The sequence below is a fragment of the Cellulomonas sp. ACRRI genome, assembly GCF_022346185.1.
GTDB lineage: Bacteria > Actinomycetota > Actinomycetes > Actinomycetales > Cellulomonadaceae > Cellulomonas.
In genome coordinates this window covers 1-57671 of record NZ_JAKRMS010000005.1, presented here as the reverse complement: position 1 = coordinate 57671, position 57671 = coordinate 1, and the positions used below count along the sequence as shown (strand labels likewise).

Annotated in this window: 47 protein-coding genes and 1 pseudogene (1 of these 48 running past the window's edge); 31 read left to right on the top strand and 17 right to left on the bottom strand. The window is 76.2% G+C overall.

Features of this window, described 5'->3' with window-relative positions; all coding sequences use genetic code 11:
- On the top strand, positions 1-1030 hold the 3' portion of the coding sequence (locus MHY85_RS02585) for a chaplin family protein (RefSeq protein ID WP_239192763.1). It extends 506 nt beyond the left edge of the window; 1030 of the gene's 1536 nt are visible here — the last part of the coding sequence; its start codon lies off the left edge, out of view; it ends in the stop codon at positions 1028-1030.
- Between the two features lie 216 nt (positions 1031-1246).
- Here the strand turns inward: MHY85_RS02585 and MHY85_RS02580 are convergent, their stop codons facing one another.
- The gene (locus MHY85_RS02580; protein WP_239192760.1) at positions 1247-2803 is read right to left on the bottom strand and encodes a GAF domain-containing protein; all 1557 of its coding nucleotides are present in this window, start codon (positions 2801-2803) and stop codon (positions 1247-1249) included.
- A gap of 172 nt (positions 2804-2975) precedes the next feature.
- Between MHY85_RS02580 and purB the strand changes: the two genes are divergently transcribed.
- The gene (purB, locus tag MHY85_RS02575) at positions 2976-4439 is read left to right on the top strand and encodes an adenylosuccinate lyase (protein ID WP_239192757.1); all 1464 of its coding nucleotides are present in this window, start codon (positions 2976-2978) and stop codon (positions 4437-4439) included.
- Positions 4440-4591: 152 nt separating this feature from the next.
- On the opposite strand, the gene MHY85_RS02570 is transcribed toward purB, so the two are convergent.
- Complete coding sequence (locus MHY85_RS02570) at positions 4592-5848, bottom strand: glutamyl-tRNA reductase (protein ID WP_255731861.1); 1257 nt, start codon at positions 5846-5848, stop codon at positions 4592-4594.
- A gap of 52 nt (positions 5849-5900) precedes the next feature.
- Here MHY85_RS02570 and hemE point away from each other — a divergent pair, with 52 nt between their 5' ends.
- The 10 genes and pseudogenes from hemE to MHY85_RS02520 all read left to right on the top strand — a co-directional run bounded on the left by hemE (position 5901) and on the right by MHY85_RS02520 (position 18882).
- A complete protein-coding gene (gene hemE / locus MHY85_RS02565; RefSeq protein WP_239192751.1) occupies positions 5901-7055 on the top strand; it encodes a uroporphyrinogen decarboxylase in 1155 nt (384 codons plus the stop codon).
- A 55-nt stretch (positions 7056-7110) separates the two neighbouring features.
- Positions 7111-8682, top strand: a complete 1572-nt coding sequence (locus tag MHY85_RS02560) for an NAD(P)/FAD-dependent oxidoreductase (protein ID WP_239192748.1) — start codon at positions 7111-7113, stop codon at positions 8680-8682.
- A 66-nt stretch (positions 8683-8748) separates the two neighbouring features.
- The gene (hemC, locus tag MHY85_RS02555; protein WP_239192745.1) at positions 8749-9735 is read left to right on the top strand and encodes a hydroxymethylbilane synthase; all 987 of its coding nucleotides are present in this window, start codon (positions 8749-8751) and stop codon (positions 9733-9735) included.
- Positions 9732-10508 (top strand): annotated as a pseudogene (locus MHY85_RS02550) (uroporphyrinogen-III synthase); the annotation flags it as partial. The gene hemC and the pseudogene MHY85_RS02550, both read left to right, overlap by 4 nt.
- Before the next feature lie 114 nt (positions 10509-10622).
- The gene (gene hemB, locus MHY85_RS02545) at positions 10623-11594 is read left to right on the top strand and encodes a porphobilinogen synthase (RefSeq protein WP_239192826.1); all 972 of its coding nucleotides are present in this window, start codon (positions 10623-10625) and stop codon (positions 11592-11594) included.
- A 5-nt stretch (positions 11595-11599) separates the two neighbouring features.
- Entirely contained in the window at positions 11600-12931 is a 1332-nt protein-coding gene (gene hemL / locus MHY85_RS02540) for a glutamate-1-semialdehyde 2,1-aminomutase (RefSeq protein ID WP_239192823.1), read from the top strand.
- 286 nt (positions 12932-13217) lie between these two features.
- A complete protein-coding gene (locus tag MHY85_RS02535; RefSeq protein WP_239192742.1) occupies positions 13218-14888 on the top strand; it encodes an ABC transporter substrate-binding protein in 1671 nt (556 codons plus the stop codon).
- A 73-nt stretch (positions 14889-14961) separates the two neighbouring features.
- Entirely contained in the window at positions 14962-16095 is a 1134-nt protein-coding gene (locus tag MHY85_RS02530) for an ABC transporter permease (protein WP_239192739.1), read from the top strand.
- A gap of 1 nt (position 16096) precedes the next feature.
- Positions 16097-17164 (top strand): ABC transporter permease, encoded by a 1068-nt coding sequence (locus MHY85_RS02525; RefSeq protein WP_239192736.1) that lies wholly within the window; start codon positions 16097-16099, stop codon positions 17162-17164.
- A complete protein-coding gene (locus tag MHY85_RS02520) occupies positions 17161-18882 on the top strand; it encodes an ABC transporter ATP-binding protein (RefSeq protein WP_239192733.1) in 1722 nt (573 codons plus the stop codon). Before MHY85_RS02525 ends, MHY85_RS02520 begins: the two co-directional genes overlap by 4 nt.
- Positions 18883-18956: 74 nt before the next feature.
- Here the strand turns inward: MHY85_RS02520 and MHY85_RS02515 are convergent, their stop codons facing one another.
- On the bottom strand, positions 18957-19346 hold the full coding sequence (locus MHY85_RS02515; RefSeq protein ID WP_239192731.1) for a VOC family protein: 390 nt from the start codon (positions 19344-19346) through the stop codon (positions 18957-18959).
- A 178-nt stretch (positions 19347-19524) separates the two neighbouring features.
- On the opposite strand from MHY85_RS02515, the gene MHY85_RS02510 reads away from it, so the two are divergent.
- Both MHY85_RS02510 and MHY85_RS02505 read left to right on the top strand, forming a co-directional pair.
- Positions 19525-20436 carry an NERD domain-containing protein gene (locus tag MHY85_RS02510; RefSeq protein ID WP_239192728.1) on the top strand — a complete coding sequence of 304 codons (912 nt, stop codon included), beginning with the start codon at positions 19525-19527 and terminating at the stop codon, positions 20434-20436.
- Between the two features lie 101 nt (positions 20437-20537).
- Positions 20538-21662: an NADH:flavin oxidoreductase/NADH oxidase gene (locus tag MHY85_RS02505; RefSeq protein ID WP_374232699.1), complete on the top strand. Its 1125-nt coding sequence runs from the start codon at positions 20538-20540 to the stop codon at positions 21660-21662.
- Positions 21663-21724: 62 nt separating this feature from the next.
- On the opposite strand, the gene MHY85_RS02500 is transcribed toward MHY85_RS02505, so the two are convergent.
- Entirely contained in the window at positions 21725-22405 is a 681-nt protein-coding gene (locus MHY85_RS02500; protein WP_239192725.1) for a DUF2510 domain-containing protein, read from the bottom strand.
- A 531-nt stretch (positions 22406-22936) separates the two neighbouring features.
- Here MHY85_RS02500 and MHY85_RS02495 point away from each other — a divergent pair.
- From MHY85_RS02495 to MHY85_RS02475, 5 genes are all read left to right on the top strand, one after another.
- Positions 22937-23893 (top strand): HAD family hydrolase, encoded by a 957-nt coding sequence (locus MHY85_RS02495; protein ID WP_239192722.1) that lies wholly within the window; start codon positions 22937-22939, stop codon positions 23891-23893.
- A gap of 130 nt (positions 23894-24023) precedes the next feature.
- The gene (locus tag MHY85_RS02490) at positions 24024-26225 is read left to right on the top strand and encodes a glycoside hydrolase domain-containing protein (protein ID WP_239192719.1); all 2202 of its coding nucleotides are present in this window, start codon (positions 24024-24026) and stop codon (positions 26223-26225) included.
- Positions 26183-27457, top strand: coding sequence for a glycosyltransferase (locus tag MHY85_RS21720; protein ID WP_239192716.1), 1275 nt, complete (start codon positions 26183-26185; stop codon positions 27455-27457). The genes MHY85_RS02490 and MHY85_RS21720 overlap by 43 nt, the downstream gene beginning before the upstream one ends.
- Before the next feature lie 142 nt (positions 27458-27599).
- On the top strand, positions 27600-27800 hold the full coding sequence (locus MHY85_RS02480; RefSeq protein ID WP_239192713.1) for a hypothetical protein: 201 nt from the start codon (positions 27600-27602) through the stop codon (positions 27798-27800).
- A complete protein-coding gene (locus MHY85_RS02475; RefSeq protein WP_239192711.1) occupies positions 27793-28566 on the top strand; it encodes a hypothetical protein in 774 nt (257 codons plus the stop codon). The genes MHY85_RS02480 and MHY85_RS02475 overlap by 8 nt, the downstream gene beginning before the upstream one ends.
- Positions 28567-28654: 88 nt before the next feature.
- Here the strand turns inward: MHY85_RS02475 and MHY85_RS02470 are convergent, their stop codons facing one another.
- The gene (locus MHY85_RS02470; protein ID WP_239192709.1) at positions 28655-29110 is read right to left on the bottom strand and encodes a hypothetical protein; all 456 of its coding nucleotides are present in this window, start codon (positions 29108-29110) and stop codon (positions 28655-28657) included.
- A gap of 196 nt (positions 29111-29306) precedes the next feature.
- Between MHY85_RS02470 and MHY85_RS02465 the strand changes: the two genes are divergently transcribed.
- Both MHY85_RS02465 and MHY85_RS02460 read left to right on the top strand, forming a co-directional pair.
- Positions 29307-30365, top strand: a complete 1059-nt coding sequence (locus tag MHY85_RS02465; protein WP_239192706.1) for a TIGR03885 family FMN-dependent LLM class oxidoreductase — start codon at positions 29307-29309, stop codon at positions 30363-30365.
- The gene (locus MHY85_RS02460; protein WP_239192703.1) at positions 30362-32122 is read left to right on the top strand and encodes an alpha-amylase family protein; all 1761 of its coding nucleotides are present in this window, start codon (positions 30362-30364) and stop codon (positions 32120-32122) included. The genes MHY85_RS02465 and MHY85_RS02460 overlap by 4 nt, the downstream gene beginning before the upstream one ends.
- A 22-nt stretch (positions 32123-32144) precedes the next feature.
- On the opposite strand, the gene MHY85_RS02455 is transcribed toward MHY85_RS02460, so the two are convergent.
- Positions 32145-33425 (bottom strand): alpha/beta fold hydrolase, encoded by a 1281-nt coding sequence (locus tag MHY85_RS02455; RefSeq protein ID WP_239192818.1) that lies wholly within the window; start codon positions 33423-33425, stop codon positions 32145-32147.
- Between the two features lie 136 nt (positions 33426-33561).
- On the opposite strand from MHY85_RS02455, the gene MHY85_RS02450 reads away from it, so the two are divergent.
- The 3 genes from MHY85_RS02450 (at position 33562) to MHY85_RS02440 (ending at position 36029) form a co-directional block, all read left to right on the top strand.
- On the top strand, positions 33562-34386 hold the full coding sequence (locus MHY85_RS02450; protein ID WP_239192700.1) for an SDR family NAD(P)-dependent oxidoreductase: 825 nt from the start codon (positions 33562-33564) through the stop codon (positions 34384-34386).
- Between the two features lie 166 nt (positions 34387-34552).
- Positions 34553-35623, top strand: coding sequence for a phosphotransferase enzyme family protein (locus MHY85_RS02445; protein WP_239192697.1), 1071 nt, complete (start codon positions 34553-34555; stop codon positions 35621-35623).
- Positions 35624-35654: 31 nt separating this feature from the next.
- Positions 35655-36029, top strand: coding sequence for a nucleotide pyrophosphohydrolase (locus MHY85_RS02440; protein ID WP_239192694.1), 375 nt, complete (start codon positions 35655-35657; stop codon positions 36027-36029).
- Between the two features lie 21 nt (positions 36030-36050).
- Here the strand turns inward: MHY85_RS02440 and MHY85_RS02435 are convergent, their stop codons facing one another.
- Positions 36051-36941: a ribonuclease Z gene (locus MHY85_RS02435; protein ID WP_239192815.1), complete on the bottom strand. Its 891-nt coding sequence runs from the start codon at positions 36939-36941 to the stop codon at positions 36051-36053.
- Positions 36942-37142: 201 nt separating this feature from the next.
- Here MHY85_RS02435 and MHY85_RS02430 point away from each other — a divergent pair, with 201 nt between their 5' ends.
- On the top strand, positions 37143-37829 hold the full coding sequence (locus MHY85_RS02430; protein WP_239192691.1) for an excalibur calcium-binding domain-containing protein: 687 nt from the start codon (positions 37143-37145) through the stop codon (positions 37827-37829).
- A gap of 155 nt (positions 37830-37984) precedes the next feature.
- Here MHY85_RS02430 and MHY85_RS02425 read toward each other — a convergent pair whose 3' ends face one another.
- Positions 37985-38359 carry a DUF2809 domain-containing protein gene (locus tag MHY85_RS02425; RefSeq protein WP_239192688.1) on the bottom strand — a complete coding sequence of 125 codons (375 nt, stop codon included), beginning with the start codon at positions 38357-38359 and terminating at the stop codon, positions 37985-37987.
- 156 nt (positions 38360-38515) lie between these two features.
- Between MHY85_RS02425 and MHY85_RS02420 the strand changes: the two genes are divergently transcribed.
- Positions 38516-39325: an HNH endonuclease family protein gene (locus MHY85_RS02420; RefSeq protein ID WP_239192684.1), complete on the top strand. Its 810-nt coding sequence runs from the start codon at positions 38516-38518 to the stop codon at positions 39323-39325.
- A 64-nt stretch (positions 39326-39389) separates the two neighbouring features.
- Here the strand turns inward: MHY85_RS02420 and MHY85_RS02415 are convergent, their stop codons facing one another.
- Together MHY85_RS02415 and MHY85_RS02410 are read right to left on the bottom strand one after the other, a co-directional pair.
- On the bottom strand, positions 39390-40133 hold the full coding sequence (locus tag MHY85_RS02415; protein ID WP_239192681.1) for a M50 family metallopeptidase: 744 nt from the start codon (positions 40131-40133) through the stop codon (positions 39390-39392).
- Positions 40130-40837, bottom strand: coding sequence for a DUF2993 domain-containing protein (locus tag MHY85_RS02410; RefSeq protein WP_239192678.1), 708 nt, complete (start codon positions 40835-40837; stop codon positions 40130-40132). The genes MHY85_RS02415 and MHY85_RS02410 overlap by 4 nt, the downstream gene beginning before the upstream one ends.
- Positions 40838-41001: 164 nt before the next feature.
- Here MHY85_RS02410 and MHY85_RS02405 point away from each other — a divergent pair, with 164 nt between their 5' ends.
- Together MHY85_RS02405 and MHY85_RS02400 are read left to right on the top strand one after the other, a co-directional pair.
- A complete protein-coding gene (locus MHY85_RS02405) occupies positions 41002-41277 on the top strand; it encodes an antitoxin (protein ID WP_239192676.1) in 276 nt (91 codons plus the stop codon).
- A gap of 8 nt (positions 41278-41285) precedes the next feature.
- Positions 41286-42698 carry a glucose-6-phosphate dehydrogenase gene (locus MHY85_RS02400; RefSeq protein WP_239192673.1) on the top strand — a complete coding sequence of 471 codons (1413 nt, stop codon included), beginning with the start codon at positions 41286-41288 and terminating at the stop codon, positions 42696-42698.
- Here the strand turns inward: MHY85_RS02400 and MHY85_RS02395 are convergent.
- Both MHY85_RS02395 and MHY85_RS02390 read right to left on the bottom strand, forming a co-directional pair.
- Positions 42685-45225: an ABC transporter permease gene (locus tag MHY85_RS02395; RefSeq protein ID WP_239192670.1), complete on the bottom strand. Its 2541-nt coding sequence runs from the start codon at positions 45223-45225 to the stop codon at positions 42685-42687. The two genes, MHY85_RS02400 and MHY85_RS02395, sit on opposite strands and share 14 nt — an antisense overlap.
- Positions 45225-46016 carry an ABC transporter ATP-binding protein gene (locus MHY85_RS02390; RefSeq protein ID WP_239192667.1) on the bottom strand — a complete coding sequence of 264 codons (792 nt, stop codon included), beginning with the start codon at positions 46014-46016 and terminating at the stop codon, positions 45225-45227. Before MHY85_RS02390 ends, MHY85_RS02395 begins: the two co-directional genes overlap by 1 nt.
- A gap of 176 nt (positions 46017-46192) precedes the next feature.
- Here MHY85_RS02390 and MHY85_RS02385 point away from each other — a divergent pair, with 176 nt between their 5' ends.
- Positions 46193-46636 carry a hypothetical protein gene (locus tag MHY85_RS02385; protein ID WP_239192664.1) on the top strand — a complete coding sequence of 148 codons (444 nt, stop codon included), beginning with the start codon at positions 46193-46195 and terminating at the stop codon, positions 46634-46636.
- Between the two features lie 27 nt (positions 46637-46663).
- Here MHY85_RS02385 and MHY85_RS02380 read toward each other — a convergent pair whose 3' ends face one another.
- The 5 genes from MHY85_RS02380 to MHY85_RS02360 form a co-directional block, all read right to left on the bottom strand.
- Entirely contained in the window at positions 46664-49789 is a 3126-nt protein-coding gene (locus MHY85_RS02380) for an AAA family ATPase (RefSeq protein ID WP_239192661.1), read from the bottom strand.
- Positions 49789-50982 carry an exonuclease SbcCD subunit D gene (locus MHY85_RS02375; protein WP_239192658.1) on the bottom strand — a complete coding sequence of 398 codons (1194 nt, stop codon included), beginning with the start codon at positions 50980-50982 and terminating at the stop codon, positions 49789-49791. Before MHY85_RS02375 ends, MHY85_RS02380 begins: the two co-directional genes overlap by 1 nt.
- A 109-nt stretch (positions 50983-51091) precedes the next feature.
- Entirely contained in the window at positions 51092-51451 is a 360-nt protein-coding gene (locus MHY85_RS02370) for an STAS domain-containing protein (protein WP_239192655.1), read from the bottom strand.
- 212 nt (positions 51452-51663) lie between these two features.
- On the bottom strand, positions 51664-52176 hold the full coding sequence (locus MHY85_RS02365; RefSeq protein WP_239192652.1) for an aminoacyl-tRNA deacylase: 513 nt from the start codon (positions 52174-52176) through the stop codon (positions 51664-51666).
- Positions 52177-52186: 10 nt separating this feature from the next.
- The gene (locus MHY85_RS02360) at positions 52187-53833 is read right to left on the bottom strand and encodes an ABC-F family ATP-binding cassette domain-containing protein (protein WP_308191299.1); all 1647 of its coding nucleotides are present in this window, start codon (positions 53831-53833) and stop codon (positions 52187-52189) included.
- Between the two features lie 515 nt (positions 53834-54348).
- Here MHY85_RS02360 and MHY85_RS02355 point away from each other — a divergent pair.
- Positions 54349-56958, top strand: coding sequence for an SGNH/GDSL hydrolase family protein (locus tag MHY85_RS02355; RefSeq protein WP_239192649.1), 2610 nt, complete (start codon positions 54349-54351; stop codon positions 56956-56958).
- Positions 56959-56963: 5 nt separating this feature from the next.
- Positions 56964-57569: a hypothetical protein gene (locus MHY85_RS02350; protein WP_239192646.1), complete on the top strand. Its 606-nt coding sequence runs from the start codon at positions 56964-56966 to the stop codon at positions 57567-57569.
- Positions 57570-57671: the final 102 nt, after the last annotated feature.

Below are 57671 nucleotides of genomic sequence, written 5' to 3'. Positions count from 1 at the left end.
CGACGCCTCGACCACCGGCGCCGGCGACGCGACGTCGACCGGCACCAGCACCGACGGCCCCACCGCCACCGTCGGCGACGGCGACTCCGACGGGATCGCGTCCGGGACCGGCGCAGCCGCGCCGATCAGCATCCCGGTCACCGTCGGCGACGTGGCGCTCGGCCTGCTCGGCGACGCGTCCAGCACGTCGACCGGCACCGGCACCACCGGCACCGACGGCCCCACCGCCACCGTCGGCGACGGCGAGTCCGACGGGATCGCGTCCGGGACCGGCGCAGCCGCGCCGATCAGCATCCCCGTGACCGTCGGCGACGTGGCCCTCGGCCTGCTCGGCGACGCGTCGACCTCGTCGACCGGCGCCGGCACGGGCGACGGCCCGACCGGCGCCCCGACCGCCGAGGTCGGCACCGGCGACTCCGGCGCCCCGCTCGCGGGCACGGGCGTGGCCGCGCCGATCAGCATCCCGGTCACCGTCGGCGACGTGGCCCTCGGCCTGCTCGGCGACGCGTCCAGCACGTCGACCGGCACCGGCACCACCGGCACCGACGGCCCCACCGCCACGGTCGGCGGCGGCGACTCCGACGGCCTGCTGGGCGGGATCGGCGTCGTCCTGCCGATCGAGGTCCCGGTCGCGATCGGGGACATCGCCCTCGGCCTCGTCGGCGACGCGACGGTCGCCGACGGGGCCGGCACCGACCCGGGCACCACGGCCCCGGGCACCACGACCCCCGGCACGACCCCGGGCACCGCGGACGGCCCGGGCACCGCGGACGGCCCGGGCACCGCGGACGGCACCACGACGGTCGCCGCGGTGACCTCGCTGTCGGACGTCCTCGCGGCCACCGACGTCGCCGCCGCGCTCGACGGCGCGGCCGGCACCGCCGCCACGGCGCGCACGGCCACGGCGGTCACCGCACCGGCCGCGCTGGCCGCGACGGGCGGTCCGGTCGCCCTGACCGGCCTCGCCGCGCTGGCCCTGCTGGCCCTGGGCCTGCTGCTCCGCCGGGTCCCGCGGGTGGTGCTCGTCTGACCGCCCGCCGCTAGACCCGTCGGCCGGCGGCGGGTGCGGGACCTCCGCCGGCCGACGGACCCACGTCCGCAGACCCCGCAGCCCCGGGGGCGGCACACGCTGACGCCGACCCCGGAACCGAGGAGAGGAGTGCAACCGGCCACCGCGGCCGGCGACGGGTGCGGGCCCGTCGCCGGCCGGCGGCGCGCGTCGGGTCGGCCGGAACCGGCCCGGGGCTCAGGAGGCGCGGAAGGACCGCGCCATCTGCCGCTGCTCGTCGAGCACCTCGCCGATCCGGGCCTGGACCTCGTCCATCCGCCGGATCGTCGTGCTGACCGACTCGATCCCGCGGGACACCGCGGCGGTGTTCGCCTGGATGTCCGCGACCTGCTGCTCCACCCGCGACGTCGCGGTCGACGTCCCGCCGGCGAGGTCCTTCACCTCGGTGGCGACGACGGCGAACCCACGGCCGGCCTGCCCGGCGCGGGCGGCCTCGATGGTGGCGTTCAGGGCGAGCAGGTTCGTCTGGTCGGCGATCGACGAGATGACCCGGATGACGTCGCCGACCGCGGAGGACGACGCCTCGAGCGTGCGGACCTCCTCGGCCATGGCCGAGGTCTGCGCGACGGCCTCCTCGGCGACGCGCACGGCCTCGGACGCGCTCTCCGACAGCCGGGCCACGCTGCCGAGCAGCGCCTCGGACGCGGCGCGGTCCCGCTGCGCGGCCCGGAGGATGTCGACGCGCTGGGAGACCAGCCGGGCGACGTTCCGCAGCGAGCTGCGACGGCTGTCGGTCAGCTCGATCGTCTCGGTGGTGAAGAAGTCCATCGTGCCGAGCACCTCGTCGCCGACGACCACCGGGATGCACACCCCGGAGCGGACGCCGGCGCGCTGCGCCGCGGGGGCGCGCACGCAGTCGGTGAGCTCCCCGAGGTCGCGGACGAACACCAGGTCCCGGGCCCGCCAGGCGCGGCCGGCGAGGCCGACGCCCTCCGCGAAGCTCGCGGCGAGCGTGACCCGGCGGAACTCCTCGCCCGCGGTGCCGGACTCGACCTGGAACCGCAGCACCCGCGCCTCCGGGTCCACCGCCCAGTAGGAGCCGTACTCCCAGCCGAACTCCTCGCGCACGGTGTCCAGGGCGACCCGCAGCGCCTGCTCCTCCTCCGTGCACTGGCCGACCTTCGCGACCGAGGTCGTCACGGCCTGCTGGTCCCGCGCGACCTGCGCGATCTCCTCCGCGGCACGGCGTGCTTCCAGCGCCTGCGAGACGGTCCGCGCGAGCACGTCGAGGACGAGCACCTGCGCCTGCCCCTCCGAGCGGCGCTGGGCGGACAGGAAGTCGAGCACGGCGACGACCTCCCCGCGGCGCCACAGGGGCATCGTCATCGCACCGCGCGCGCCGGCGCGGAGGAACACCTCGCCGCGGGCGCAGTTGGTGGCGTGCTCGGTCAGGTCCGCGACGGGCAGCACCCCGTCGCGCTGCCAGGCGAGCCCGCACAGCCCGGTGCCCTTGGGCATCCGGTACCCGGGCGTCATCTCGGTGAGCTCTCGGGACAGGTGCCCGGTCTGCGCCACGAACAGCAGCGCGCCCTCGTCGGGGTCCACCCGCCAGGCCGACGCGTAGTCGAACCCCAGCGCGGTGCGGATCGTCTCGAGGATCTCGGGCAGATCGCCGGATCCCGACGACGCCCCGAGCGCGCGGACGACGTCGTCGAGCGCCCGGAGCTCCCGCTCGGCCGCGACTCCCTGCTCCGGCTCCGTCGCGACGCCGCGGCGCCTCCTCAGTCCCGCCATGTCCGTACCCCTCGCTGCTGTGCCCGCGCGGCCCTGCGTCTGCTCCGCGGGGCGTCCCCCTGAGTCGCCTCAGCATCGGCAGCGACGGCGCCCGTGTGAGGGGTCCGGAGGGCGCTCTCCCCGTCCGGTCCTCCCGCGTCACCCGCCTGGGCGCCGTGGGAGGATGCGGCCCATGCCCGCGCACGAGAGCAACCCGTCCGCCGCGCCCGCCCGCTCGTCGCTCGCCGACGTCGAGCCGCCGATCGCCCTCGGCCCGCTGGACGGCCGGTACCGCCGGACCGTGGCCCCGCTCGTGGACCACCTGTCCGAGGCGGCGCTGAACCGCGAGCGGGTGCACGTCGAGGTCGAGTGGCTGATCCACCTGACGACCCACGGCGTGGTCCCCGGCGCCCCGGCCCTGTCGGCCGCCGAGCAGGCGTACCTGCGCGCGGTCGTCACGGACTTCGGCGCCGCCGACGTCGCGCGGCTGGCCGAGCTCGAGCGCACCACCGTGCACGACGTGAAGGCGGTGGAGTACTTCCTCAAGGAGAAGATCGCCGCCGCGCCGTCGGTGCTGGGCGAGGGCACGGTGCTGCCGTCCGTCTCCGAGCTCGTGCACTTCTGCTGCACCAGCGAGGACATCAACAACCTGTCGTACTCGCTCATGGTCCGCGGGGCCGTGCGCGACGTGTGGCTGCCCGCCGCCACCGGCCTGGCCGAGGACCTCGCCGCGATGGCCCGCGACCTCGCCGACGTGCCGATGCTGGCGCTGACCCACGGCCAGCCGGCGACGCCGACGACGCTCGGCAAGGAGCTCGCCGTCCTCGCGCACCGGCTGCGCCGGCAGCTCCGCCGGGTCGCGGGCGCGGAGTACCTGGGCAAGCTCAACGGCGCGACGGGCACCTACGGCGCGCACGTGGTCGCGGTCCCCGGGGCGGACTGGCCGGAGGTCAGCCGCACGTTCGTCGAGCACCTCGGCCTCACCTGGAACCCGCTCACCACGCAGATCGAGTCGCACGACTGGCAGGCGGAGCTGTACGCGGACGTCGCCCGGTTCAACCGCGTGCTGCACAACCTGGCGACCGACGTGTGGACCTACATCTCCCGGGGCGTGTTCACGCAGATCCCGGTGGCGGGCGCGACCGGCTCCTCCACCATGCCGCACAAGGTGAACCCGATCCGGTTCGAGAACGCCGAGGCGAACCTCGAGCTGTCCTGCGCCCTGCTCGACTCGCTGGGCGCGACCCTGGTGACGAGCCGGCTCCAGCGCGACCTCACCGACTCCACGACGCAGCGGAACATCGGGCCGGCGTTCGGGCACTCGCTGCTCGCGGTCGACAACGTGCGCCGGGGCCTCGCAGCGCTGTCGGTGGACCGGGACCTGCTGGCGCGCGAGCTCGACCAGAACTGGGAGGTGCTGGGCGAGCCGGTGCAGTCGGCGATGCGTGCGGCGTCGGTCGCGGGCGTCACCGGGATGGAGAACCCGTACGAGCGGCTCAAGGAGCTGACCCGCGGCCGCCGGCTCACGGCGGCCGACATGCGGGAGTTCGTCGCCGGCCTGGGCCTGCCGCCGGAGGTCGAGGCGCGCCTGCAGGCCCTGACCCCGGCCTCGTACACGGGCCTGGCGGCGGACCTCCTCCGCTACCTCGAGCACTGACCCCCGCTCCCCGCCCCCGCTCCCCGCCCCGCAGACCGCCGAGATAGGGCCGCCGCGCCGACGTAGGACCGCCGGACGCCCTCTCTCGGCTGAACGGTCCTCTCTCGGCGCGTGGTGCGGGCGGCGGCGCGGGCGGGCGGACGGCGCTCGGGTCAGCGCGCGGGGGTGGCGGCCGCCGCGGCGTGCGGGACCTCGACCGCGGCCAGGTCCGCCAGGGCCGCGGCGTACGCGGCCGCGTCACCGGCGCGGGCGGCCTCGCGGGCGCGCACCGTCGGGCCGTGCAGCGCGGACCGCACCCGGCGCCGCAGCGCCCGCGCCTCGTGCTCGGGCAGGTCCTCGGCGGCCCGACCGAGCTCCTCGAGCACGCGGCGGCGCTCGGCGACGACGGGCGGGTTCCACTGCCGCGTGCGCAGGTCGCGCTCGAACGTCGCGGCCTGCTCCGCCACGAGCGCCCGGGCCTCGGCCACCGTCGCGGAGTGCCCGTCGGGGGCGTGCTCGGCGACGGTCGTGAGGCTGACCAGCCGCACGCCCGGCAGCTCGCCCACCGCCGGGTCGACGTCGTGCTGCAGCGCCAGGTCGAGGACCGCGAGCGGCCGCGCACCGAGGGCGGCCTCGGCGGACCGGGACCGGATCAGCGCGTCCACGTCGAGGACCTTGCCGGCGGCGCCGCTGCACGCCACCACCAGGTCGACCCCGGCCAGGCTGGCGGCCAGGTCGTCGGTGGCGGCGGTGACCCCGCGCTGCGCGGCGAACTGCCCGGCCCGGCCGCTGGCGGAGTAGACGAGGACGTCGCGGCAGCCGCGGGCCTTGAGCGCCGCGAGGCTGGCGCCGGCGTAGGAGCCGGTGCCGATCAGCAGGCAGCGGACGTCGGACCAGTCCGGCAGGCCGTCCTCGACCAGGTCGAGCGCGACACCGACGACGGAGCGGCCGGCCGCGCCCAGGCCCGTGCGGCCCTCGACGGCGCGGGAGGTCCGGGACGCGGCCTGGAACAGCCCCTCGAGGTCGGAGGTCGTGGTGCCGTCGCGGCGGGCGGCGGTCAGCGCGCGCCGGACCTGCCCGGCGATCTCCCGCTCCCCGACGACCATCGACTCCAGGCCGGAGGCGACGGCGAACAGGTGCTCGACCACGCCGGGCCCGGTGGCCGGGGCGAGGGAGTCGGCGACGCGCTCGGGGCTGTAGCCGGAGCGCGCGGCGACGGTCCCGGCGACGGCGGCCCGCGCGGCGTCGGCGTCGGCGGCGTCGGCGACGTCCAGGTACAGCTCGAAGCGGTTGCAGGTCGCCAGGACGACCGCCCCCGCGATCGACTCCGACGCCGTCACGATCTCCCGCCCGACGGCGTGGGTGTCGGCGGACAACCGCTCCAGCACGGACAGGTCGAGGTCGTGATGGCTGGCCACCAACGACAGCATCACCACGCCAAGAATTTAATCACTCCAGGGAAGACGGGGCACAATCGTCGTGATGTCGACTCCGTCACGCCCTGACGCGCCCGCGAGCGCCCCGGCGACCCCTGCTCCCGCCCTCCCGTCGCACCCGGACGGCACCGGGCTGCCCGCCGACCACCCGCTCGTGGACGGCCGCACCGCGCACGCGCCGCTCGTGGACGCGTACCGCGGCCGCACGCCCACGCGGCGCCCGGTGTGGTTCATGCGCCAGGCCGGCCGGTCGCTGCCGGAGTACCGGGAGGCGCGGAGGGGCACCGCGATGCTGGACGCCTGCCTGACCCCGGACCTCGCGTCGGAGATCACCCTGCAGCCCGTGCGCCGGCACGGGGTGGACGCGGCGATCTTCTTCTCGGACATCGTGATCCCGCTGCGGCTGGCCGGGGTGGACGTCGACATCCAGCCCGGGGTCGGCCCGGTCATGGGCTCCGCGGTGCGGACCGCCGACGACGTGGCGCGGCTGCGCGCCGAGCACCCGGCGGACTCGCTGACTCCGGAGGTGCTGGCCCCGGTGGTCGAGGCCGTGCGGCTGACCACGGCGGCGCTGGGGTCGACCCCGCTCATCGGGTTCGCGGGCGCGCCGTTCACGCTCGCCGCCTACCTCGTCGAGGGCCGTCCGTCCCGCGACCACCTCGCCGCGCGCACCCTGATGCACGCGGACCCGGCGACGTGGCGGTCGCTGACCGAGTGGGCGGCCGACGTCACCGGCGCGTTCCTGCGGGCCCAGGTGCTCGCCGGCACCAGCGCCGCGCAGCTGTTCGACTCCTGGGCGGGGTCGCTGTCGCTGGCCGACTACACCGCGCGCGTCGCGCCGGCCTCGACCCGGGCGCTCGCGCACGTCGCCGACCTGGGCGTGCCCCGCGTGCACTTCGGCACCGGCACGGGCGAGCTGCTCGCCGCGATGCGGGACGTCGGCGCGGACGTCGTGGGCGTGGACCACCGGATCGGGCTGGACGAGGCGGTCCGCCGGCTCGACGGCCGGGTGCCGGTGCAGGGCAACGTCGACCCGGCGCTGCTCGCCGCGCCGTGGCCGGTGCTGGAGGCGCACGTGCGGGACGTGGTGGCGCGCGGTGCCGGAGCCCCCGGGCACGTGGTGAACCTGGGCCACGGGGTGCCGCCGGAGACGGACCCGGACGTGCTGACCCGGGTCGTGGAGCTCGTGCACACGCTCTGACGGACGGGCCCGGGGTCCCACGGTGCGTGGTGCCCCGGCGCGGCAGGCTGGACAGATGAGGAAGGACGCGGCCACGAACGACGACGACCCGGCAGCCGGCACGACGGCACCCGCCCCCGGGGGCGCGGAGGCGACCCCGGACCCCACCTCGGCACCGGGCGCGGGGACGCCGGCCGGACCCTGGGACGCGGTCGTCGTGGGCGGCGGCGTCGCGGGCCTGGTCGCCGCGCGCGAGCTCGCCCTCGCCGGCCTGCGGCCGCTGGTGCTGGAGGCGTGGCGCTCCCCCGGCGGCGTCGTCGGGCGGCACGAGGTCGACGGGCTGGCGCTGGACGCCGGGGCGGAGTCGTTCGCGACCCGCGGCGGCGTCGTCGCGGCGCTGGCGGACGAGCTCGACCTGGCCGACCGCGTCGTCACGCCCGAGCGGCACGGCGCGTGGGTGCGGCTGCCGTCCGGCGCGGGACCCCTCCCCCGCACCGGCCTGCTCGGCATCCCCGCCGACCCGTGGACGGCGGACGTCCGCCGGACGATCGGGCTCGCGGGCTCGCTCCGCGCCTCCCTGGACCGGCTGCTGCCCGCGCGGGTCGGGACCGCGGACGGCACGACGCTCGGCGCCCTGGTGCGCGCCCGGGCCGGCCGGCGGGTGCTCGACCGCCTGGTCCGGCCCGTCGTGGCCGGCGTGCACGCCGCCGAGCCGGACGACGTCGCCGCCGACGCCGTCGCCCCCGGGCTGCGCGCGGCCGTGCGCCGCGAGGGGTCGCTCGCCCGCGGGGTGACGGCGCAGCGCGCGCTCGCGCCGGCGGGCTCGGCGGTCGCCGGGTTCCGCGGCGGGCTGCACGTGCTGGTGGACGCGCTGGCGGCCGACCTCGCCGCGCGCGGCGGGGCGGTGCGCACCGGCGCCGCCGTGCGCGCGGTGACCCGATCCGGCGACGGGTTCGCGGTCACGCTCGACGGGCCGGACGGCACCCCGGAGACGCTGACCGCGCCGCGCCTGGTGGTCGCCACCCCGCGGGCCGTCGACCTGCTCGCGGGCGTCGCGCCGGGGCTGGCGGGGCTGACCACCGACCCGGGGGCGGACATCGTGCTCGTCACCCTCGTGCTGGACGCGCCCGCCCTCGACACCGCGCCCCGCGGCACCGGCGTGCTGGTCGCCCGCGGCGTGGCCGGCGTGCGGGCCAAGGCGCTCACGCACGCGACGGCCAAGTGGGCGTGGCTGGCCGAGGCGGCGGGCCCGGGCCGGCACGTGGTGCGGCTGTCGTACGGCCGCGCCGGCGAGGACACCGGCGCCGAGGCCGGGCTGCCGCGGGACCTGGAGGCGCTCACCGACCTCGCGCTGCGGGACGCGGCCGCGGTGCTCGGCGTGCCGCTGCGGCGCGAGCAGGTCCGCGCCGCGGCCCGGGTGCGGTGGCGCCAGGGGCTCCCCGTGCCCAGCGCCGCCCACCGGGAGACCGTGCGGCGCGTCCGCGCGGCCCTCGCCGACGTGCCCGGCCTGGCCGTCGTCGGCGCGTGGGTGTCCGGCAACGGGCTCGCCTCCGTCGTCCCCGACGCCCGCGCGACCGCCGCCGCCCTGGCCACCGCGGCCACCGGCCCGGCCGCTGCGCCCGTCGACCCCGACGCGCCGGGGGCCTGACCCGTGCACCGCAGCCCGCGACCCGCGGTTTCGACAGATCCGCGCGGGGTGGCCGAGACTGGGGGCATGCCCCAGACGGTCCGGGTCGGCACCCGTGCGAGCGCGCTCGCCCTCACCCAGACGGGGCACGTGGCCGACGCGCTGACCGCCCTCGGCGCCGGACCGCACGAGCTGGTGCGCGTCCGCACGGACGGTGACCGGCTCACCGGCTCGCTGGCCACGCTGGGCGGCACCGGCGTGTTCGTCACCGCCCTGCGCGACGCCCTCCTGGACGGCCGCTGCGACGTCGCGGTGCACTCGTTCAAGGACCTGCCGACCGCCGTCGCCCCGGGGCTGGTGGTCGCGGCCGTGCCGCTGCGCGAGGACCCGCGGGACGCCCTGTGCGCCCGCGACGGCCGCACCCTCGCGACGCTCCCCGAGGGGGCCGCGGTCGGCACCGGGTCCCCGCGCCGCGCCGCGCAGCTGCGGGCCGCCCGCCCCGACCTGCGGGTGGTGGACATCCGCGGCAACGTCGACACCCGGCTCCGCCGGATCGAGGACGACCTGGACGCGGTCGTGCTCGCCCGGGCGGGCCTGGCGCGCCTCGGGCGGCTGGACGCCGTGACCGACGCGCTGCCGTTCGACGTGATGACCCCCGCGCCCGCCCAGGGCGCCCTGGCGGTCGAGGTCCGCGCCGAGGACGCCGCCGCGGGCACGCCGCTCGCCCGCGCGCTGGCGGCGCTGGACCACCGGCCGACCCACCTCGCCGTGCTCGCCGAGCGCGCCCTGCTGAGCCGGCTCGAGGCGGGCTGCGCCGCGCCGGTCGGCGCGCACGCGCGGCTCGGCGCGGACGACGAGCTGACGCTGGAGGCGGTCGTGCTGCGCACCGACGGCACCGAGGCGCTGCGCCGCACCGCGTCGACCACCCTGGCCGGCGGCGCGACGGGCCCGGCCGGCGCCGATCCCGCCGCGGCCGCCGGGCGCGCCGCCCTGGCCGCCGCCGCGCTCGGCACCCGGCTCGCCGAGGACCTGCTGGGCGCGGGCGCGGCCGAGCTCGCGGAGCTCGGGGCGTGACGGGCCTGCCGGCCGACGGCGCGCCCACCACGGTCCCGGCCGGGCCGCTCGCGGGCCGCACCGTCCTCGTCCCACGCGCGACCGAGGGCCTGGACCCGCTGGTCATCGCGCTGCACGCGGCCGGCGCGGACCCGCTCGTGGTGCCGCTGATCCAGACCGTCCCGCCGTACGACCCCACCGAGCTCGACGACGCGCTGCTCGCGCTCGAGGTCGGCTACTACGGCTGGGTGGCCGTGACGAGCGCCGCCGCGGTGCCCGTGCTCCAGGACCGCGCCGAGGAGACCGGGCACACGCTGGCCGGCCTGCTCGACGGCGTCCAGGTGGCCGCGGTCGGCGGCAGCACCGCCCGGGCGCTGCGCGAGGCGGGCGTCCGCGTCGACCTCGTGCCCACGGGCCGGTCGTCCGCGGTGGCGCTCCTCGCCGCCTGGCCGCCCGCCGGCGAGGAGCCGGCCCGGGTGCTGCTGCCGCTCGGCGACCTGGCCGCCCCGACGATGGCCGAGGGGCTGGCCGCGCGCGGCTGGCCGGTCGACGTCGTCGTCACCTACCGCACCGTGCCCGGCCCGGCGCCGGAGCCGGCGGTGCGGGAGGCGTACGCCGCGGGGCGCGTGGGTGCGGTGCTCCTGACCTCGGGCAGCACGGCACGGAACCTGCTGTCGATGCTCGGGGCCCCGCCCGCGGGCACCCTGGTGTGCTGCATCGGCGAGTCGACCGCCGCGGAGGCGCGGCGCGCCGGGCTGCCGGTGCACGCCGTCGCCGACGACCAGACCCCGGGCGGCCTGGTGGCCGCGCTCGCGCGCGCCGCCGCGCCCGGGCACCGCGGGGACGACGCCCAGGACGCGGGCGCCCCCGACGCCGAGAGCCCGGCCGCGGCCGCCCGGCCCGGACGGGTGCGCCCGCGCCGGCTGCGCGGCACGGCCGCCCTGCGGCGCTCGGTGAGCGAGGTGCGGCTGCACCCGGCCGACCTGGTGCTGCCGATGTTCGTCAAGGAGGGCCTCGACGAGCCCGCGCCGATCGCCTCGATGCCCGGCGTCGTCCAGCACAGCCGCGACTCGCTGCGCCGGGCGGCCGCCGAGGCCGCCGCGGCCGGCGTGTCGGCCGTCAACCTGTTCGGCGTCCCGCTGACCCGCGACGCGGTCGGCTCCGGCGCCACCGACCCCGACGGCGTGCTCAACCGGGCCATCGCCGACGTGCGGGCCGAGGTCGGCGACGCGCTGGTGATCCAGGCGGACCTCTGCCTCGACGAGTTCACCGACCACGGCCACTGCGGCGTGCTGACGGCGGACGGCCGGGTGGACAACGACGCGACGCTCGAGCGGTACGCGCAGATGGCGCTGGTGCAGGCCGAGGCGGGCGCCCACATGGTCGCGCCGAGCGGCATGATGGACGGCCAGGTCGGCGTCATCCGCGACGTGCTCGACGCCGCCGGTCGGGACGACGTCGCCGTCCTGGCGTACGCCGCGAAGTTCGCGAGCGTGCTCTACGGGCCGTTCCGCGACGCGGTGGAGTCGACGCTGGAGGGCGACCGCCGCACCTACCAGATGGACCCGGCGAACCGCCGCGAGGCGCTGCGCGAGGTCGCCCTCGACATCGAGGAGGGCGCGGACCTCGTCATGGTGAAGCCGGCCGGCGCGTTCCTGGACGTGCTCGCCGACGTCGCCGCGGTCAGCACCGTGCCGGTCGCGGCCTACCAGGTGTCCGGCGAGTACGCGATGGTCGAGGCCGCCGCCGCGCAGGGCTGGCTGGACCGCCGCCGCGCGATCACGGAGTCCGTGCTCGGCATCCGCCGGGCCGGAGCCGACCAGGTGCTGACGTACTGGGCCGTCGAGCTGGCCCACTGGCTGCGGGAGGAGTGGCGGTGACCGAGGTGACGAGCACGAGCACGTCGAGCACGAACGAGGGGCTGTTCGACCGGGCGCGGGGCGTCGTGCCCGGCGGCGTGAACTCCCCGGTGCGCGCCTTCGGGTCCGTGGGCGGCGCGCCCCGGTTCCTGGCGTCCGCCCGCGGCGCGTACGTCACCGACGTCGAGGGTCGCGAGTACGTGGACCTGGTCGGGTCCTGGGGCCCGGCGCTGCTCGGGCACGCGCACCCGGAGGTCGTCGAGGCCGTCCGCGAGGCCGCGGGCCGGGGCCTGAGCTTCGGCGCGCCGACGCTGGCCGAGGTCGAGCTCGCCGAGGCCGTCCGCGCGCGGGTGCCCGCCGTCGAGCGGCTGCGCCTGGTGTCCACCGGCACCGAGGCGACCATGACCGCGATCCGGCTGGCCCGCGGCGTCACCGGCCGGGACACGGTCGTGAAGTTCGCCGGGCTCTACCACGGGCACTCGGACGGCCTGCTGGCCGCCGCCGGCTCCGGCCTCGCGACGTTCGCGCTGCCCGGCTCGGCGGGCGTGCCCGCGGCGATCGCCGCCGAGACGATCGTGCTGCCGTACAACGACGTCGCCGCGGTCGAGGCCGCGTTCGCCGAGCACGGCGCGCGGATCGCCGCGGTGATCACCGAGGCCGCGCCGGCGAACATGGGCGTCGTCCCCCCGGAGCCCGGGTTCAACGCCGCGCTGTCCCGGATCACCCGGGAGCACGGCGCCCTGCTGATCCAGGACGAGGTGCTCACGGGCTTCCGCGTGGGTCCGGCGGGCTGGTGGGGCCTGGAGGCCGCGCGCGAGGGCTGGTCGCCCGACCTGCTGACGTTCGGCAAGGTCGTCGGCGGCGGCATGCCGGTCGCCGCGCTGGGCGGCCGCGCCGAGGTGATGGACGCCCTGGCCCCCGTCGGCCCGGTGTACCAGGCCGGCACGCTGTCCGGGAACCCCGTGGCCGTCGCCGCGGGCCTGGCCACGCTCCGGCTCGCCGACGACGCGGTGTACGCGGCGGTCGACCGGGCGTCGGCGACCCTGCGCGCGGCGGTGGACGAGGCGCTGACCGCCGCCGGGCTGCCGCACGCCGTGCAGAACGCCAGCAACCTGTTCAGCACGGTGCTCGGCACCGACGCGGGCGCGCGGGACTACGCGCAGATGCTCGCGACGGAGTCGTGGCGGTACCCGGCGTTCTTCCACAGCCTGCTGCGCGACGGCGTGTACGCGCCGCCGTCCGCGTTCGAGGCGTGGTTCGTGTCCGCGGCGCACGACGACGCGGCGCTCGGGCGCATCGTCGACGCGCTCCCGGCGGCGGCCCGTGCGGCGGCCGCGGCGACGCCGCCGACCGCCTGAGGGCGCCGACCTACCAGAAGGTCGGTCTTTCTCCGCGGCAATCATTCCTACTGCTCGGTAACATCGCGGTCCCGGCGCCCTGACCTGGACCTTTTCAGATCCGAAATGTCCGCGTAACACGGGAATGTTCGAAAGTCTCACATCCTGTGCTACTCCTATGACCCACGTCACGGGCGCCCGAGCGCCCGCGACCACGCGACACCCCCACGCGACCGGGGACGCGCCGCCGGGTCACCCCGGGCGGCCGCGCCCCGGCTGGACCTCCTTCAGGGAAGAGGTACACGCAATGACTGCGGTTCCCCTCGGCCGCCGGCGCGGCATCGTCTCCGCGGCCGGCCTGGCCGCCACCGCCCTCGTCCTCGCCGCGTGCGGCGGCGGCTCGGACGGCGGCGACGACACCTCCGACGGCGGCGGCTCGTCCGGCGGCGGCTCGCTGCTGATCGGCACGACCGACAAGATCACGACGATCGACCCCGCGGGCTCCTACGACAACGGCTCGTTCGCCGTGATGAACCAGGTGTACCCGTTCCTGATGAACACGCCGTTCGGCAGCCCGGACGTCGAGCCGGACATCGCCGAGTCGGCCGAGTTCACCTCGCCGACCGAGTACACGGTCACCCTGAAGCCGGGCCTGACCTTCGCGAACGGCAACGACCTCACGTCCTCGGACGTGAAGTTCACCTTCGACCGTCAGCTCGCGATCTTCGAGTCGGGCGCGGACGACGGCAACGGCCCCGGCTCGCTGCTCTACAACCTGGACAGCGTCGCGGCGCCCGACGACACCACCGTCGTGTTCACCCTGAAGTCCCCGGACGACCAGGTGTTCCCGCAGATCCTGTCGAGCCCCGCGGGCCCGATCGTCGACGAGGAGGTCTTCGCGGCCGACGCGCTGACCCCGGACGACGAGATCGTCGACGGCCAGGCGTTCGCCGGCCCGTACACGATCACCGGGTACAGCCAGAACGACCTCGTGTCGTACGAGGCCAACCCGGAGTACCAGGGCCTGCTCGGCGCGCCGAAGAACGAGGAGGTCTCGGTCACCTACTACGCCGAGGCGTCCAACCTGAAGCTCGCCGTGCAGCAGGGCGACGTCGACGTGGCGTTCCGCAGCCTGTCCGCGACCGACATCGAGGACCTGCGCGGCGACGACAACGTCAAGGTCGTCGACGGCCCCGGCGGCGAGATCCGCTACATCACGTTCAACTTCAACACGCAGCCGTACGGGGCGACGACGCCGGAGGCCGACGAGGCCAAGGCGCTCGCCGTCCGGCAGGCGGTGGCCGACCTGATCGACCGCGAGGAGATCGCCGACCAGGTCTACAAGGGCACCTACACGCCGCTGTACTCCTACGTCCCCGAGGGCCTCACCGGCGCCACCGAGTCGCTCAAGCCGCTGTACGGCGACGGCGAGGGCGGGCCGGACGCCGACAAGGCCGCGTCGACCCTCGAGGCCGCCGGCGTCGAGACCCCGGTCCAGCTGTCGCTGCAGTACAGCAACGACCACTACGGCCCCTCCTCCGGCGAGGAGTACGCGCTGATCAAGGACCAGCTGGAGTCCACCGGCCTGTTCACGGTCGACCTGCAGACCACCGAGTGGGTGCAGTACGCCAAGGACCGCACCTCGGACGTGTACCCCGCCTACCAGCTGGGCTGGTTCCCGGACTACTCGGACGCGGACAACTACCTGACGCCGTTCTTCCTCACGGAGAACTTCCTGGGCAACCACTACGACAACCAGGAGGTGAACGACCTGATCCTCCAGCAGGCCGTCACCGCCGACGCCGGCGAGCGCACCGCGCTCATCGAGCAGATCCAGGACGCGGTCGCCGCGGACCTGTCCACGGTGCCGTACCTCCAGGGCGCCCAGGTCGCCGTCGTCGGTGCGGACGTGACCGGCGCCGAGGACACCCTCGACGCCTCGTTCAAGTTCCGCTACGGCGCGCTCTCCCTCGGCTGATCCGACCGACACCACGCCCGGCGCGGGCCGCTCACCCGAGCGGCCCGCGCCGCGGCGTCACCGGGAAGAAGACATGACCTCCACCTCCACCACCGGTCCGCTGCAGCCCACCGGCGCAGCGGACGCGACCGCCGCCGGAGGCGGCGCGACGCCCGCCCGCAAGGAGCCGCGCACCCGCGGCGCCGGCGGCGGGCTCGGCCGCTACCTGCTCGTGCGGTTCCTGCTGATCATCCCGACCGTGTTCATCCTGGTCACCGTCGTGTTCGTGCTCATGCGCGCGACCGGCGACCCGATCACGGCCGCCCAGGGCGGGCGCCTGCCCGCCGACCAGCTCGCCGAGCGGATCCACCAGGCCGGCTACGACCGGCCGATCCTCGTCCAGTACGGCGAGTACCTCGGCGACATCCTGCGGGGCGACTTCGGCACCACGCTCAGCGACAGCCGGCCCGTGACCGAGGTGCTCACCACCTTCGGCGCCGCCACCCTCGAGCTCGCGTTCTACGCCCTGCTCGTCGCGTTCGTCGTCGGCATCCCGCTCGGGCTGCTCGCCGCGTACTTCCGCGACCGGTACCACGACGCCGTGCTGCGCGTGTTCGCCATCGCCTGCTACGCCACGCCCGTGTTCTTCGCCGGCCTGCTGCTCAAGCTCGTGTTCGCCGTGCAGCTCGACTGGCTGCCGGTGTCCGGGCGCGCGTCGACCCGCTCCGAGATCGAGATGCGGCAGCTCGACGACCCCACCGGGATCTACCTGATCGACGCGATCCGCACCGGCAACGGCGAGGTCGTCGCGGACGTGCTCCAGCACGCCGTGCTGCCCGCCATCGCGCTGGGGCTGCTCACCGCCGGCGTGTTCCTGCGGCTCGTGCGGACCAACGTGATCGGCACCCTCGGCTCCGGCTACGTCGACGCGGCCCGGTCGCGCGGCGTCCGCGAGTCCCGGCTGCTGCGCAAGCACGCGTACAAGCCCGCGCTCATCCCGATCATCACCGTGGTCGGCATGCAGGTTGCGATGCTGCTGGTCGGCGCGGTGCTCACCGAGACGACCTTCGAGTGGCGCGGCCTCGGCTTCCAGCTGTCGCAGTACCTGCAGGCGCGCGACTTCGTCGCCGTGCAGGGCATCGTCGTGCTGCTCGCCGTGATCGTCGCCGTGACGAACTTCCTCGTCGACGTCATCGCCGCGCTCATCGACCCGAGGGTGAGGTACTGACATGGCGACCACCCCCGCCACCGCCCCCGAGGCCCCGGCCGCCACGACGCCCCGGCGCGGCTGGCGCCGGCTGCCCGTCGTGCACCAGCTCCGGCAGAGCGTCGGCCTCCAGCGCGGCATGCTCATCGCCGGCCTGGTGCTCACCGGCCTGCTGGTCCTCACCGCCCTGCTCGCGCCGCTGCTCGCGCCGTACGGCTTCAACCAGCTGCGCGACGCGGACGGCCCGTTCGGCGCCCAGCAGCCGCCCTCGGCCGAGCACTGGCTCGGCACCACGGTCGGCGGCTTCGACGTGCTGTCCCGCGTGATCTACGGGTCGCGCACCGCGCTGCTCGTCATGATCATCGCCATCGCGGCCTCGCTGTTCATCGGCGTGCTGCTCGGCCTCGTGTCCGGCTACTTCGGCGGCTGGCTCGACCGGGTGCTCGTCGTGGTCGCGGACGCGGTGTACGCGTTCCCGTCCCTGCTGCTCGCGATCGTGCTCGCCATCGTCATCAGCGGCGGCCAGTCCGACATGTGGGGCGGCGTCCTCGCCGCCGCGCTCTCGATCACCGTCGTGTTCACGCCGCAGTACCTGCGCGTGGTGCGCGCCGAGACGATCCGGATCAAGTCCGAGGCGTTCGTCGAGTCGGCCCGCGTCATCGGCGCGAGCAACACCCGGATCATGACCAAGCACGTGCTGCGCAACGCGACCCGCACGCTGCCCCTGATCATCACGCTCAACGCGTCCGAGGCCGTGCTGACCCTCGCCGGGCTCGGCTTCCTCGGGTTCGGCATCGAGCCGACCCAGGCCGCCGAGTGGGGCTACGACCTCAACCGCGCCATCGCCGACGTCACGTCGGGCATCTGGTGGACCTCGGTGTTCCCGGGCCTCGCCATCGTGCTGTCCGTCCTGGGCATCACGCTGGTCGGCGAGTCCCTGAACGACCTGGCGGACCCGCGCCTGCGCACCCGCCGTGCGTCGGCCGACGTGACCGGTGACGTCGCCGCGACCTCGGTCGTCCCCGGCGGCGCGCTGACCGCCCCCGGCGGTCTGGAGGGCCTCGAGCCCGGGACGGAGGCGGCCCGATGACCGCACGCATCGACACCACGCCGCACCAGGGCGCCTCGGCCGAGCCGGTCGTCGAGATCACCGACCTGTCGGTGTCCTTCGCGACCGACGCCGGCGACGTGCGCGCGGTCGACGGCGTCTCGCTCACCGTCGCCGCCGGGGAGGTGCTGGCCGTCGTCGGCGAGTCCGGCTCCGGCAAGTCGGTGACCGCCAAGACGCTGCTCGGCCTGCTGCCGTCCACCGCGACCACCCGGGGCGCCGTCGTGCTGTCCTCGCGGGACGGCGCGGTCCGCAGCGACGTGGTCGCGCTCGACGGCGCGGCGCTCCGCCAGGTGCGGGGCCGGGACGCCGCCATGGTGTTCCAGGAGCCGTCGACCGCGCTCAACCCGGTCTACCCGGTCGGCTGGCAGATCGTCGAGGGCCTGCGGGCCCACCAGAAGATCGGCCGGGCCGAGGCGCGGGCGAAGGCCGTCGACATCCTGCGCCGCGTCGGGATCCCCGACCCGGAGCGCCGGATCGACCACTACCCGCACCAGTTCTCCGGCGGGCAGAAGCAGCGCATCGTCATCGCCCAGGCGCTCGTGCTCGACCCCGGCGTGATCATCGCCGACGAGCCCACCACCGCCCTGGACGTGACCGTGCAGGCCGAGATCCTCGACCTGCTCCGGCGCTGCCGCGACGAGTTCGGCGCCGCGATCGTGCTCATCACGCACAACATGGGCGTCGTGGCCGACCTCGCCGACCGCGTGGCCGTGATGTACCAGGGGAAGATCGTCGAGCAGGCGCCGGTGCGCGACCTGTTCGGCGCCCCGCAGCACGAGTACACCCGGTCGCTGCTCGACGCCGTGCCGCGGATCGGCGGGGGCGGCGCGCACGCCCGCGCCCGGGCCGCCGCCCGGCCCGCGGGCTGGGCGGACCAGGCGCCGGTGGTCGAGGCGCGCGACCTGGAGATCGTCTACCCCGGGCGGCTGCGGCAGCCCGGGTTCCGGGCGGTCGACAGGGTCTCGCTCGCCATCCGGCCGGGCGAGGTCGTCGGCCTGGTCGGCGAGTCCGGGTCCGGCAAGACCACCATCGGGCGGGCGATCGCGGGCCTCACCCGGGTCACCGGCGGCTCGCTCCAGGTCCTCGGGCTGGAGATGAACGGGGTGCGCGAGCGCGCCCTGCGACCGGTGCGTCCGCGCATCGGGTTCGTGTTCCAGGACCCGGCGACGTCGTTCAACCCGCTGCTCACCATCGCCGAGTGCGTGGCCGAGCCGCTGGTCGTGCACGGCCGGGCGCGCGACGCCCGGGCCGCGCGGGCGCGGGTCGACGAGCTGCTGGAGTCCGTGCAGCTGCCGCGGTCCTACGGCGACCGGTTCCCGCACGAGCTGTCCGGCGGCCAGCGCCAGCGCGCGTCGCTCGCCCGGGCGCTCGCGCTCGACCCCGAGCTCCTGATCGCCGACGAGCCCACCTCGGCGCTCGACGTGTCGGTGCAGGCGCGGGTGCTCGAGCTGTTCTCGGAGCTGCAGGAGCAGCTCGGGTTCGCGTGCCTGTTCATCAGCCACGACCTCGCGGTGGTGGACCTGCTCGCCGACCGGATCGCGGTGCTGCACCGCGGCCGGCTGGTCGAGGAGGGCACCGGCGAGGAGGTGCTCGGCGCGCCCCGCGAGGAGTACACCCGGCGGCTGCTGGCGAGCCTCCCGGTCCCCGACCCCGACGAGCAGGCCCGTCGACGCGAGGCGTGGCGGGCCCTGGCCTGACGCCCGCGGCACCCGCAGGGGGCGCGCACCCGGGGACACCCCGGGGCGCGCCCCCTGCGTCGTCCCGGCAGCGGTCAGGCCGGGAAGACGCAGAGCTCGTCGCCCTCGGGATCGGCCAGGACCACCCACGCGCCGTGGTCGGCGACGACCGTCGCGCCGCGGGCCACCAGGGCCGCCACGCCCGCGGCCAGGTCCGGGACGGTGAGGTCGAGGTGCACGCGGTTCTTCGCCGTCTTGGGCTCCGGGACGCGCTGGAACCAGATCCGCGGTCCGGCACCCGGCTCCTCCGGCTCGACCAGCACCGTCGGGTCGTCCTCCGGGTCCTCGATCCCCTGTGCCCGGAGCCGGGCGAGCTCGGCCTCGTCGTACGGCGCCACCCGGTAGCCGTCGAGCGTCCCCGCCCACCAGCGCGCGAGCGAGGCGGGGTGCCGGCAGTCGACGACGACATCGCGCAGGGCGGCCACGCGCCGAGCCTAGAACCGGCGCTCCCCCCGTGGGACCACCGGATGCGCCGTTCCGCTCAGCATCCCGCCCCTGCGTGTCGATAGGTCCCGTGTGGAGCAGGGGATCGGCACCGAGCCGACCGCGCGGCGCACGCGCCGCCGCGGGCTGTGGCGCACGGCGGCACGCAGGGCGGCCGGCGTGCCCTCCGCGCGCCCCGAGGCCGACCGGTCCGACGACTGGTTCGACGCCTGGCTGACCGACGCCGCCGACCTGGCGGGCACCCGGCAGGCCCTCGCCGCGGCGGAGGCCGCCGGGTGGACGGTGCTGCGCGACCTGCACCGACCCGGCAGCACGGACGCGACCGTCGAGCACGTCGCCGTCGGGCACGGCGGCGTGGTGGTCGTCGAGACGCTGCGCTGGACCGGCGAGGTCACCGCGCAGGACGGCACCCTGCGGCACCGCGGCTACGGCCGCACGGCCGACGTGGCGGCGGTCGCGGACGCGGCGGGTGCCGTCACCGCGCTGCTCGCCCCGGCCCACCGACGGGCCGTCCGCGCGGTGGTGTCGCTCGCGGGGCGCGACCTGGACCCCGCCGCGGTCCGGGGCGGGGCGACGGTGGTGGGCGAGCCGCAGCTCGCGGCCCACCTGGCGGCGCTGGAGACGGTCTTCTCCGCGGACGACGTGGCGCTGGTCGCCCAGTACCTGGCCGCCGAGCTCGGCGGGCCCGCCAGCCCGGAGCAGCTCACGGTGGACGACGTGTTCCGACCGCCCGCCGTCTGGCAGCCCGACGCGCGCGCGGCGGGCCCGCGGGAGCCGGGCGCGCCGCCGGACGGGCCGACGGCCGGGTCGACGGACGGGTCGACGGACGGCGAGGTCGCGGCGGCGACGGACGACCGGCCCGGCGCCGGCGGCCCGCCCCGGTACACGCAGCCCGCCAACCGGGAGGTCGGCGGCCTGCACGCCGGCCAGCACGAGGACGGGCCGGACCGCCCCTCGACCGCGGCGCCGCGCGGCGCGGTCGGCGACGGGCTGCTGCGCGTCGGGCTGCTGGTCCTCGGCCTGCTGACGGTCGGCAACGTCCTGCTCGCCTGGCTCGACGCCGCGCACTGACGCCCGGGCGCACACCCGGGGCCGCACCGGCCGGCTGTGACATGCGTCACGTGCGCGTCCGGACGGGATGACGCCGGTCGTGCGCGCGGTTCGATGCTCACGTGAGCCTCCTGATGAGCCCCCTGACGCTGCGCGGCACCACGTTCCGGAACCGGGTCTGGCTGGCGCCGATGTGCCAGTACTCGGCGGCCGGCGACGGCGTGCCCACCGACTGGCACCTCGCACACCTCGGCGCCCGGGCCGTCGGCGGGTTCGGCCTCGTGCTCGCCGAGGCGACCGCGGTCGTCCCCGAGGGCCGGATCTCCCCCGAGGACGTCGGCATCTGGGGCGACGAGCACGTCGTGGCCTGGCGCCGGATCACCGACTTCGTCCGCAGCCGCGGTGCCGTCGCGGGCGTGCAGCTCGCGCACGCCGGCCGCAAGGCGTCGACCTACCGCGGCTTCGGCGAGGGCGCGGGCACGGTGCCCGCGGCCGGCGGCGGCTGGGACACCGTCGCCCCCTCCGCCGTCGCGTTCGACGGGTACGCCGCGCCGCGGGAGATGACCCCGGAGCAGGTCGCGGCCGTGCCCGGGCAGTTCGCGGCCGCCACCCGGCGCGCCCTGGACGCCGGGTTCGACCTGGTCGAGGTGCACGCCGCGCACGGCTACCTGCTGCACCAGTTCCTGTCCCCGCTGTCGAACCACCGCGACGACGCCTGGGGCGGTGACCTCGCCGGGCGCGCCCGGCTGCTGCTCGACACCGTCGACGCCGTCCGCGCCGTGCTGCCCGACGACCGCCCGCTGCTGGTGCGCGTGTCCGCCACCGACTGGACCGAGGGCGGCCTGACCGTCGAGGACGTCGCGCAGGTCGCCGTCTGGCTGCGGGAGCACGGGGTCGACCTGGTCGACGTCTCCTCGGGCGGCAACGTGCACGCGAGCATCCCGGTCGGCCCGGGCTACCAGGTGCCGGCCGCCCGCACGATCCGCGAGACCGCCGGGATCGCCACCTCCGCCGTCGGTCTCATCACCACCCCGGAGCAGGCGGAGCAGGTGCTCGCCGACGGTTCCGCCGACGTCGTCATGCTGGGCCGACCGGCGCTGTTCGACCCGCACTGGCCGCTGCGCGCCGCGCACGCGCTGGACGACAAGACGCCGACGCTCGACCACGCCGGGGACGCCGCCGCGACCGTGCTCCCGGGGCAGCCGACGGGGTGGCCGGTGCAGTACGCCCGGGGCTCCTGGGGCTGAGCACGGACGCCCGCCCGGGCCGCCGTCGCGGTGGGCCCGGGCGAGCGCCTGCGCGCCCGCGCTCAGACGGTCAGGGCGCCCGAGGCGAGCAGGAAGGTGAGCAGGCCGGTGGCGGCCGTGCCCACGACGACGGCGAACACCGCGCGCCCGCGGCCGTGCCCGCCGGCCGCGCCCCGGCGCACCGCCCACAGGCCGAACCCGATCGCGACCGGGCCGAGCGGCCAGATCAGCAGCGAGACCAGGCCGACGTAGCCGGCGACGATCGACTGCCAGGACCGCCCGGTCGGCAGCAGCCAGTGCACGGGGTCGCGCGGGCCGGCACCGAGGCGAGCACGCTCCGGCTCGGGGTACCAGGGCCCGCCCGGCGCGGCGGCGTGCGCGTGGCCCGGGGCGTACGCGCCGCCGGTGGCGACGGCCCCGACCGCGGGCTGCGGCGCGTACGGGTTCGTCACCGACGACGCGCCGACGAGGGCACCTGGACCGGCTGCGGTCCCCGCGGTGCCCGGGAGCCGGGCGTGCGCCGGCGCCCCGGCGGCCGCCGCCGCGTGGGTGCCCGGCGGGCGGTGCGCCGGGGCGTCCGGGACCGGCTCCGCGACGGGCGCCGGGGCGGGCGCCGGCACCCGCGCCGCCGGGTCCGGCGCCGTGTGCTCGGTCCAGCCCGCGCCGTCGAACCAGCGGAGCACCCCGGGCGTCACCCCGTCGGGGTACCACCCGGCGGGCGGGAGCGGCAGCGCCTCGGTCATGCACTCCCTCTCGGCAACCACACCCTCCGAGATGAACTCCTCGGAACCGCATCGCCCATTCGGCGCAGTGTCGGCAAGAAAAACTGAAGTCAGAAGGACACGTGCAGGATCACCCACGCAACGGGAACGAAGTGGGTAACGTGGGTGATCCAGGACGGTTCCGAGACCCGTGGAGGCACTCGTGGAAGTCGAGTACGAGCAGTCGCCTGTGATGACTGCGGCAATGGCCGCATGGCACGCCACAGGCATGGAGTGCTCGACGCATACGATCTCGGAAGGTGGCACATCGATCCTCGGGGTCGTGGAGGTAGCGTCTATCAAGCAGGTCGAAGTGTTCACTCAGGCATTGAGCTCCGTGAAATGGGACACCCTCATCGAGTCATACCAGGCGCGGGAGTGGTCATGTCGCGCAGTAGTACCAATAGGCCTGATTGGACAAGCGCACGAACTCCTTCGCGGGTCAGGCATGGAGTTGCAGGGATGGTGGGAGACCGGTGAGCGAGTCCAATTCTCCGCTACGGAGATCGCATAATGCCGCCTGCGATCTACACACAGAATGTCATTGCAATCATTTGGGACTTCGACAAGACGTTGACGCACTCCTACATGCAGGACCCGATGTTCGATGAGTACGGCGTCGACCCGAAGACATTTTGGGAGGAGGTAAACGCGCTAGCGGCTCACTACGCGCGCGGCGGTGACCGCGTCTCTCAGGACAACGTATACCTCAACCACATCATCTCGTACGTACGCTCGGGCGTCTTTTCCGGACTGACAAACGCCAAACTCCGCGAGCTCGGGGCCCGGATCGAACTCGCGCCCGGCATGCCCGATTTTCTGGCACGGCTCGCGCAGGTGGTGGCCACCGAGGAGCGCTACGTCAAGCACGAAATACGGCTGGAGAACTACGTCGTATCGACCGGCTTGAGGGCGATGATCGAAGGCAGTGCGATATTTCCTCATGTACAGGGGGTATGGGCGTGCGACCTTCTTCCACAGGCTGCTCCTCCTGGTTTTCTCCAGCAGCTGCCTGCACACTCGGACACCCTAGAACAAATTGGCTACACGATCGACAACACGAGCAAGACGCGCGCGATATTCGAGATCAATAAGGGGATCAACCTCGGCAATGCGGGTGAAGTCACGGTCAACTCGGTCATACCTCCGGATCAGCGCCGAGTCCCAATCAAGAATATGATCTATATTGCAGATGGCCCTAGTGACGTTCCGAGTTTCTCAGTGGTTAACGCCAATGGCGGCAAGACCCTGGGTGTTTACGCGCCCGGGGACGAGAACTTCAATAATGCCGCACTGCTAGAGGAACAGGGTCGCGTGAATAGCATCGCCGAGGCCACATACACCCCTGGGTCAGCAGCCGAGCGTTGGCTTTTCCGCGCTGTGCGGCGTATGGCGGACGAGATCGTGGACTCTCGCGAACGAGCGCTCTCGGCCTATAGCGGCGCTCCGGGACACGTCATTACTCAGTAGCAACCCTGATCAACGATCACCTGGAACCGGAGTGGTCAGCCAGCGCGCCGTAACCCTCCGGACACCTTCCGCGCGTACGGTCCCGTCCACCGGTCGCGCCGCCGCGCCCGGACGACGCGACCGACGGGAGGTGACGCGAGTGTTCGAGCACGTCGACCCGTTCATCGGCACCGAGGCCACCGCGCTGCCGCCGCAGAGCGGCCTCGCCGCCACCTGGTGGTGGCCCAAGCCGCAGGTGGGCAACACGCACCCCGGCGCGACGTACCCGCTGGGCATGGTCAGCGCCTGCGCCTACTCCGGCGCGTACCCGACCGGCTACGGCCGGTACGACCTGTCGACCGAGGGCCTCCCGCCCGCCCTGCACGCCACGCAGCGCGCGTCGGGCTTCACGCACTTCCAGCAGTCCGGCACCGGCGCGATCCGCAAGTACTACAACTACGTGCGCGTCACCCCGATGCTGCAGCCGCTGGACGACCTCGGGCAGCTCTGGGAGGTGTCCGACGAACGCGCCGAGCCCGGTTACTACGCCGCGACGCTCGACTCCGGCATCCGCTGCGAGGTCACCGTCGGCCCCAAGTCGGCGGTCCACCGGTACACGTTCCCCGCGCACCGCGACGCCCGCCTGGTCATCGACCTGAGCCTCGGCGGGCTCGACATCCCGTACGGCCGGACCGTGCCGCTGCGGGCGCACCTGGAGTCCGTCGCGCCGGGCGTCGCGCAGGGCGAGATCACCGTCGAGGGCGCTCCCCTGGCCGTGCACGTCGAGTGCGACACCCCGCAGTGGCGGCAGCTGCTCTGGTACGACCGCCGGCTGATGCCGGGCGGCACGCGCCTCGACTTCGACCGGATCCGGCCGACGACCCTGCGCCCGTTCGGCCTGATGTGGGCGGGGCCGACCGCGCCGGGGCAGGTCGTCGAGCTGCGGTTCGGGTTCTCGCTGCGCGGCGTCGAGCAGGCGCGGGAGAACCTGGTCCGCGAGTGCGGGCCCGGGCCGTCGTCGTTCGCCGAGCGGCGCGCCCGCACCGCCCACGAGTGGCGACGGCAGCTCGGCAAGGTCCAGGTCGACACCCCGTCCGCGGCGAAGCAGACCGTGCTGTCGACCGCGCTCTACCACTCGCTCATCAAGCCGTGCCTGGCGCCGGACGAGAGCCCGTTCTGGCCGACCGACACCCCGTTCGCCTACGACATCGCGACGATGTGGGACATCTACCGCACGCAGCTCCCGCTGCTGACGGCGCTGGTGCCGGACAAGGCCGTGGAGCTCGCCACCGCGATCCTGCACATCGCGGAGGAGGAGGGGAACTTCCCGATCGGGTACCGGATGGCCCGCGGCGCCGACCGGTTCTCCCGGCAGGGCAGCGCCCTGGCGCACACGTTCCTGGCCGACCTGTGCGCGCTGGGCCTGCCGTTCGACTGGGACTGGGCGCTCGTGCACCTGCACAACGACCTGCGCCGCACGTACGGCGAGGAGTTCCTGCTGCACGGCCGGACGCACCCGATCAGCCACACGCTGGACCTGGCGTTCGGCTACTTCTGCACCGCCGTCATCGCGCGGCAGGTCGGCGACCGCGCGCTGCTCGACCAGTTCGCGCCGCTCGCCGGCCGGTGGCGGAACGCCTTCGACCCGGCGACCGGGCTCCTGCGCGACTCGACGTTCTACGAGGGCGGCCGGTGGAACTACTCGTTCCGGCTGCTGCACGACATGGCGGGGCGGATCGACCTGGCCGGCGGCGACGAGGCCTTCGTGGCGCTGCTGGACCGGTTCTTCGGGTACGGCGCCGACCCGGTGAAGCAGCCGGGCCTCGCGCCGTCCGAGGACGAGATGCTCGCCGGGTACGGGCTGCACCGGTTCGAGGGGCTGAACAACGAGCCGGACATGGAGGCGCCCTGGGCCTACCAGTACGCCGGGCGCCCCGACCGCACCGCCGAGGTCGTGCACGCCGTGACCCAGCAGCAGTTCGGCACCGGGCGCGGCGGCCTGCCCGGCAACGACGACTCCGGCGGCCTGTCGTCCTGGTACGTGTGGGCCTCGCTCGGGCTGTTCCCGGTCGCCGGGCAGAACCTGTTCCTGGTCAACGCGCCCGCGTGGCGCGAGTCCCGGGTCGAGGTCGGCGGGACGGCGTTCACGGTCGAGACCAGCGGCTTCGTGGAACCCGAGCCCGACGGCCCCGCGCAGTACGTGCAGCGCGTGCGGCTCGACGGGGCCGACCTGGACCGCACGTGGCTGACCGGCACCGAGCTGCACGCCGGCGGCCGGCTGCAGGTCGACCTGGGTCCCGAACCGGGCCCGTGGACCGCCGCCTCGTCATCGTCGTGCGCGCCGACCCGGTGATCTGCGGCCACTCCGGCGAGGCCCGGAACCTCGCCGAGGCGGCGCTCGACCGCGGGTTCGACGAGGTGCGGATCGTCACCTGGCCGATCGACCGGCTGCAGGCCGCCGGGCTGCCGCTCAAGCCGCTCGACCGGGTGCTCCCGTACCGCGACGGCGTGGTGGTGGAGCGGCCCGGACCGGTCGGCGACTACAAGGTCCCGGACGGCCGGTGGGTGGCCGGCCTGATCGGCCGGCTCGTCGAGCTGTTCACCGACGGGGTGCCCACCGTCGCGCTGTCGCTGTACCTCAGCCCGCACGCCACCGCGGTCGCCGACGCCGTGCACGTCGCCCGGCGCACCGGGCTGCCCGTGAACGTGACCACGGTCGCCGAGGCGGTCGGGTCGGACGTCACCAACGTCGTGCGCGCCTGCGTCGAGGCCGACCAGTTCGGGGCCGCCGCGCACGTGCTCGCGTCCTACCTGGAGCACGACGTCTGCCTGGCCGTGTCCGAGTACACCCGCGACCTCATCATCACGGAGGCGGAGGCGCTCGACGCGAAGCACGGCACGACGTTCGCCGCGCAGTGCCGCGAGCGGGTCCGGATCTCGTACCCCGCCGTCGACGTCGCGCAGTACCTCGCGCGGGACGACGCCGAGACCGACGCCGTGCTGGGGGCGCGCGGCCTCGACCGGGACGGGTACGTGCTCTACCTGTCCCGGCTCGCGGCGGCCAAGGGCGTGGACGACCTCATCGACGGGTACGCCGCCAGCGGCGCTCCGGGGACGCACCGCCTGGTGATCGCCGGCAACGGGCCCGAGGCGGCACAGCTGCGGGCCCACGCGGCCGCCTCGCCCGTCGCGGACCGCGTGCTGTTCCTCGACGACGTGTCCGACGACGAGAAGCCGCACCTCATGGCCGGCGCCGCCGCCTACGTGCTGCCGAGCAAGCCGCGGCCGGAGTTCGTCGAGACGTTCGGGATCGCGCTGGTGGAGAAGATGCTCTCCGGCGGCGGCCCGGTGATCACGACCGACACCGGCGGCATCCCGGAGGCCGTCGGCGACACGGCGATCATCGTGCCGGTCGAGGACCCCGCGGCGATCGCGGCAGCGCTGGACCGGGCCCTCGGCGTCACGGGTGCCGAGCGCGAGGAGTGGGCCGACGCGGCCCGCGAGTTCGCGCTGCAGTTCGACCGCGCGGTGGTGCTGGACAAGATCCTCGAGGCGGTCGACGCGGTGGTGCCCGCCCGGGGGTGAGCGCGGGCGGCGGGGCGGCGGCGGGCCGCCCCGCGCCCGTGGAGATGGGGCTGGACAGCGCAGAGCGCGGTGCGGCTAGCGTGATCGGCGTCGGTCCGGCAGCCGCCCCGAGGGACCGTCCGTCGACGTCCGAGGAACGATCATGCAGGTCATCCCCAAGAGCTACGGCCGGCTCATCATCATGACCGAGGAGGAGATGCGGGAGAAGCGGGCGAAAGAGCTCGCGAGCATCGGTCTCGACCTCGAGACGATCGAGGAGCGGTACGAGACCTGGCAGCTCTCCCCCGAGCAGCGGATCGCGTACGAGGAGTACCTCACGCTGGGCAGGATGCTCGGTGAGTGACGACGCCTCCGACCGGGCCGCGCAGCCCGCCGCCGCGGACGAGCGGGAGGGTGGGTCGCTGGCGGACGTGACGCAGCGGTTCGCCGCGGACCTCCGCAGCACCCTGCGCGGCGTCGTGCCGGGGGATGGCGGCACGTTCGACGTCCGCCCGACCGCGACCCCGCTGACGCACCAGACGGTCCAGCAGGACCCGCCGAAGGGAATCCCCTTGGCCGTCGACGGCGTCGTCGTGCTCCGGCTGCGCGCGTCCTTCGACTGCGGCTGGGACCGCACCGGCCGCTTCCTCGCCGTCCGCCGGTCGACCGTGTCCATCGCCGCGGAGGGCACCGACGAGCCGCTGTTCCGGTACGACTACGACGCGGACTCCGACGACAAGGTCCCGGCGGCGCACCTCAACGTGCACGGCCACCGCGACGAGCTGGTGTTCGCGATGATGGCGGCCGGGCACCGGCTGCGCGGTCGCGCGCGCACCTCGGCGGTCCGCCGGGGCCGGGTGCCGCGGGTGTCGACGCTGCACTTCCCGCTCGGCGGACACCGGTTCCGGCCGTCGTTCGAGGACGTGCTCGAGATGCTGGTCCGGGAGTTCGGCCTCGACACCCGGCCCGGCTGGCGCGCGGCGGTCTGCGCGGGGCGGACCCGATGGCGCGCGGTCCAGCTCCGCGCCGCGGTCCGGGACGACCCGGCGGGCGCGGCCGAGGCGCTCGCCGACCTCGGGTACGCGATCCGGCAGCCCGCGGCGGGCGGGGCGCCGGCGGTGCCGCGGTAGCGGCTCAGCCGCTGCGGCGGCTCAGCCGCACCGATGGCTCAGCCCCGGGAGCGGCCCGGCCCCGGCACCGGCTCGGCCCAGGTCCGACTCAGTCGCAGTAGTCGCAGATCCCCGTGCCCGGCAGCACCATCGAGCACGTCGGGCAGGTCTTCGTGAACTCGACCGGCTCCGGCTTCCTCGCCCGCGGGGTGGCGGCGGCGCGCGGCGCCCGCTGGGCCTTCGGCGCGGCGGACCGCGCCCGGGCGGGGGCCGCGGCGCGCGCGGCAGCGGCGGCCTGCGGCACGTCGAACCCGCGCCGGGCGAGCAGCGCCTGGGCCGCGTCCTCGCCGCCGTGGAACTCGTCGGCGCCCGCGAGCCGCCCGGTCGCGAACCGGTGCGCGACCCCGAGGATCGCGGTCGTCGGGTAGGGGCGGTCCTCGTGGAGGAAGAAGCCGCCGCCGGCGGGGAAGCCGTAGACGCCGAGGAAGGCCTCGGCCCCGCGCGAGTCGTGCTCGGCGATGGCCTGGAGGATGTGCGCGCGCGTCACGGCGGAGAAGGTCGCCACGTCGCAAGAGCCTACGTCGTCCCCCCGGACCGATCCGCGGCCGGAGGGCCCGGGGCGCTGTGACATCCCTTGCACCTCGCGCCGCGCCGACGACGCCGCCGCGCCCTCGACCCGCGCCGCCGGCCCGCGACCGGCGGAGGGGTGCGGCGCCCGCTCGCCGCGCGGACCGGCGCCGCAGCCGGTAGGAACAGGGGGCATGACCACCCGCGTCGGCTTCCACAGCTCGCACGAGCAGGTCCACCCGTCCGCCCTCCTCGCGGCCGTCCAGCACGCGGAGGAGGCCGGCTTCGACGCCGCCATGTGCTCCGACCACTGGGCGCCGTGGGGCACCAACCAGGGCCACTCCGGGTTCGCCTGGACCTGGCTCGGCTCCGCGCTGGCCACCACCCGGCTCCCGTTCGGCACCGTCAACGCGCCCGGCCAGCGCTACCACCCCGCGATCATCGCCCAGGCGGCCGCGACGCTCGCCGCGATGTACCCGGGCCGGTTCTGGGTCGCGCTCGGCTCCGGCGAGAACATGAACGAGCACATCACCGGCGACCCCTGGCCGCCGAAGCCGGAGCGGGACGCCCGGCTGCGCGAGTGCGTCCAGGTCATCCGCGCGCTGCTCGCCGGCGAGGAGGTCACGCACCACGGCCTGGTGACGGTCGACCGCGCCCAGCTCTGGACGCTCCCCGAGGTGCCGCCCCGGCTGATCGGCCCCGCCGTGACGCCGGAGACCGCCCGGGCGCACGCCGACTGGGCCGACGGCCTGGTCACGGTCAACCAGGACCTCGAGACGATGCGCCGCGTCATCGGGGAGTACCGGGACGCGGGCGGCCGCGGGCCGATCGCGCTCCAGGTGCACGTGTCGTACGCGTCGGACCCCGACGAGGCGTGGCGGCTGGCGCGCGAGCAGTGGGCGGGCAACGCGGCCGGCCCGCCGGCCGCGTGGGACATCGCCACGCCGGAGGCGTTCGACGAGCTGGCCGCCACCGTGGACGACGACACGCTGAGCACCGGGGTGGTGATCGAGGCCGACCCGGCCCGGCTCCGGGACCGCCTGGTCGAGCTGGTCGAGGTCGGGTTCGACGAGGTCTACCTGCACCAGGTGGCCACCGACGTCCGGCCGGACCACGGCAAGCACGACGACGCCGCGCCCACGGTGACGCACCCGCCGTCGTCGCTGGACGCGTTCATCGACCTCGCGGCCGAGCACCTGCTCCCGGCGCTGCGGGCCGTGGACGCGGGCACCGAGGGGACGGACGCCTCGTGAGGATCCGCGACACCGGCGACCTGTGGTGGAAGAACGCCGTCGTCTACTGCCTGGACGTCGAGACGTTCATGGACTGGAACGACGACGGCGTCGGCGACCTCCCCGGGCTGGTGCAGCGGCTCGACCACCTGGCCGACCTCGGCGTCACCTGCCTGTGGCTGATGCCGTTCTACCCGACCGCCGACCGGGACGACGGCTACGACATCACCGACTTCTTCGGGGTCGACCCGCGGCTCGGCGACGCCGGCGACCTGGTCGAGCTCATCCGCACCGCGAAGGACCGGGGCATCCGGGTGATCGCCGACCTGGTCGTCAACCACACGTCCGACCGGCACCCGTGGTTCAAGGCCGCGCGGAGCAGCCCCGACAACCCGTTCCGGGACTTCTACGTCTGGCGCACGGACGAGCCGCCGCCCACCTCCGACCAGGTCGTGTTCCCCGACCAGGAGCAGGGCATCTGGACGTACGACGAGCAGGCCGGCGCCTGGTACCGGCACCGGTTCTACCGGCACCAGCCGGACCTCAACACGGCGAACCCCCAGGTCCGGGACGCGATCGCCAAGGTCGTCGGCTACTGGGCGGAGCTCGGCCTGTCGGGGTTCCGGGTGGACGCGGTGCCGTTCATGCTCGCCGACGCCGCGAACAGCCCCCACGACGACATCGAGCACCCGCACGAGTTCCTCAAGGCGCTGCGGGCGTTCCTGAGCCGGCGGACCGGCGACGCGGTCCTCATGGGCGAGGTCAACCTGCCGTACGAGCAGCAGCGGATGTTCTTCGGCGACCAGGACGGCGACGGGTCGGCGGAGGGCGACGAGCTGAACCTCCAGTTCGACTTCGTGGCCATGCAGCAGATGTACCTGGCGCTGGCCCGGCAGGACGCCGGGCCGCTGGCGCAGGCGCTGCGCGACCGCCCGCCCATCCCGCACGACGCGCAGTGGGCGACGTTCGTCCGCAACCACGACGAGCTGACCCTGGACAAGCTGTCCGACGACGAGCGCGCCGAGGTGTTCGCGGCGTTCGGCCCCGACGAGGACATGCAGCTCTACGGCCGCGGTCTGCGCCGCCGGCTGCCGCCGATGCTCGACGGGGACCCGCGCCGGATCCGGATGGTCTACTCCCTGCTGTTCACCCTGCCCGGCACGCCCGTGCTGTTCTACGGCGAGGAGATCGGCATGGGCGAGAACCTCGCCGCCGACGGCCGGCTCGCCGTCCGGACGCCGATGCAGTGGACGTCCGGGCGCAACGGCGGGTTCTCGGCCGCGACCCCGCGCCGGCTCGCCGGCCCGGTCACCGAGGGCGGGTACGCCCCCGCGCACGTCAACGTCGCCGACCAGCGGCGGGACCCGGACTCGCTGCTGTCGTTCATCACGACCCTGGTCCGGCGCTACCGGGAGTGCCCGGAGCTCGGCTGGGCGGAGCGGGCGGAGATCCTCGACCAGCCGCACCCGGCGGTGCTCGCGCACCGGTCGACGTGGCAGGACGCGTCGATGATCGCGGTGCACAACCTCGGCCCGGAGGCGGTCACCGTGCCGCTGCGGCTGCGGGACCTGGTCCGCGAGCCCGGCGACGCGGGGCCGGCGGACGGGACGGCCACCGAGCGCAGCGCGGCGGGCGACGACGACCCGGTCCGCCTGGTCGACCTGCTGGAGGACGGGGCGTGCGAGGTCGACCCCGACGGCCGGGTCGAGGTCGAGCTGCCCGCGTACGGCTACCGCTGGCTCCGGGTCGTGCGCCCGGGCTCCCGCCGCCTGCTCTGAGCCCGGGCCCGCCCGCGCCCGGTCAGGGGCGGGTGACCGTCCGGCGGCCCGCCGCGAGGTCGATCAGCCGCGGGAGGATCACGTCGCCCGCGGCGCGCAGGCCGTCGTGCAGGTACTCGTTCGTGACCCACACCTGGGCGTTCCCGACGCCGTCCGCGGTCGCCGTCGCCAGGTCGAGGTCCACGTACGGGTCGTCGACGTACTGGACCGCGGCGACCGGCACCTCGTTGGCCGCCAGACGCTCCGGGTCGTAGAGGGCGGGCCAGGACGTGCGGGCCGCGAGCGCCTCCGCCGCCGCCCGGAACGGCCGCAGGGCCCGGATCTCGTCGAACATCCACGGGAACACCGCCTCGCCGGTCAGCGCGAGCGGCCGCGCGTCGGGCGCGTGGTCGGGCCGGCGGTCGAGCTCGGCCTGCGCGGCCCAGCCGCCCTCCCGCTCGCCCTGGTGGTAGATGACCTCCTGCAGCACCGCGTACAGCGGGTTCGCGTCGAACCCGGTCTGGGTCTGCACCGCGAGCGCGAACGCGTCGTCGGGCGCCCCGTCCGCGTCGAGGTCGACGGTGTCCAGCAGCCAGTGCAGCGCGTCCACCCCGGTGCTCATGCCGAGCGGCATGCCGAGGGTCTGCAGCCGGCGCACGGTGAAGGGGTCGCCGTCGGGCAGCGCGACGTCGCCGGCGGCGAGCCGGTCGGCGAGCGCCCCGAGCAGCTGGACGTCCTCGGGGTACCGGCGGGCGAACGCGGCGACCCGCGCGGCCTGCCGCGGGAACGTCCGCGCGTAGACGTCCTCGGCGGTCGCCGCGACGCCGGGAAGGCCGCCCGTGACGTAGCAGGCGGTCAGCGCCTCGGGGTGCCGGGACAGGTAGGTGAGCGTGAGGAAGCCGCCGTACGACTGCCCGAGCGTCGCCCACCGCCGCCCCCCGTACACCGCGCGGCGCACCGCCTCGGCGTCCTCGACGATCGCGTCCGCCCGGAAGCACGCCAGGTAGTCGGCCGCCTCCTCGCCCGAGCCGAACCGCGCGATCGTCCGGCCGTCGACCCGGGAGGACCGCCCGGTGCCGCGCTGGTCGAGCAGCACCACCCGGTGCGTGCGCAGGGCCGTCGACCACCAGCCGCCGCCGAGCGGGCGCGGGCCCATCCCGCCGGGGCCGCCCTGCAGGAACAGCAGCGGCGGCAGGTCCTCGGCGTCCCGGGCCGGGTCGACGAGCTCGCGCGCGAACACCTCGATCGTCGGATAGCGCGACGGGTCCTCGCGGTCGACCGGCACCCGCACGCGGTGGTCGCGGACCAGCACCGGCGGCACCAGGCGCGGCTCGGAGGTGCGGACGGCGGACGTGCGGGCGCGACGGCGGGCGGCCGGGGAGGCGGGGGTCACGGCAGCACCCTAGGGTGTCGCGGACCCGCCCCGGACCCCCCGGGCGGCACCCGACGCGGAGGACCACGTGGCCGGACGGACGATCGTGATCACCGGCGCCAGCGACGGCATCGGCGCCGCCGCGGCCCGCCGGCTCGCCCGCGCGGGCGAGCGCGTCGTGCTCGTCGGGCGGGACCCCGCGCGCACCGCCGGCGTCGCCGCGGAGCTCGGTGCCCCGCACCACCTCGCCGACTTCGCCGAGCTCGACCAGGTGCGCCGCCTGGGCGCCGAGCTGCGCGGGGCCTACCCGCGGATCGACGTCCTGGCCAACAACGCCGGCGGCATCATGGGGCCGCGCGCGGTCACCGTCGACGGGTTCGAGCGCACCCTCCAGGTGAACCACCTCGCGCCGTTCCTGCTCACGCACCTGCTGCTGCCGACGCTCGTGGCGAGCCGCGCGTCCGTGATCGCGACGTCGAGCGTGGCGGCCGCGCGCTGGGGCCGGATCGACCTCGACGACCTCGGGAACGAGCGCGGCTACCGCCCCGAGCGGGCCTACGGCGACGCCAAGCTCGCGAACGTGCTGCACACGGTCGAGCTCCAGCGCCGGTACGGGCCCGAGGGGCTCGCCGCGGTCGCGTTCCACCCGGGCATCGTCGCCACGAGCTTCGCGAAGGAGACGAGCAGCCTGATGCGGTTCGTCTACCACACCCCGCTGCGCCGGCTGCTGACGATCACCCCGGAGCAGGGCGGCGGCTACCTGGCGGCGCTCGCGGCCGGCACGCCGGGCGTCGACTGGGAGCCCGGCGGGTACCTCGAGCAGGGCCGGCCGGCGGTGCCGCCGCCGCAGGCCGCGGACCCCGACCTCGCGCGCCGGCTCTGGAAGGCGAGCGCGGCCCTCGTCGGGGTCTGAGGCGGCCCGGGAACGGGCGCGTTTCGGCGGCGTCACCGCCGCCGGGCCGGGGTGACACCTGCGTGAAATTCCGGCCCCGCCCCTGGTCCGCGCGGCCGCGCGCCACCCACACTCGGCTCGGGCCGCGCGGCCCGGCGACGACGCGAGCACCCGGGGGCAGGTGGCCATGACGACCGACGACACGCTGGGGAGCACCGGGCTCGCGGAGCCGGACCCGCCGTTCGGGCGGCTCGCCGTCGGCGCCCCGGGCCCCCGGTGGCTGCACGCCGCCCTGTGCGCGGCCTGGGGCTGGGACCCGCCCCGCACCGCCGTGGACCTGCTGGCGCTGTCGCACAACGCGACGTTCCGGGTGTCCGTCGACGGGCGGCCGGTCGCGGTGACCCGGGTCGCGCCTCCGGCCTACCTGGAGGACACCGCGGCGGTCGAGTCCGAGGTCGCCTGGATGGCCGCGCTCGGCGCCGCGGGCACGGTGCGGGTGCCGACCCTCGTCCCGCCGGTGGACGGCCGCGACGTCGCCCTGGTGGCCGACGACGAGGACCGGCACTGGGTGTGCCTGACGTGGCGGTACGTCCCCGGGCCGTCGCTCGAGGACGCCCTGCCCGGCTCGGCCGACCCCGCGGGCTGGCACCGCAGGGTCGGGACGACCGCCGCGCTGCTGCACGAGCACGCCCTCGGCTACCACCGCCCCCTCGACTTCGTGCGGCCGACCTGGGAGCCCGCCGACCTGGTCGGCCCGGGCAGCCGGTGGGGCGCCTGGGAGCGGGCCCGGCTGCCCGCGGCCGACCTCGCGCTGCTCGGCCGCGCCCGCACGGCGGCCCTCGACGCCGTGCACGACGCGTCCCGCGCCCCCGACGCCTGGGGCCTCGTGCACGCCGACCTGCGGCCGGGGAACCTGCTGCTCGACGGCGACGACGTCACGCTGATCGACTTCGACGACTGCGGGTTCTCGTGGTTCGTCCTCGACCTCGCCGGCGCGCTGTCGTACGTCGAGCACCTGCCCGACGCCGCCGACCGCGCGCAGGCGTGGGCGGCCGGCTACCAGGAGGTGCGGCCGCTGACCCGGCAGGACGCCCGGACCGCCTGCGCGCTGTCGATGCTGCGCCGGCTGCAGCTGCTCGGGCGCACGGTGACGGACCCGCGCGGCGGCCCGTCGGGAGCCCTCCGGGCGGAGCAGCCGGCGGGTTCCGTGCTCGTCGCCGAGCGGTACCTGCGCTCGGCGACCTGGCTGCTCGGGTGAGTCCCCCGGCCGGGCGTGCCACGCTGGGCGTGTGACGGACGCAGCCCCCGCCGGCGAGCCCGGCGACCTCGCGCGGCTCACCGCGCTCATCCGCGAGTTCAGCGTCGAGCGCGACTGGGAGCAGTTCCACGACCCCAAGTCGCTCGTGCTCGCGCTGGTCGGCGAGGTGGGCGAGCTCGCCGAGCTCGTGCAGTGGCTGCCGGCGGGCGACGCGGCCGCGCACTTCGCGGATCCCGAGCGGCGGCGGCGCGCGGGCGAGGAGATCGCCGACGTCCTGGTCTACCTGCTGCGGCTCGCGGACGTGCTCGGCGTCGACGTGCTCGCCGCGACGCTGGAGAAGCAGGCCGAGGCGCGGCGGCGGTTCCCCGTCGACACCGTGCGTGGGGTGGCACCGCGCAAGGACTGAGCCGGCCGACGCCCGGGCGCCTCAGGACGTCGCTCGGCGCCGCGGCAGAGCGACCCGGTCCAGGTCGTGCGCGACGTGCACCACGGCGCCCCCGGCCGTCGCCCGCGCCTGCTCCCCCAGCGGCTCGAGGTCCTCGTACCGGCCGGAGAAATGGCTGAGCACGAGCGTCCGCGCCCCGGCCGCCCCGGCGAGCGCGCCCGCCTGGCCCGCCGTCAGGTGCCGGTACGCCGCGGCCAGCGCCGCGTCCTCGTCGGCGAACGTGCACTCCGCCAGCAGCAGGTCGGCGCCGTCCGCGAGCGCCTCGGCCCCCGGGCACGGGGCGGTGTCCATCACGACCGCCACCCGCTGCCCCCGGCGCGGCACGCTGACGTCGGCCAGCCGCACCGCCCCCAGGCGCCCCGCGCGCTGCAGCTCGCCCACCGCCGGCCCGGCGATCCCCGCCGCCGCGAGCCGGTCCGGCAGCAGCGTGCGCCCGTCGGGCTCCGTCAGCCGGTAGCCGAAGGTCTGCACCCGGTGCCGCAGCGCCTCGACCGACAGTCCCGGGGCGACCTCGCCGGCCGCCCCGTGCGGGTGCAGGCGCAGGTCCAGCCCCGGCGTCGCCAGCCCGACCAGCGCCCGCACCACCTCCTCGCCCTCCGCGGGGTAGTGCAGGTGCACCGGGTGCTCGACCCCGTCGAGCGCCATCCGGGACAGCACGCCGGGCAGCCCGTAGCAGTGGTCGCCGTGCACGTGGGTCAGGCAGATCCGGGTGATCGACGGCGGCGCCACGCCGGCGTGGGTCAGCTGGCGCTGCGTGCCCTCGCCCGGGTCGAACAGGTACGCGTCGCCGTCCCAGCGGAGCAGGTAGCCGTTGTGGTTCCGCGTGCGGGTCGGGACCTGGGAGGCCGTCCCGAGGACGACGAGCTCGCGCACCACCCGGCCAGTCTGGCGGGGTGCGCGTGCGGGCGCGAGATCGTGCGCGACCGCGGACGGCTCGGGATCGCGCGGGAGGCGCCCGGTCGGTTCCCCCGGACGGCGGCACCCCGGACCCCGCCCGCTCAACCACCGGCGCCGGCCTGCCGATGGGGACCGGGACGCGGCCGCGCGGTGCGGCCCGGATCCAGGGGGCACACCATGGCACGTCCGTCCGACCTCAGGCCGGTCCCGCCGGCACCGCACACCCGGCCGGCCGCGGAGGTCCCGGTCGTGCCGCCGGCCGCGGCACCCGCCCGCCCGGCGGGTCGGCGGCGCGGCGCCGTGATCGGGGCGGGGGTCGTGGGCCTGGTCCTCGGGCTGGTCGCGGGGATCGGGATCGGCGCGAGCAGCCTGTCCGACGAGCGCTCCGCGGTCGCCGCGGAGCAGGAGCGCCTCGCCGACGTGGACGCCGCGCTCACCGACCGCGCAGCCGACCTGGACGCACGCGGCGACGAGGCGGACCGGCGCGAGCAGACCCTCGCCGACGGCGAGGCCGCGCAGCAGACCACGGCAGACCAGCAGGCGGCGCGTGCCGACGAGCTGGCGGCTCTGCAGGCGCAGCTGGACCAGCGCGCCGCCGAGCTCGACACCACCGCCGCGGACGTCGCGGCCCGGGAGTCGGCCGTCGCCGTCCGCGAGGCCGCCGCGGCGAGCGCGCGGGTGTCCTCCTCGGCGGGCACCTCCTCCTCCGGAGGCGGGTCGACGACGGCCGCGTCGGGCGGCGGGTCGGTCTACTTCCAGAACTGCGACGCCGCCCGAGCCGCCGGTGCGGCGCCGGTGCACTCCGGCGACCCGGGATACCGCCCGGCGCTGGACCGCGACGGCGACGGGGTGGGCTGCGAGTAGCGGGCGGGTCACGCCGGGGGCGCGGCGGGCCGACCCGCGGGTGGTCGGCGTCGAGCGCACGATGCCGACGGGCCACCGGGACGACCACAGGGCGGCCCCCCGTGCGTCGTCCCCAGCCGGGCGGCCCGCGGCCCGCCGCCGGGCCGCGGCAGCGGTCAGCCTCGGGGGACCGCGGCGCGCCGGGCGTCGCCCACCCGGGAGGCGAGCACGGTGGCCGACGAGGCGAGCAGCACCCCCACCGCGTACCAGAGCAGGTCCGTGGCGACGAAGGTCGTGCCGAGCAGGTACCGCAGCGGCGGCCAGGCGTCCGCCGCGGCGGCCGGGGCGCCGGTGAGCTGCGCCAGCTCGACCGCCCAGCACAGCCCGACCGCGGCGGCCGCCTGCGCCGCGCGCGACCACCGGGGCACCGCGAGCACGACCAGCAGCAGGACGAGCGCCGCGTACAGGGCGTCGCCGAGGGCGTCGGCCACCGCGCCCGAGCCGTACCGGGCCGTCGCCAGTCCCGCAGCCACCACGAGGGTGCCGGCCACCGCCGTCGCCGCCCACGCACGCCCGCGCCGGTCAGACCTCGTCCGCACCGCGCCACCTCCCGCACCGACGCTAGGGCGCCCGCGCGGCGGCAGGGCGGCGCGCCGGCCCGGGTCGGGAGGAGGTGTCGTGTCGGTCCCGTGTGCGACCGTTCCGCGGTGACCAGCAGCACCACCCGATCCGCGCGCACCACCGGCACCTCCCGCACCGCGAGCACGTCCCGCACCTCCCGGTCCGTCGCCCCGCGCCGGCGGCCCGCGGCACGCGGCGCGCGGGGACGCGCCCGGGCCGGGCGGCTCGGGTGGGTCTGGCTGGTGCTGGTGGTCGCGGTGGCCGTCGGCGCCGGACTGCCCGTCTGGTCCGAGTCCCGCGAGTCCGCGCGGTTCCCGGTCACCGCCGCCGACCTCGACCGCGCCCGCTCCGAGCTCGCGGGGCTGGACGTCAAGGGCCGCGCCCCGAAGACCGGCTACGACCGCGAGCTGTTCGGCCCCGCGTGGGCGGACGTCGACCGCAACGGCTGCGACACCCGCAACGACGTGCTGGCCCGCGACCTGACCGGCGTGACCTTCGAGGCGGGGACGCACGACTGCGTGGTGCTCACCGGCACGCTGCAGGACCCGTACACCGACCAGGTGATCGCGTTCGAGCGCGGCCCGCGGAGCGCCGAGGTGCAGATCGACCACGTCGTCGCGCTGTCCGACGCGTGGCAGAAGGGCGCGCAGCAGTGGGACGCCGGGACCCGCCGGCAGTTCGCCAACGACCCGGCCAACCTGCTCGCGGTGGACGGCCCGGCCAACGGCGCGAAGGGCGACGGCGACGCGGCCACCTGGCTGCCGCCGAGCACCGGGTACCGGTGCGCCTACGTCGTCCGGCAGGTCCGGGTGAAGGCGGCGTACGGCCTGTGGGTGACGCAGGCCGAGCACGACGCGATGCACCGCCAGCTCGACGGCTGCGCCGTCGCGGGCTGACGGCGCCGATCCAGCGCGGGCAGGTCGTCGCACGCGCGTGAGGTCGTCACACGCGCCGCCGGCGTCACACCAGCGGCCGCTGGAGGATCCACGAGCCGCCCAGCGCCAGGGCCCCGCCGCACACCAGCAGGAACACCGCGACCCACACGCCGCCCGGCACCCGGGTCAGCCGCGCCAGGATGTCCGCGTCCGACGTCCCCCGGCCGCGCGCCCGCCGCCGCTGCGCCTGCATCTCGAACACGGCCCGCGGCGCGCCGAGCAGCAGGTACCAGGTGACCGCGTACGCGACCGCGACCTGCACGGCACCGCTCCCCCACCACGAGACGCCCACCAGCACGACGCCCGTCGCCAGCACCGCCCACAGCCCGTACCAGTTCCGGATCTGGACCAGCACGAGCACCAGCACGACGAGCAGCGCCCACAGCAGCCCGACGGCGTACCCCCGCCCGAGCAGCCACGCCACCCCGAGGCCCAGCAGCGCGGGGCCGACGTAGCCGGCGAATGCGGTCGCCACCATCCCGGCTCCGCGCGGCCTGCCCACGGACACCGTGAGGCCCGAGGTGTCCGAGTGCACCCGGATCCCGGACAGCCGCCGCCCGGACAGCACCGCGACCAGGCCGTGCGCCGCCTCGTGCACGATCGTCAGCAGGTGCCGGGAGACGTGCCAGAGCGTCGGGACGGCGAGGCAGAGCAGCGCGGCGCCCAGCGTCCCGAGCAGCACGGCCTGGCCGGGAGCGGGCTGGACGGTGGTGGCGCGGTCCCAGATCTCCCCGGGCAGCGTGCGCAGCGTGTCGAGGAACCCGCTCACAGGCTGTCGAGGGTCACGTCGGCGAGCTCCACGGTCAGGTGCAGGCCGTCCGCCTCGACCACGGCGCCGGTCACCTCGGCGCCGGCCGGCAGCTGGTCCGCGACGTCGACCTCGGCGATCCGCGAGGCCAGGCCGTCGGGCAGCAGCCCGGCGTCGATCGTGAACCCGCCCAGCGAGGCGCTGGTGATGGTCGCGACGAGGCCGTCGGCACCCGCGGGCGCGAGGGTCAGCGTCACGCCGACCGGGACGCCGGCGACGGCACCGGTGGCCACCAGGGCCTCGCCGTCGACCGCGAGCGCCAGGTCCCAGCCGGTGCGCTCGCGGAGCAGGGACTCCAGCGCGGCGGTCGGCACGGTCGCGGTCGCGACCACGTGCTCGGCGCCGCGCGGCTCCCGCACCGCCACGCCGGTGGCGACGACGTCGAGGTCCGTGACGTCGAGCCCGCGCAGCGTCGCGCCGGTGGCGGTGAGGTGCACGTCGTCGAGCGTGCCGCGGGCGAGCTGGGTGAGGAACGGGAAGCCGGTGACGTCGACCTGCGGGTCGGTGGCGCCGAGCTGGGACCGCACCGCGTCGGCGGCGACGTCCTCGGCGATCGAGTGGGTGACGCGGTCGGCGAGCAGGGTCCCGCCGACGAGGACGAGCACGGCGGCGGTCAGGCCGACCACGCATCCGACGCGACGGCGGGGGCTGCGGGTGCGGGTCACGCCCCGAGGGTACGGGCAGGCCACGCCGGTCGGGACTCCGGACGACGCCCGGCGCAGGACCTTCACCCCGCCGACGCACCCCGGGCCCGCTGCCGGTCGATCCCGGGCGTCGCCGGCGCCCGGTCCCCGCCCGGTTGCGGGGGTCCGGGGCCCGACGTTGACTCGTGGCAGACACCACCTGCACCACGACGGGAGCGGACATGGGCATCGGGGACTTCGTCGACAAGGCCAAGAAGGCCGTCGCCGGCAACGAGGACAAGATCGCCGGGGCGCTGGACAAGGCCGCCGACGCGGTGAAGTCGCGCACGTCGGACGCCACCGACCGCAAGGTCGACCAGGCCACGGCGAAGGCGCGCGACCTCCTGGAGAAGCAGAAGCGCGAGGGCACGCACGAACCGCCGGTCCGGCACCCCGAGCGCACCGACCCGCCCGCCCTCTGAGCCGCGGCATGGCACCCACGACGCCGGTGGAGACGCCGGTCCTGTTCGTCCTGCACGGCGCCCGCGGCGACCTCGCCGAGCGCATGGTCTACCCGGGCCTCGCCCAGCTCGCGTCGCGCGGGCTGCTGCCCGAGCGCTGGGCGCTCATCGGCACGGGCCGCAAGCCGATCGGCGATGACGAGCTCGCCGACCTGGTCCGGTCCTCGCTCGAGGAGCACGGCGACCCCGAGCACGCCGGCGCCCTCGACGGGCACGTGTCCTACGCGACCACCTTCACCGAGGACGACCCCGGTGAGCTGGTCGACGCGGTCCGGGACGCCCGGCGGGACCTCGCGGGCGCCGACGGCGCGGACGTGACCGTCGTGCACTACCTGGCGGTCCCGCCGTCGGCCTTCGCCCCGACCACCCGCGCCCTGCGCGCCCACGGCATGGCCGAGGGCGTCCGCGTCGTCTACGAGAAGCCGTACGGCACGTCCCCGGAGTCGTTCGCAGAGCTCGACGCCCTGGTGCACGAGGTGCTCGACGAGGACCAGGTGTTCCGGATCGACCACTTCCTCGGCAAGGAGGCGACCCAGAACCTGCACGTGCTCCGCTTCGGCAACGAGCTGTTCGGCGGCGTGTGGAACCGGCGGCACGTGGCGCAGGTCCAGGTCGACGTGCCGGAGACGCTGGACGTCGCCGACCGGGCCGACTTCTACGACGAGACCGGCGCCGCCCTCGACATGCTGGTGACCCACCTGTTCCAGATCGCGGCCGAGGTCGCGATGGAGCCGCCGGCCGCGCTGGACGCGGACCACCTGGCGACGGCGCGGGAGGCCGTCATCGGGTGCTTCCGCCCGCTGGACCCCGCCGAGGTCGTGCTGGGCCAGTTCGACGGCTACCGGGACATCGACGGCATCGCCGACGACTCCACCACGGACACGTTCGTCGCCGCGCGGCTGTGGGTGGACAACGACCGCTGGCGCGGCGTGCCGTTCCTGCTGCGGACCGGCAAGCGCATGGCGGTGTCGGCGCAGCGGGTCACGCTGGTGCTGAAGACGCCGGACGAGCTGTTCGGCGAGCCGGCCGGCCCGGGCCGGATCAGCCTGTCGCTGGCGGGCGACGGCGCCATCGACATCACGACGACCGTGAAGCAGCCGGGGCCGGACCTCCGGCTCGCCACGGGGACCGCGTCGCTGGGGCTGGACGACGTCGAGCCCGGCGACCCGATCGCGCCGTACGCGTCGCTGCTGCACGACGTGCTGGTCGGCGACCGGACGCTGTTCACCACGCCGCACGGGCTCGAGGCGGCCTGGCGGGCGTTCGCGCCGCTGCTCGGGCCGGACCGCCCCGACCCGGAGCCGTACGAGCCGGGCTCGTGGGGCCCCGCCCGGGCCGACGACCTGGCCGGCCCGGACGGGTGGGTCCTCACTCGTAGCTGACGGCGTCCAGCACCCGCATCCGGGCCGCACGGGTCGCGGGCCACAGGGCGGCCAGCACCCCGACGACGACGGCCAGCCCGACCATGGCCAGCAGGTTCCCCCACGGGATCACCAGCTCGGACAGGCCGTCGTCGGCGTAGACGGACGGCAGGGCGGAGGCGAGCGCCACCCCGACCACCAGGCCGACGACGGTGCCGAACACCGCCGTCAGCACCGACTCGACCGTGACGGTGCCGGCGAGCTGGAGCCGGCCCAGGCCCACGGCCCGCAGCAGGCCGATCTCCCGGGTGCGCTCGATGACGGACAGGGCGAGCGTGTTCACGATGCCGAGCACCGCGATCACGACCGACAGCCCGAGCAGCGCGTACAGGATCACCAGCACCTGGTTCACCTGGTCGGCAAGGTTCGACACGAACTCGTCCTGCGTGAGCACCGAGACGACGACGTAGGGCGCGACGGCGGCCGTGACCGCGTCCTTGAGCTCGTCGGCCCCCACGCCCGGGGCGGCGTCCACCGCGAGGAGGTCGACCAGCTGCTGCTCCGGCGGCACGAGGGCGTCGAGCACGTCCGTCCCGACGACGACGGGTGCGCCGATCACGTTCGTGGTGAACACCGCGCCGACCGTCACGTCCTGAGGTCCGGCGGGCCCCACGATCCGCAGGGTGTCGCCGACGGCCCAGCCCTGCTCCTTCGCGGGGTCCTCCTGGACCGCCGCCTCGCCGTCGGCGAGCGACGCGAGGTCCCCGTCGATCGTCGTCGCCTCGATCGTCCGGTCGAACAGGTCGTCGCGGACGCCCGCGACGTACTGCGTCCCGGCCTCCTCGCCGTCCGCGGACACCTCCAGCGGGGCGAAGGCGAACGCCGCCGTCCCGCCGACCTCCGGCAGCGCGTCGACGTCGGCGATCGCGCCCTTGGGGAGGTCGCGGGTGGCCGACTGCAGCACGAGGTCCGTGTGCAGCTGGGACTCCACGACCCCGGCGACGGACGCCTGCGCCGACGTGGCGATCACCGACACACCGCCGACCAGCGCCATGCCGATCATCAGCGCGCCCGCCGTGCTCGCGGTGCGGCGCGGGTTGCGGACCACGTTGCCGCGCGCCAGCCGGCCCACCGGGCGCAGCAGCCGCACGAACGGCCACGACAGCACCCCGAGGACGGCCCGGGCGAGCCCCGGCGCCAGCACGAGCACCCCGACCAGGACCGCCGCCGCGCCGGCGCCGAGGGCGACGTCCAGCGTCTCCTCGCCGGTGTGCAGCACCGCGGCCAGCACCGCCGCGGCGCCCAGCCCCGTGAGGAGCGCGCCGAGCACCGCGCGCACCCGGATCGACCGCTCGGGCACCGCGACGTCGTCGCGCATGGCCTCGACCGGCGGCACCAGGGCGGCGCGGCGCGCGGGCACGGCGGCTGCGAGGACGCTCACCACGGTGCCGACGGCCAGCGAGACGCCGATGGTGGCGCCGTCGACCGGGATGTCGCCCGCGAGGTCCATCCCCATGGCCTCGAACACGGACTTCAGCCCCTGCACGAGCCCGAGCCCGCCGGCGATGCCGAGGGCCGACCCGACCAGGCCGACCACGGCCGCCTGGACCAGGATCGAGGTGAACACCTGCGCCGGGGACGCGCCGACCGCGCGGAGCAGCGCGAACTCGCGCATCCGCTGCCGGACCGACATCGCGAACGTGTTGGAGATGATGAACGCGCCGACGAACAGGGCGATCGCCGCGAACACCAGCAGGAACGTGGTGACGAAGCCGAGCATCTCGCCGATGGCCGCCTTGTTCTCGTCCCGCAGCTCGTCCCCGGTGACCACCTGCAGGTCGCCGGTCACCAGCGGGGCGATCGCGTCGACCAGCTCGGCCGGGGTCGTGCCGTCCTCGGCGTAGACCGCGATGTCCGCGACCTCGCCGTCCGGCGCGAACAGGCCGTAGCCGGTCCCGGGGTCGACGACGACGAGCGTCGCCCCTGCCATCGGCGCGCCCATGTCGAACCGGCCCACCACCTCCGCGTCGGACAGCTGCCCGCCGAGCACCACCTGCGTGGTGTCGCCGACCTCGAGGCCCGAGGACGCCAGCGTGGCCGTCTCGAGCGCGATCTCCCCGGCGCGCTCCGGGCCGCGGCCCTCGACCACCTCGAGCGACGGGTCGTCGGTGAGGTAGGAGAACACCAGGCTCGGGGCCTGGGTGCTCTGCACGGCGGTGCCGTCCGCCCCGACCAGGACGATCGATCCCTGCGCCTCGGGGATCGCGTGCGCCACCCCGTCCAGGGCGGCGATCTCGTCCGCCAGCGTCATCGGGACGGCCGGCCCGGCCGTGGTGCCCTCGATGACCGACGCGCCCTCGGCGGGCTCCGCGCGGACGTAGGCGTCGCCGGGCGTCCCGGCGTCGACGATGCCGTCGAAGGTGCTGGACAGCATCGTGCGCAGCGAGAACGTGCCCGCGACGAAGGCGACGCCCAGGGCGACCGCGAGGAGCGACAGCAGGAACCGGACGACGTGGGCGCGGATGCCGCGCAGCGCCACCCGGCCCATCAGCGCGGCCCGTCGGCGGCCGCGACGGCGACCGGCGCGCCGGCTGCGGGAGCCGGACGCAGCGCCGCGAGCGCGGCGAGGACGGAGTCCGGGGTCGGGTCGGTGAGCTCGCCGACCAGGCGGCCGTCCGCGAGGAACAGGACCCGGTGGGCGTAGGAGGCGGCGGTCGGGTCGTGGGTCACCATCACGACCGACTGGCCCAGGTCGTCCACCGAGCGGCGCAGGAAGCCCAGCACCTCGCCCGAGGACGTGGAGTCGAGGTTGCCGGTCGGCTCGTCGGCGAACACCACCGCGGGCCGGGACACGAGCGCCCGCGCGCACGCCACCCGCTGCTGCTGGCCGCCGGACAGCTCGGTGGGCTTGTGGCCCAGCCGGTCGGCCAGGCCGACGGCCTGCACCACGGCGTCGAGGTGCGCGCGGTCGACCGGGCGCCGGGCGATGTCCAGCGGCAGCGTGATGTTCTCGAGCGCCGTCAGGGTCGGGACCAGGTTGAACGCCTGGAACACGAAGCCGAGCCGGTCCCGGCGCAGCCGGGTCAGCTTCCGCTCGTTCATGGCGCTGACCTCGAGGCCGTCCACCACCACGGTGCCCGCGTCGGAGCGGTCCAGACCCGCCATGCAGTGCATGAGGGTCGACTTGCCCGACCCCGACGGGCCCATGATCGCGGTGAGCTCCCCGCGGGCGAAGTCGACGTCGACGCCGTCGAGCGCGCGCACCGCCGTGTCGCCCGAGCCGTACGTCTTCACCAGACCGCGAGCGCTCGCGATCGGCGTGCCGTCGTGTGTGGCCATGATCCCCATCCTGGTCGAGTCCCTCCCCTGCCAACCTGTGGATCGTCCCGCTCTCCCCTCGCACGCGGGCATCCGGGAGCACCCTGGTCCGTCCCTGATCCCACCCCCCAGGGACCCAGGTCCCGACTGTGGCGCGCATCACATGCCGGTCGTAGGCTGGGACGCGAGGTGCTCCGATGGCGTGGTGGCTGGTGCTCTGGCTCGTGCTGCCGGCGCTGACGTTCGCCGTCGTGCTCAGGCTGATCCCGGGGGCGGAGTCGTCGCCGCGACGGAGCGCTGCCCGCGAACGGCACCGCGCCCGGGTGGCCGGAGCGCTGGACCGGGTCGCCACCCGCGTGCGGCACGGCCGGCACGGCGGGCCGCCGGCCCCCGACCCGTTCGACGCGCTGCACGTGCAGGTCCGCCTGGGGATCGTCGCCGACCACCTGCGCCGGCTCGAGGAGGACAGGCACGCGTGGGCGCGGGCCGAGCGCATCATCGCCAGCCAGCTCGCCTACGACGCGCTGCTCGCGGAGGCCTGCCGGCTCGCGGGCGTCGAGGTGCTCCCCCGGGCGAAGGGCGACCCGTGGGAGCGGATGCGGGAGGAGGTCGAGCTGGCCTCGCGCGGCTGGACGTGGTGAGGCGCACCCACGGTCAGCCGGCGGCCGTCAGCCGGCGACCACCGCCAGCGTGCTCGACCCGTCGACCCGCCGGCGCACCTCGATCCGCTCGGCCACCGCCTGCTTGAGCGCCTCCACGTGCGACACGACGCCGACGACGCGGCCGCCCGCACGCAGCCGCCCGAGCTCGCCGAGCACCGCGTCCAGGGTGTGCGGGTCGAGGGTGCCGAAGCCCTCGTCGATGAACAGGGTGCCGAGCTCGACTCCCCCGGCCTCGGCGGTGACGACGTCCGCCATGCCCAGCGCGAGGCACAGCGACACGTAGAACGTCTCCCCGCCGGACAGCGTGCGGGGGTCGCGGGCGGCGCCGGTGGTGTGGTCCACCACGCGCATCGCGAGACCCGTGCGCCGGGTGCGGACGTCCTCGCGCTCGTCGCTGCGCTCCAGCTCGTACCGGCCGTCCGACATCTCGCGGAGCCGGTCGTTCGCGGCCGCGACGACGTCCTCGAACCGGCGCACGAGCACGTAGGTCGCCAGGGACAGCGCGCGGGCGTTGTCGGCGTCCGCTCCCCCGGCCAGGCGGGCCATGCGCGTCACCGGGGCGGCCTGCTGCTCGGCGGCCGCGAGGGTCGTGGCGGACCCGGTGACGTGCCGGGCGGCGTCCGTGGCGCGCGCCGCCCGGTCCCGGGCGCTGCCGAGGCGCGCGCCGGCGGCGTCGGCCGCGCCCACCGCGTCGGCCAGCGCCTGCTCCAGCTCCGCCACCTCGGTGGCGAGGGCCCGCGGGTCGCCGGCCGCGAGGTCGGCGAGCTCCGGGTCACGCAGCCCCTGCTCCACCCGCGCCACGGCGGCCCGGTAGGCCTCGACGGCGCGCTCCGCCGCGGCCACGTCGGCGGCCTCGGCGACCGCGGCCCGAGCCGACGCCTCGTCGCCGAGGTCCTGCTCGGCGACGACGCGGGCGACCTCGGCGTCCCGCTCGACGACCGCGCGGGCCGCGGCGGCCCGGCGGTCCAGCGCCGCCAGCACCCCGTCGGCGGCGTCGACCCGCGCCTGCTCGGCACCCTGGCGGGCCAGCACCGTCGGGTGCCCGTCCCGCGCCGCCTCGACCTCCGCGGTGTCCCGGGCGAGGTCCTCCTCGACGCGGGCCAGCGCGTGGCCGGCGGCGACGTGCTCCTCGGCGAGCGCGGACCGGGTCAGCCGCAGGTCGTCGGTGACGCGGTCGTGCTCGGCGACCTCCGCGCGAAGGCGGTCGCGGGCGGCCTCGGCGTCCCGGGCGGCGGCCAGCGCGGCGCGGGCGCGGTCGACCGCCGCCGAGGCCTCGGCCGCCTGGTCCGCGCGCAGGCCGCCGGTGCGCTCCCGCAGGGCGGCGCACCGCTCGGTCCGGCCGACGACGCGGGCCTCGGCGGCCCGCACGGCGTCCTCGGCGGCCCGGCGCGCGTCCTCGGCGGCCGCGACGTCCTCCTCGGCCACCGGGGCCTCGCCCAGCGGGGCCGGGTGCGGGTGCTCGGTGCCGCCGCAGACCGGGCAGGGCTCCCCCGGCGCCAGACCGGCGGCGAGCTCGCCCGCGAACCCGGCGAGCCGTGCACGGCGCAGCCGGTGCTCCTCCTCGACGGCGGCGACCGCGGCCCGCGCCGCGGCCGCGCGGGCGTCCGTGGCCGCGGCGAGCTCCGCCTCCGCCGCGGCGAGGTCGCGCACGGCCGCGGCGACCGCCTCGGCGTCGGCCAGGTCGCGGGCGCGGGTGGGGACGGTCCCCGCGAGGGCGGTGGCGGCGTCCAGGTCCGCGACGAGCGCCGCCCGGCCGTCGGGTCGCACCGCGAGCAGGTCGTCGGCCTCCGCCATCGTGCGGGTCCGGGTCGCCTGGACCTCGCGCAGCCGGTCCCGGTCGCGCGACCGCTGGGGGAGCGTGCGCTCGAGCCCGACCACCCGGGTGAGGGTGGCGACGAGCGCGGCGCTGGTCGCCCGCACGGCGGTGAGCGCGGCGGGCAGCGTCGCGTCCGCGAGCGCCGCCCCCGTGTCCGCCGGGGCGAGACCGGCGGGTGCCGCGTCGAGCGCGGCCCGCAGCTCCTTGTCCGCGCCCGCGAGCGCGCCCCGCGCGTCGTCCAGGCCGCGCAGGACCGGCCGGGCCACGGCGGCGCGCCGCGCGCGGTCCACCCGCGCCACGTCCGCGGCGTGCTGCTCGGCGGCCTCCGCCAGCCGGGCGCGCTCCTCCGCCAGCGCCGCGCGGCGCCGGACCAGCCGCAGCCGGGCGCCCGCCCCGTCGGCCGCGGCGCGGGCCTCCGCCACGCGGGCCGCGGCGGCGTCGGCGGCGGCGCGGGCGGCGGCCTCGTGCGCGCGCAGCGCGGCGAGCCGGTCGGCCACGAGCGGGGCGAGGGCGGCGACGTCCTCCGCGGCGGCCGCGCGCAGCGCCGCGACGCCCTCCTCGTCGGCCGCGGCCGCGCCGGCGAACCGCGCGGTGCACTCCTGCACCGCGGCCCGGGCCTCGGCGACGGCGCGCTGGGCCTCGCGGCGCAGCTCGTCCAGGCGCTGCTGCACCCGCTCGTACACCTCGGTGCCGAAGATCCGCTGCAGCAGCCCACGGCGCTGCTCGGGGTCGGCGCGCAGGAAGGCGGCGAACTCGCCCTGCGGCAGCACCATCGTCTGCACGAACTGCGCCCGGTCCAGGCCGACGACCCGGGTGAGCTCGGCGCCGGCCTCGTCGAGGCGGGTGGAGAGCAGCTCGCCGGGCGGGTCGGCGGCGTCGGGGCCGGCGAGGGCGGCGTCGAGGCCGGCGAGGGCGGCGTCGAGGCCGGCGAGGGCGGCGCCCTCGGGCGCGGCGGTGAGCCGCCACAGCTTCACGGTCGCCTGCTGCTTCGCCCGCCCGGTGCCGCGCTTCTTCGCCCGCTCGTACGCCGGCGTCCGGCGCACCCGGTACACGCCGGACCCGGTCTCGAACACCAGGTCCACGACCGTCTCCACGTCGTCCGCGGCGAACGCCGACCGCAGCCGGTCCTCGCTCGCGGACGCCGACGCCACCTTGCCGTACAGCGCGAACACCACGGCGTCGATGACGGTCGACTTGCCCGCCCCGGTCGGGCCCTCGAGGAGGAACAGCCCTCCCGCGGACAGCGCGGCGAAGTCGACGGTGTGCCGGCCCGCGAACGGGCCGACCGCCTGGATCGTCAGGGTGTGCAGCCGCATCAGGCGCTCCGCTCCGCCGCGACGACCTGCTCGTAGGCCCGGCGCAGCACGGCGGCCTCCGCCTCCGTGGGACGGGCCCCGCTCACGTGCTGCACGAACTCGGCGGCGACCTCCAGCGGGTCGCGTGCCGCCGTCACGTCGGCGACCCGCGGGCCGGACTCCCGGGCGGGCGGCTGGTGCTGGACGACCAGGGCGTGCGGGAACCGGGCACGCACCCGCCGGTACAGGTCGGCCGGCCGGTGCGCGTCGGTCACCGTGACCCGCACCCAGTCGTCGACGTGCGGCTCGCCCGCAGCCCCGAGCAGGTCGTCCAGCGGGCCGGTCAGGTCGGTGAGGCGGCGCGGCACGGGGGCGGGGACGAGCCGGACCCCCGGGGCGCCCGACGGGCCGAGGTCCACGAGCACGGTCGACTTGGCGTGCCGCGCCTCGGAGAAGGAGTACGCGAGCGGCGACCCCGAGTACCGGAGCACCGTCGGGCCGTCGCCGTCGCCCACCCGCTGCGGGCCGTGCAGGTGCCCGAGCGCGACGTAGTCCACCCCGTCGAACACCGCGGCGGGCGCGTGGTCCACGCCCCCGACCCGGATGTCCCGCTCGGACTCGCTGGCCGCGCCGCCGACGACGAACGCGTGCGCGAGCACCACCGACCGCGGCGCGCCCCGGCCCGCCGCGGCGGCCTCGGCCGCGCGGGCGGTCAGGTCCGCGCGGACCCGGTCCATCGCGGCCCCGAGGACGGCGGCGTGCGAGCGCGGCAGCGGCCCGTCGGCGCCCGGGCCGGCCAGCGCGTGCCGCGCGGCGTCGGGGTCGAGGTACGGCAGGCCGTACACGAGCACGTCGTGGCCGTCCCCCGGCAGCACGACCGGCCGCGTCAGGTCGTCGAGGCGCGCCAGCACCCGGACGCGGTCCCGCATCAGGTCCGCGCCGAAGCCCAGCCGGATCGCCGAGTCGTGGTTGCCCGGCGTGACGACCACCGCGGCGTGCTCGGACAGCCGGTGCAGGGCGTCGGACAGCTGGGCGACCGACTCGACCGGCGGGATCGCGCGGTCGTAGACGTCGCCCGCCACGAGCACCGCGTCGACGCGCTCCTCGCGGACGACGTCCACGAGGTGGTCGAGGAACGCCTGCTGGTGCGCGGTGAGGTCGACGCCGTGCAGGGTGCGGCCCAGGTGCCAGTCGGAGGTGTGCAGGAGCCGCATGCGTCGAACGTAGCCGCCGCCACCGACATCCCGGGCCACCGAGCGCGTCGCCTGTGGACCACGGGCGTGGCGCGCGGCCGCGCGGTCGCGCCGTCGGTGCGCCGGACCGTCAGGCGATCGCGCGCTCCGGCGCCGGCTCCGGCTCGAGGGCGAACTCCCCGGCCATCCCCAGCATGTCGAGCTTCTCCAGCACCTGCCGGTGCGGGTCGCGCAGGGTCAGCCCCTGCCCGGTCTCCCCCGCCGCCAGGTTGAGCTGCAGGACGAACGCGAGGCCGGACGAGTCGATGAACGTCACCTCCTGCGCGTCGACGACCACCGGCGCCGGGCTGGCCAGCGCCTGGGCCATCGACGTGCTGGCCTCCGCCCGCAGCGCGCCGTCGACCTCGCCCCACAGCCGGACCACCGTGCGCCCGTGCGCGGCGGTCACGTCGATCCCCCCGACGGGGGCGGGATCCTCGGTCAGGTTCATGTCCTCGTTCTCTCCAAGTCTGCGTGGGGCCGCCCGATCATGGCCCCCCGGGGACGTGCGCGCATGCCGAACGCGCGTCCTGGGGTCCGCCGGTGCGTGACCGGGGCGTTCTCCGCCGTGGACAACGCGCCCGCGGGCCGCTTCGTTCCCCGATCAGCGGGCCGGTTCTTGACCGCACCTTGACCGTCCGGTCGGGATCGCGGGCGCGAGGGTCAGGCGGCGCCGTCCGGCAGGGGATCCGTCACGTCCGCCACCGTCGCGTCCAGCACGCGGACGAGGTCGTCGCCGTCGACACGCGCACCGACGCCGTGCCCGCCCCCGCCGATCGACGCGGGCCGGCCGGGCACCCGCTCGTCGGCGACGACCGGCCAGGCGCGCAGCGAGCCGAACGGGGTGATGGTGCCGCGCTCGTAGCCGGTGACCTCCCTGGCGGTGGCGGCGTCCGGCATGGACATCCGGCTCACGCCGAGCAGCGCCCGCAGCTTGGGCCAGGAGATCGTGCGGTCGCCCGGGACCAGCACGAACAGGTAGTCGTCGTCCCCCCGGCGGACGACCAGCGTCTTGACGATGCCCGACGGGTCGATCCCCCGCGCCGCGGCCGCCTCGGCCAGCGAGCGCACCGGGCCGTGCCGGACGATCTCGTGCGGGATGCCCGCGTCGGCGAGCGCCTGCGCGGCGCGCCGCTCGCCCTCGGTGGCCGCACCCTGGTCCTGCTCGCTCGTCATGCCCGCCACCCTACGAGCCGCCCCCGACACGGAGCCCGCCGTCGAGCACCTCGGCCGTCGTCCCGTGCCAGGTCCGGCGCAGCCACCGGTCGTGCGACGCGACCACCACCGCGCCCGGCGCCACCCGCAACGCGTCGGCCAGCTCGTCCGCGAGCGCGAGCGAGATGTGGTTGGTCGGCTCGTCGAGCAGCAGCACCTCCGGGGCCTGCGCGACCAGCAGCGCGAGCACCACCCGTCGCCGCTGCCCCACCGACAGCTCGCGCAGCGGCCGGTCGACGTCGCGCGCCGCGACCAGCCCGAGCTCGGCGAGCGGCACCGCCCCCGGAACCCCGGCCGTCACCAGGCCGTACACGTCCCGCGGCGTGCGGGGGTCGTCCGCCAGGCCGACGTCCTGCTCGAGCAGCGCCACCCGGACGTCCTGCGCGCGGCGCACCGTCCCCGCGGCGGGCACCAGGTCACCCGCCAGCAGGTGCAGCAGCGTCGACTTGCCCGACCCGTTGGCCCCGGTGACCAGGAGCGCGGTGTCCCGGTGCACGTCGAGCGCGTCCACGCGCAGCCGGCCTGGCACCTCGGCACCGCGGACCGCGAGCGCCGCGCCGTCGCCCCGGCCACCGCCGGTCAGCGTCGCGCGGAACCGCAGCGGGCGCGGCGGCCGGGGCACCGGACCGGCCTCGATCTCGTCCAGCCGGCGCCGGGCGTCGCGGACCCGGCGGGACACCTGCTGCTCCACCCGGTCGCCCGCGCGCCCGTAGGCCATCTTGTTCCGGTCGGCCATCTCCCGGCCGGGTGCGAGCGTGCGCGCCGCCCCGCCCTCGCCGAGCGCTGCCCGCAGCCCCGCGACCTCGTCCTGCTCGGCCGCCCACCGCTCCTGCCACCGCTCGCGGGCGACCTGCCGCGCCGCGCGGTAGTCCGCGTACCGGCCGCCGACCACGCGCGGCCCGCCCAGGACCGGGTCGAGGTCGAGCACCTCCGTCACCACCTCGTCCAGGAACACCCGGTCGTGGCTGGCCAGGACCACCGCGCCGGGCAGCGCCGCCAGCGCGCCCGCCAGGAAGTCCGCGGCCTCGTCGTCCAGGTGGTTGGTCGGCTCGTCCAGCAGCACCGCACGCGGCCGGCGGACCAGCACCGCGGCGAGCGCGAGCCGGGACCGCTGGCCGCCCGACAGCGTCCCGCTGGGACGACCCGGGTCGACCCCGCCGAGGCCCAGACCCGCCAGCACCCGCTGCGCGCGGGCGTCGGCGTCCCACACGCCGACCGCCTCGGCGCGGGCCAGGGCCTCGTCGTAGCGACCGGCGGCCCCCGGGTCGTCACCCGCGAGCGCCGCGGCGGCGTCCTCGAGCGCGGCCGCCACCGCGCGCACCTCGGCGAGCGCCGCGCCCAGCACGTCGTCGACCGTCGCGTCCGGCCCGAACGGCGGCTCCTGCGCCAGGTGCACGAGGTCGGCGGGCCGGTGCACCTCGCCGGCGTCCGGCTCCTCGACGCCGGCCAGCAGCCGCAGCAGCGTGGACTTGCCGATCCCGTTCTCGCCGACCAGGCCGAGCCGGTGCCCCGGGTCGACCGCGACGGACAGGTCGGTCAGCACCCGGCGGTCGCCGTACGCGCGGGACAGGCCGACGGCCCGCAGGACGGGCGTGGGTGCGGGAGGGAGGGCTGACACGGGGATCACCACCGGCTGCCGACGCGCGCGGCTCGGGCCGCGGGGGTCGGCGGGGAGTCGGGACGGGGACTCGGGGCCGGTCAGATGCGCATGGTGGCGACGGTACGCGGCGCCAGGGCGCGGGCGCGAGGGGATATGGGCCGGTTCGTGGGCGGATCGGCACCTACCCGACCGGGAATAGCGGTTCGCGGGCATTCGTGCGTCTCTAGCGTCGGCCGGGCGGGTCGCGGACGCGGCCCTCCCGCAGCGTCGCTGGAGCGAGCATGGTCCGGAACCGCCCTGTCCCGTCGCATCGCATCGTCCCCGCGCGCCGTGGGAGGCGCCGGCGCGTCGCCCTGCTGACCGCCGTCGCTCTGGCCCTCGCACCCCTGCTCGGCGCCGGCCCGGCCGGGGCCGCCTCGGGAGAGGACGAGAACAAGCCGTCCCTCCAGGTGGTCCACCCCACTTCAGGCGCGCGACTGGGCAACGGGGACGTGATCTTCCGCGGCTCGGTCACACGGGACGACGACGCAGACATGACCCGGGTGCAGTACGCCGTGGACGTCTCCGGCTCCACGGAGAGCCCCGTGCAGGACTGCACCGGCGACGGAGTGATCGACGCGCTCGACGACCTCAACGGCGACGGTCGGCGGGGCGACGTCCTCGACTGCCAGATCGCCGCGGTCGTCGCGCTCAACGCCAGCCTGCGGACGGCGGTGGGGTCGGCGGAGCGCGTCGAGGTGGGCCTGACCGCCTTCGGCACCACCGCGGCGACCGCGCAGATGCGGCGCGACGACCCTTCGGCCTTGTTCGTGCCGCCCGGGCTGACCGGGGAGGGCACCGACGTGGTCCCGAACGTCAACCACGTCGCCGCCTCGCTGCGCCGGGGCGCGATCGGTGAGTACGCCGATCGGTCCGTCGGGACTGGGACCAGCTTCGACGCGGCCCTGACCGCGGCCCTCGACGCCCTCGCGCTGCACCACGGGCCGGGCTGGGTGTTCCTGCTGTCAGACGGACAGGCGACCGTCAGCGCCGCGACCCTCGACCGGGTCGCGCGCTCCGGGGTGTCCGTCCGGACGTTCGCGGTGGGCGGCGGCACCGGGGCCGCGCCGTGCGCCGCGTCGGCACCGCTGGGGGCAATCGCCGCCGCCGGGTCGGACTCCTGTGTCCGGGTCACCGACCCCTCCGCGCTCACCGCCTCGGTGCTCGACTCGCGGCCCGCCTGGATCGACACGGTCACCGTGGATGTCGGGGGCCGCCGGGTCGAGGCCGAGGTCGACGCGATCGGCGGCTGGACGGTCACGGTCCCCGGGCTCGCGGAGACCGCGCACACCGCGGTGGTGCGCGCGCGGTTCACGGACGGCCTGGTGCTGACCGAGCGGGTCCCGTTCTGGGTCACCGGGCACCTGTCCTACGTGGCGCTCGGGGACTCGTTCGCGTCCGGCGAAGGGCTCCAGCCCTACCTGCACCCGGACGTCGACCCCGGGGCGACCGTCGAGGACTACATCTGCCACCGGTCCGGGCGGGGCTGGCCGGCGCAGGTGGTGGTCCCGGGGGGCACCCGGCCCGTGGCGCACCGGCTGGACGCGGAGTTCGACTTCGGGGCCTGCACGGGGGCGCGGATCGTGAACCTGGACAGCGAGCAACAGCGGCAAGCCACGCCCTACCTGTTCAGCGACGAACAGAAGGCGGTGCCGCTCCAGCTGGACCGCCTCGGCAGCGGGGCGGACCTGGTCACCGTCAGCATCGGCGGGAACGACCTCGGCTTCGCGCCGATCGTCGGGCACTGCATCAAGCCCTGGTTCGACCGCTGCTGGGACGACGCGTTCGTCACCAGCGCCGCCGGGACGAAGGTCAGCCTGCACGACTGGATGACGGTCCGGCTGGCGCTGGTCGGGGGCGAGCTCACCGGGGTCTACCGGGGCATCCGCGACCGGGTCGGCCCGGACGCGACCGTCGTCGCGACCACGTATCCCCGGCTCGTCTCGGCCTCTCCGTTCGCGTTGGCGAACCTCGCCTGCCACGCCCCCTTCCTCGACGGGAGCGAGCGGCGCTGGCTCCGCGACCGGATCGACGTGTTCGCCGCGATCGTGCAGGACCGCGCGGCACGCCCCGGCGCCGGGCTCCAGGTGGTCGACGTGCGGGACGACTTCGAGGGCCGGAACGCCTGCGACTGGGGCGCGGCCATCACGGGCTTCTCGCTGCGCGCCGTCGGCGGCCCCGAGTTCGGGCTGACCTTCTCGACCAGCTTCCACCCGAACCAGAAGGGCGCCGACCTGTACGCCCAGGTGGTCAACGACGCCCTCGCGCACTCCTTCCGGCCGCCGCGGTTCGACGCGGCGACGGAGGGGGCGGACGTCGCGGACCCGGTCGAGCGCGCTGGCGCCGCGGCGGGCCAGGCCGCGACCGTCTCCCGGACCGTCTCGGCAACAGCGGACGACCAGGCACCCGGCTTCGACCCCCGGATCGTCACGGACCCGGAGGCGGTGCTGCGGGAGTACCCGGAGGACGTCGTCTCCGCCGTCGGGTCCCTCACCTTCGCGCAGTCGGGCCTGGGGAACGCGGCGGCCACCGACGGGTACGACGCCTGCGACGAGGTGGTCCCGGGCGAGATCGTGCCGTTCGGCGCCCACGGCTTCGCGCCGGGCAGCGAGGTCACCGTCACGGCGACGTCGGTCGGCCTGGCCGACGGGGACGACCACGGGACCAGCACCACGGCCACGCACCGGGCCGACGACCTCGGTGGGGTCCAGGGCACTGTGGTCGTCCCGCCGTTCGGCTCGGACGGCGCGTTCTTCGTCTCGTTCGCGGGCACGAACAGCGCCGGCGGGGCGGTGGTCGGCGACGCGATGGCCCCGGCCACGGTCGACGCGGCGTGCCGCGCGGTGGTCGAGGAGGCCGGCCACCTGGCCGGGGACGAGGACGAGGGTGCCGACACACCCGGCGCCGACCGGACCGAGCCCGCCGTCGCCCGCGACCCCGTGCCGGGCGGGGCCGTGGACCCGTCCGGGCGGGACCTCTCCATGACGGGCGGGGCGCTCGTGTGGACCGCTGCCGCCGCGGTGGCGCTGCTGCTCGCCGGTGCGACGGCCCGCGTCCTCTTCCGGCGCCGGACGGGGTCGGGCGCGGCCGCCGGCGGGTCCTGACCGTCGTGGCCCCCCCGGACCGCGGCCCGAGCCGTCGCGCGCGCCTGCGTGCCTGGGTCCTGGCCCGGTACGCGCGCCCGCCGCTCCCGCGCCGGCGTCGGCGGTCGGTGCGGCTGGTCGCCCTGACCCTCGTCGTGCTCTACGCCCTGGCCGGCTGCCGCCTGGAGTCCGCCCGCACCTGGGCTCAGGTCGACATCCTGTGCGACGCCCTGAGCGAGGACGCCTGGAGTCACCAGACCAAGAGCACGGTGAATGTGGGCTCGGGATTCGTCGACAACATCGTCAGGGGCGCGTGGGGAGTCGCGAAGGTCCACCAGACCCCCGAGGAGGTCCTGGACAACCTCGCCGCCGGCTCGCGCGCCGCAGGGATCAGCCCACCCCTGTGCGTCACGCTGGACGCCCGCAAGCGGGCCGACCTCACGAGCATGCGCCCGGACGCCAAGTACGCCACATACGCCTGCGAACCCATCCGCCACCGACGCGCCTTCGGCTGGCTCCTCATCATCTCCTACGGCAGGAACGAGGCCGGCAGACCGAACACCCAGGTGCAGTACGGCCTCGGCCCCAACGCCGGCGGCCTCCGCCTCTCCTACCGCTGGCCCGACGGATGACCGACCCCGGGCGCTCCACCCGCGCGCCTTCCACATCGTGACCCCCCACGATCCGCCCCCCGGACACCCGCCGCCGCCTCGCGCCCGGCGCCACCGCCGGCC

Excerpts from the sequence above, each read along its gene's own strand:
- MHY85_RS02580 (WP_239192760.1), bottom strand. The coding sequence starts at position 2,803 with ATGGCGGGACTGAGGAGGCGCCGCGGCGTCGCGACGGAGCCGGAGCAG.
- purB (WP_239192757.1), top strand. The coding sequence starts at position 2,976 with ATGCCCGCGCACGAGAGCAACCCGTCCGCCGCGCCCGCCCGCTCGTCG.
- MHY85_RS02570 (WP_255731861.1), bottom strand. The coding sequence starts at position 5,848 with ATGCTGTCGTTGGTGGCCAGCCATCACGACCTCGACCTGTCCGTGCTG.
- hemE (WP_239192751.1), top strand. The coding sequence starts at position 5,901 with ATGTCGACTCCGTCACGCCCTGACGCGCCCGCGAGCGCCCCGGCGACC.
- MHY85_RS02560 (WP_239192748.1), top strand. The coding sequence starts at position 7,111 with ATGAGGAAGGACGCGGCCACGAACGACGACGACCCGGCAGCCGGCACG.
- hemC (WP_239192745.1), top strand. The coding sequence starts at position 8,749 with ATGCCCCAGACGGTCCGGGTCGGCACCCGTGCGAGCGCGCTCGCCCTC.
- MHY85_RS02535 (WP_239192742.1), top strand. The coding sequence starts at position 13,218 with ATGACTGCGGTTCCCCTCGGCCGCCGGCGCGGCATCGTCTCCGCGGCC.
- MHY85_RS02530 (WP_239192739.1), top strand. The coding sequence starts at position 14,962 with ATGACCTCCACCTCCACCACCGGTCCGCTGCAGCCCACCGGCGCAGCG.
- MHY85_RS02525 (WP_239192736.1), top strand. The coding sequence starts at position 16,097 with ATGGCGACCACCCCCGCCACCGCCCCCGAGGCCCCGGCCGCCACGACG.
- MHY85_RS02520 (WP_239192733.1), top strand. The coding sequence starts at position 17,161 with ATGACCGCACGCATCGACACCACGCCGCACCAGGGCGCCTCGGCCGAG.
- MHY85_RS02500 (WP_239192725.1), bottom strand. The coding sequence starts at position 22,405 with ATGACCGAGGCGCTGCCGCTCCCGCCCGCCGGGTGGTACCCCGACGGG.
- MHY85_RS02495 (WP_239192722.1), top strand. The coding sequence starts at position 22,937 with ATGCCGCCTGCGATCTACACACAGAATGTCATTGCAATCATTTGGGAC.
- MHY85_RS02480 (WP_239192713.1), top strand. The coding sequence starts at position 27,600 with ATGCAGGTCATCCCCAAGAGCTACGGCCGGCTCATCATCATGACCGAG.
- MHY85_RS02465 (WP_239192706.1), top strand. The coding sequence starts at position 29,307 with ATGACCACCCGCGTCGGCTTCCACAGCTCGCACGAGCAGGTCCACCCG.
- MHY85_RS02445 (WP_239192697.1), top strand. The coding sequence starts at position 34,553 with ATGACGACCGACGACACGCTGGGGAGCACCGGGCTCGCGGAGCCGGAC.
- MHY85_RS02430 (WP_239192691.1), top strand. The coding sequence starts at position 37,143 with ATGGCACGTCCGTCCGACCTCAGGCCGGTCCCGCCGGCACCGCACACC.
- MHY85_RS02400 (WP_239192673.1), top strand. The coding sequence starts at position 41,286 with ATGGCACCCACGACGCCGGTGGAGACGCCGGTCCTGTTCGTCCTGCAC.
- MHY85_RS02395 (WP_239192670.1), bottom strand. The coding sequence starts at position 45,225 with ATGGGCCGGGTGGCGCTGCGCGGCATCCGCGCCCACGTCGTCCGGTTC.
- MHY85_RS02390 (WP_239192667.1), bottom strand. The coding sequence starts at position 46,016 with ATGGCCACACACGACGGCACGCCGATCGCGAGCGCTCGCGGTCTGGTG.
- MHY85_RS02385 (WP_239192664.1), top strand. The coding sequence starts at position 46,193 with ATGGCGTGGTGGCTGGTGCTCTGGCTCGTGCTGCCGGCGCTGACGTTC.
- MHY85_RS02380 (WP_239192661.1), bottom strand. The coding sequence starts at position 49,789 with ATGCGGCTGCACACCCTGACGATCCAGGCGGTCGGCCCGTTCGCGGGC.
- MHY85_RS02375 (WP_239192658.1), bottom strand. The coding sequence starts at position 50,982 with ATGCGGCTCCTGCACACCTCCGACTGGCACCTGGGCCGCACCCTGCAC.
- MHY85_RS02370 (WP_239192655.1), bottom strand. The coding sequence starts at position 51,451 with ATGAACCTGACCGAGGATCCCGCCCCCGTCGGGGGGATCGACGTGACC.
- MHY85_RS02365 (WP_239192652.1), bottom strand. The coding sequence starts at position 52,176 with ATGACGAGCGAGCAGGACCAGGGTGCGGCCACCGAGGGCGAGCGGCGC.
- MHY85_RS02355 (WP_239192649.1), top strand. The coding sequence starts at position 54,349 with ATGACCCGGGTGCAGTACGCCGTGGACGTCTCCGGCTCCACGGAGAGC.